Origin of the sequence: Sphingomonas sp. CCH21-G11, from assembly GCF_001555965.1 — a bacterium.
Lineage (GTDB): Bacteria > Pseudomonadota > Alphaproteobacteria > Sphingomonadales > Sphingomonadaceae > Sphingomonas.
Map to the genome: position 1 here is coordinate 56542 of NZ_LSHX01000054.1, position 55088 is coordinate 111629.

Below are 55088 nucleotides of genomic sequence, written 5' to 3' on the forward strand. Positions count from 1 at the left end.
GACGAAGTGGTGTTCGTGCGCTACGGCTTTTCGGTCTATGAGATCGCCGCGCGGCGGGTGGGCGCGACACCGGTGATCGCCCCCGATCGCGACTATGCGACCGATGTCGATGCGATCCTGGCGGCGGTGACGCCCCGCACCCGCATCGTCTATGTCGCCAATCCCAACAATCCGACGGGCACATTCACCCCGCGCGCGGAAATCGCGCGGCTTCATGCGGCCCTGCCCGCCGACGTCATGCTGGTGATCGATCAGGCCTATGCCGAATATATCGACGCGGACGAGGACGATCATGCGCTCGAACTCGCCCGCACCCGGCCCAATGTGATCGTCACGCGCACCTTCTCGAAAATCTACGGTCTGGCCGCCGAACGGATCGGCTGGGGCTATGGGTCGGCCGACGCGGTCGCGGCGATGCATCGCATCCGCGCGCCGTTCAACATCACCACGGCGGGTCAGAAGGCCGCGATCGCCGCGCTGGCCGATCAGCAATTTGTCGCGGACACCCGCGCGCATAACGCCAAGTGGCGTGCCTGGCTCGAGGACGAGGTAAAGGCGCTCGGCAATGCCGGGCTGCGCAGCGTGCCGTCGCGCGCCAATTTCCTGCTGGTGCTGTTCGAAGGCGCGGTGAGCGCGGAGGCCGCCTACAACGCGCTGATGGCGCGCGGCTATATCGTCCGCTGGCTGCCCGGTCAGGGCCTGCCCCACGGCCTGCGCATCACCATCGGCACCGAGGAGGAGACGCGCGGGCTCGCGCAGGCGCTGCGCGAGATTGTCGGCAGCTGATGGACGGCATCACCCGTGTCGCCATCATCGGCCTGGGGCTGATCGGATCGTCGATCGCGCGCGCGGTCGCCACCGACCTGCCCGATTGCCCGGTCAGCGGCTATGATGCCGACCCGAAGGTGCGCGACACCGCCCGTCGGCTGGACCTGTGTGCGCGGATCGACGAGGATTCCGCCGCCGCCGTCGCCGATGCCGATCTGGTCATCCTGTGCGTGCCGGTGGGCGCGATGGCGGCCGCTGCCCGCGCCATCGCGCCGGGGGTGCGCACGGGCACGATCATCAGCGATGTCGGATCATGCAAAAGTAGCGTCGTCGAGGCGCTGCAGAACGCGCTGCCGGGTCATGTTGTCATCCCCGCCCATCCGGTCGCCGGCACCGAGCGCAGCGGCCCGGAGGCGGGCTTTGCCACGCTGTTCCGCAACCGCTGGTGCATCCTGACCCCGCCCGACGGCACCGACCCGGCGAATGTCGCCCGCCTGTCGGCCTTCTGGCAGGCGCTGGGCGCGCAGATCGAAGTGATGGCGCCCGACCATCATGACCGCGTGCTGGCCGTCACCAGCCATCTGCCTCACCTGATCGCCTATACCATCGTCGGCACCGCGTCGGACCTGGAGGAAGTCACCCAGTCCGAAGTCATCAAATATTCGGCCGGCGGCTTTCGCGATTTCACCCGCATCGCCGCGTCCGACCCGACGATGTGGCGCGACGTGTTCCTGGGCAATCGCGAGGCGGTGCTCGACATGCTCCAGCGTTTTTCAGAGGATCTGAGCGCGCTGCAACGCGCGATCCGCTGGGGCAAGGGCGACGAACTGTTCGATCTGTTCAGCCGCACCCGCGACGTGCGCCGGTCGATCGTCGAGCAGGGTCAGGACGACCCGCGCGAGGATTTTGGGCGCACCCATGACTGAGCGCGTTCAGGCGCGTCGCTGCGCTGCCTCCAGCCACATCAGCCGCGCCACCATCGGCAGCAAGGCGATGCACGCGGTCGCGAACACCGCAATGCCCCAGGGCAACAGTTTCATGCCCACCGCACGCGCGCGCGGCGCGATCAGGTAGAAGGAAATCGTGACGGCTGACAGCAGGTCGAACCACACCTGGTTCCCGGCCAGATTGGTGGTGTGGTTGACCCAGAACTGGATCAGCCCTTCGCCAACAAATGTGACCGCCGAAAAGGCGATGAACGCCGCAGCGATCAGCGCGGGGAACAGCCAGGACGACGCGGCCGCTTCGCGTCGCGTCGCGACCAGCAGGATCACGACGACCGCCAGAACATAGGCCAGGATCGGCAATATCTCGAGCGTTGACATGGACGGGCTTCTCCGGGCCTGCGTGTAGCGGGTGCTACACTTCCGCCCGTTGTAACGCAAGCTACACGCCCGGGTTCCCGTCGGTGGCCGGCATTTCCAGCAGATTGATCGCGGCATGGACCCGCGCCTCGATTTCCTCGCGTGGCAGTCCGGCGGGGATCATCTCGCCCAGGCGCATCGTCACGATGCCGGGGTGCATCGGCCCGCTGCGCGGCCACACCCGCCCGCTGTCGAGTGCGATCGGCACCACCGGCAGCCCCAGCATCTTGTAGAGCCCGGCAAAGCCCGACTGGAGCGGCGGCTGTTCGCCCGGGCGCACGCGCGTCCCTTCGGGAAAGATCAGGATCGAACGGCCCTCCGCCACGATCGCCTTGCCTTCGCGCAGCATGCGCCGCAGCGCCGCCGCCGAAGCCTGGCGGTTGACGATGATCGAGCCATAGCGCCGCGCGGTCCAGCCCCAGACCGGGATGCGGCTCAGCTCTTCCTTCATCACCGGCGCGGGCATGCCGAGCCGCGAGGTCAGCTCGAAGGTTTCCAGAAACGCCTGATGCTTCGCGGCGAACAGCACGGGGCGATCGGGCGGCGTGCCCTCCATCCGGATCTCGATCCCCATGACGATGCGCGCGATCCAGTGATACATGCGCATCCAGGCCCGCGCATGTGCCCGTACCGCGGGGCGACCGAACAGCGCGCTGACCGGGGCGGCGAGCACCACCGGCACCGAAAGCCCGTAGAAGAGCGCCCGGAACGCCCAGGTGCGCGCGATATCGCCCGCCCGCGCGCTCATGGTCCCACCCCCAGCCACAGCGCGACACGGCGGATCAGGAACTTGTGATACTCGCTGAACAGCATCGACAGACGCGGCTGGGTCGGAACGGGATCGCCCAGGATCTCGACCCCCGGGCCGAGCGCGGCGTGCAGCTCCATGCGCGCACGGGCCATGTGCCAGTCGGCGGTGACCAGGCGTACGCTGCGCACGCGGTTGGCAGCGACCCATGCGGCGGTTTCGTCGGCATTGGAGCGCGTATCGACTGCCTCCTGGCCCAGATCGATACAGCAATCGAACAGCGCGATCGGGGCGTCATAGGCCTTGGCCAGCTCGTGCGGGCGGACATCGGGATCGACGCCGGTGACCAGCATGCGCCGCGCCATCCCACGCCGCATCAGCGCGATGCCCCGGTCGATCCGGCCCGGCCCGCCCGTTGGCACCACGATCGCATCGGTGCGCATGCCAGCGACGGGCCGGCCCAGCGACAGCATGAACGCCGCGAAGCCGAGCGCCCAGACCAGCACCAGCAGAGCGAGCGCGCGCAGCATCACAGTTGCTGGCGCAAGGTGGCGACGACGGACAGGCGCGCCGCGATCATCGCCATGACCGAGAACGCCACCGGCAGCAGCGCGAGCAGCCCCCATTCGCCCGGGCCGAGCGCGGCGCTGCCGAGCAGTTCGGACCCCAGCGTCATCAGCCGCCATTGCAGCCCCGCGATGACCGCCAGCGCCGCCACCGCGCCGATCAGCCCGCCGACCAGCGTCTGGCCGGCGATGCGGCGCTGGAACAGGCGCGCCACCTGGCGATCGGTCGCCCCCAGCATGTGCAGCACGTCGATCGTCGCGCGGTGCGTGTCCAGCCCCGCGCGCGCCGCCAGCAGCACGACGATCGCGGTCGCCAGCGCCATCAGCACGATCATGCCCAGCGCCAGCCAGCCCAGCGTCGCGATGAATCCGCGTACCGGGGCCAGCCAGCGGGCATGGCGGTCGACGCGCGCATCGGGAGCGCGGGCACGGATCGCCGCCTCAACCCGGTCGACAATCGCGCGGTCGCCGCTGGCCAGGTCGACATCGACCATCGCGGGGATTGGCAGCTCGCCGTCCAACCCCGCCTCGCCCAGCCAGGGGCGCAGCAGCTCGCCCAGTCGCCGGCGATCGACCTCGGCCGCGCGCACGACCTCGGGCATGCGCCCGAGCTCGCGCACGAGCAGCGCGGTGGCGCGGTCGCGCGCCTCGGCGCGGGGCTCGACGATCTGGATGGTCAGCCGCCCGGCAAGCTGGCGGTCGAGCCCGCGCGCCGCACCGGCCATGCCCAGCCCCAGCGCCCCGGCGAGCACGGTCAGGAACACCATGATCGCCATGATCCACGTCATCGCGCGCGTCTGCTTGCCCGCGTCGAGCAGGCGGCGGTCATGCGGTGGCGCGGTGAGCGGCAATTTCATGCGTCGGCCTGTTGCGGCGGAAAGCGCAGCGATCCGGTGGGATCGGCCAGCCGCCCGCGGTCGATCCGCATCATGTGCGCATTGGGAATACGGCTCAACAGGTGCAGGTCGTGGGTCGCGACGACCACTGTCGTTCCCAGCCGGTTGAGGCTGTCGAACAGGTGCAGCAGGCGTTCGGCCATGTCGGGATCGACGTTGCCGGTGGGCTCGTCGGCGACCAGGATCTCGGGGCGGACGATCACCGCGCGCGCGATGGCGATGCGCTGCTGCTCGCCGCCCGACAGCATCGGCGGACGATCGTCGGCACGGTCGAGCAGCCCGACCCAGGCCAGCATCTCGCGCACGGGCGCTTCGATCTCCTGTTCGGCCATCCCCGCGACGCGCAGCGGCAGCGCGATGTTGTCATAGACCGACAGATGCGGGATCAGCCGGAAATCCTGGAATACCACGCCGATGCGGCGGCGAAAGCCCGGCAGCCGGCTGCGCGGCAGCTGGCCCATTTCCTCGCCGAACAGCCGGACGACGCCGCGGGTCGGCCGCTGCGCGAGATAGAGCAGCTTGAGCAGCGACGTCTTGCCCGCACCGGACGCGCCGGTCACGAAATAAAAGGCGCCGGTGGCGAGCGTGAAGCTGACGTCGGACAGCGTTTCCGCGCCGGTGCCATAGCGCAGGCCGACATTTTCGAACTGGACGATATTGGCCATTCGCGCGCGGGGTCCACTCCAGCATCAGGCGTTGGAGTCCGCGCCATCGCACGTCGCCGCGCCACGCTCAAGCGCGCCAAACCACCCCCTTGCCAGCAACCCTCTTGACATGCGAAGATTCATCAATCGGTGCGATTGCCCAGTGCCAGCGAAAAGCCTGTCCCATGATTCTCGAATGCACGGAGTGCAAGACCCGCTACCTGGTGCCAGACTCCGCGATCGGGCTGGAGGGGCGGACCGTTCGTTGCGCCAATTGCCGGCACAGTTGGTTCCAGACCCCGGCCGGCTTCGTGGCCCCGGACGTCGCACCGCCGGTCGCGCCCGCACCGCCCAAGCCCACCGCGCCCAAGGCGGAGCCGCCCAGCGTTGCGCCCGTCGCCCCAGTGGCGGTGGAGGAACCCGTTGCGGCTGCGCCCGCCTGGCACAATGCCGTCCCTGATCCGGCGATCGGCGATAGCGAAGCACCCGTCCGGCGACCGCGTCGCAACCCCGCGACGCGATGGACGATCGCCGCAGCGGTCGCGGGCGTGTCGATGCTGCTCGGCACCGCGGCGATCCTCTATTCGGGGGCGCCCGGCATCGCCGCGCAACTCGGCCTTGCGATCGGCAGCGACGAAACCCCGCTCAAATTCACCGACCGCTCGGTGGAGCGGCGCAACCTGGCCAGCGGCAGCGAATTGTTCGCGGTGTCTGGCCGGCTGAGCAATCCGACCGCGACCCGCCAGCGTGTGCCCGACATCCGCGCCGACCTGCGCGATGCGCAGGGCCGGCTGGTCTATAGCTGGACGATCACGCCGCCGCAGCGCGTAATCGGGCCCAGCGGAGTCGTCGAATTCAACAGCGCCAAGCTCGACGTGCCCGCCAATTCCAAAATCCTCGAGCTGAGCTTCGTTTCGGGAATCTAGGTTCTGTTTAGGCTCCGCTGAAACAGCGCGGCACCGGCCCGCTCCCCCACCCGGTCACTCACGAGCCTATCCTGACGGGTGCCGGTCGAGGGAGCGGGCCGGTGCCGATTCAGCAAGGCAGAAAACGAGTCCAGCGCCGGGACAGGGTTCAGTCGTTCGCCAGCCGCCAGTTCAACCGCGTGCCCGCGTGAAACGGGACGAGCGCGCTGCCGGCCGCGGCGATGCGATCGGGTACGTCGCAGCCGTCGCGCACCAGCGTGATCACGTCGTCATTGACCGACAGACGGTAAAAGGCCGGACCCGCGAGCGATGCGAAGGTTTCGAGCCGGTCGAGCGCGCCTTCCTCCTCGAACACCTGTGCATAGCTTTCGATCGCATGGGGCGCATTGAAGATGCCGGCGCAGCCACAGGCGCTTTCCTTGCGTTCGACGACATGGGGTGCGCTGTCGGTGCCCAGGAAGAACTTCATCGATCCCGATGTCGCCGCCGCGCGCAGCGCCAGCCGGTGGCGCTCGCGCTTGGCGACGGGCAGGCAATAGGCATGCGGGCGGATACCGCCGTCGAACATCGCGTTGCGGCTGAGGTGAAGGTGCTGCGGCGTGATCGTCGCGGCGATCCGCGCGTCGCCATCGGTCACGAACGCGACCGCATCGGCCGTGGTGATATGTTCGAACACGATGCGGAGCGCCGGGAAATCCGCCATCAATCCGGTCAGCACGCGGTCGATGAACACCGCCTCGCGGTCAAAGATATCGATGTCGCCATCGGTAACTTCGCCATGGATCAGCAATGGCATGCCCACGCGTTGCATCGCCTCGAACACGCGCGCCAGCCGGGTGATGTCGGTCACCCCGTGCGCGGAATTGGTCGTCGCATGCGCGGGATAGAGCTTGCACGCGGTGAACACCCCCTGCTCGAACCCGCCGACGATCTCGTCCGCATCGGCATCGTCGGTCAGGTAGCACGTCATCAGCGGGGTGAAGCCGGGCCCGGCGGCGGCGCGGATGCGGTCGCGATAGGCCCGTGCGTCGGCGATGCGCACGACCGGTGGTGACAAATTGGGCATGACGATCGCGCGCGCGAACTGGCGCGCGCTAAAGGGCGCGACCGCGGCGAGCATGTCGCCATCGCGCAGGTGCACATGCCAGTCGTCGGGGCGGCGGATGGTCAGGCGTTCGGTCATCCCGCCGCTTTAGCTCGCCACCCTCCCGCCCGCCAGTCCGCGCAAGGCGGCTTGGGTTCGGCTGCGCCGCTGCCTATGTAGATGCAATGGACAATTTCGACGCAGCAGCGGCGACCCGGCTCGACGATCGCGCCGTCGTGCGCATCGCCGGCGATGATGTTCGCGGGTTCCTGCAGGGGCTGGTGACCAATGACGTCATGGCGGTCGCCCCGGACCGGCCGGTCTGGGCCGGTCTGCTGAGTCCGCAGGGCAAGGCGCTGTTCGACTTCATCCTGTGGGACGGTGGCGATGGCGCGATCCTGATCGACTGCGAGGCAGCCGAGGCGCCCGCGCTGACCCAGCGGCTCACCCTTTATCGCCTGCGCCGCGCGATCACGCTGACACCGGCAACGGCAGGCGTGCACTGGTCGCGCGAGCCCATACCGGGCGCGGCGGCCGATCCGCGGCTCGCTGCGCTCGGCTACCGCTGGCTCGGGCCTGCCGCCGGCGATTCGGCGTCGGACGAATGGCGCCGCCACCGGCTGGCGCTTGGTGTCGCCGAGGGCGCGGGCGAGCTAGGCCGGGGCGAGACGCTGTGGCTCGAGGCGAACGCGCGTGAGCTGAACGGCGTCAGCTTTGCCAAGGGTTGCTATGTCGGTCAGGAAAATACCGCGCGCATGCACCATCGCGCCAAGGTCAATCGGCGGCTGGTCATCGCGCCGATCGCCGCGGAAGGGCCGCGCACGCGATGCCGCTATCCCGATCTCGGCCTGATGATCGAGCTGCGCCGCGTCGACGACCTCGGCGATGCGCACATCCCCGCCTGGCTGGCGGCGGCGCTGGCCACCGACCGGGCGGAAGAACAGGCTATGGGCAATCCGGCCCCGGCCGCCTAATCTTGCGACCTGAACCGTCTTTTGCTGGAACCCTGCCGATGTCCGACCATGCCTCCCGCCTCGCCGCGCTTCGCCAGCAGCTTGCCGCCGACCGGCTCGACGGGTTTGTCGTGCCGCTGACCGACGAACATATGAGCGAATATGTCGGCGACTATGCCCAGCGTCTTGCGTGGCTCACCGGCTTTCAGGGGTCGGCGGGCGCGGCGGTGGTGCTGCCCGCCGAAGCCGCGATCTTCACCGACGGCCGCTACACGCTCCAGGTCCGCGAGCAGGTCGATCCCGCCAGCTGGAGCTATGTGTCGGTGCCGGCGACCAGCATCGCCCAATGGCTGGGCGAGCATGCACCGCAGGGTGGGCGGATCGGTTATGATCCGTGGCTGCACACCCGCGCCTGGGTTGACGAGGCGCGACGCGCGCTCGCGGACAAGGGGGCGGAGCTGGTCGCCGTCGATCGCAACCCTGTCGACGCGATCTGGGATGGCCGCCCCGCGCCGTCGGACGCGGTCCTGACCCCTTATGACGAGGCGCTGGCCGGGCGCAGTTCTGCGGACAAACGCACCGAGGTCGCCGACTGGCTCGCCGATCGCGGTGCCGATGCGGTGGTCTTGTCCGCGCTCGATTCGATCGCGTGGATGTTCAACGTGCGTGGGCAGGACGTCAGCCACACCCCGGTCGCGCTGGCCTATGCGCTGGTCAATGCCGACGCCACCGCCGACCTGTTCGTCGCCCCCGAAAAGATCACCGATACGGTGCGCCAGCATCTCGGCAACGGGGTGCGGCTGCATGACCGCAGCCAGTTCGCCCAGGCGCTGCGCGGCCTGGCGGGCAGGCGCATCGCCGCCGATCCGGAGCGTGCGGTCGCCGCGATCTTCGACGCGCTCGATTCGGGCGGGGCGCGCATCCTTTCGGTGCGCGATCCGGCCGTGCTGGCAAAGGCAGTGAAGAACCCGGCGGAGATCGGCGGTCATCGCGCCGCGCAGGCGCGCGACGGCGCGGCGCTGTCACGCTTCCTGCGCTGGTTCGAGGGCGAAGCGCCCAAGGGCGCGTTGACCGAGCTCGACGCGGCGGCGCGGCTTCAGCAGTTCCGCGCCGAAACCGGCCTGCTGCGCGACCTGTCGTTCGACACGATTTCGGCGACCGGCCCGCACGGGGCCATCCCGCATTACAAGGTAACGGCGGAATCGAACCTCCGCATCACGCCCGGCACGCTCTATCTGGTCGATTCGGGCGGGCAATATGCCGACGGCACCACCGACGTGACTCGGGTGATGCCGGTCGGCACCCCAACCGCCGAGATGCGCGACCGCTTCACCCGCGTGCTCAAGGGGCATATCGCGATCGCGACGGCGATCTTTCCCGCTGGCACGACCGGTGGCCAGCTCGACAGCTTCGCGCGTCGGCCCCTGTGGGAAGTGGGGCTCGATTATCCGCACGGCACCGGGCACGGCGTGGGCGCCTATCTTTCGGTGCATGAAGGGCCGCAGCGGATCGCCGCGCCCAACTATCCCGGCGGCGGGCCCGCGGAGCCGCTGCGCGCGGGCATGATCCTGTCCAACGAGCCCGGCTATTACAAGGCGGGCGACTATGGCATCCGCATCGAGAATCTGGTGCTGACCGTCGAACGTGAGGTCCCGGGCGCGGAAGCCCCGATGCTGGGGTTCGAGACGCTGACCTTCGCCCCGATCGAGCGCACGCTGATCGACCCTGCGCTGCTGACGTCTGCCGAGCGCGACTGGCTCGACGCCTATCATCGCGACGTGATCGCGCGGATCGCGCCGCAGCTCGACGGTGCCGATCGTGCTTGGCTGGAGGCGAAGTGCGCGCCGATCTGATCCGCGGCCTTGGCTGAAATGACCGCGTCGCCTCGCTGCGGCCGCAGCGCGGGTGCGGCCGCAGCCTGCGCCTGACGCTGCGCCGTGCTGCCCGTCGTATCGCTCCTGCTGCTCCTCGCCATCTATGGCGCGCTGATCCGACGGTCGCCGCGGCCGCGACTATTCGGGGCGGGGCCGCACGCGGTCTATCGTCGATGGCTCGCGCGCACGCCGGTGCTGCTTGGCGGCGGGACCGTGCTTGCGCTGATCCTGCTCGGCCGTACCGACGCGCTTGACGCCATGCCGCCGGAGTTCCTGCCCGCCGCCGATCTGGTCGTCTCCACGATCGGCGGCTACCTCGACGCACCGTCCTTCGCGCCGATGATCGTCGTCGCGCTCGTCGCCGGCGGCGGGCTCGGCGCGATCCTCGACGCGTGGCGACGCCGGCGCGGCAAGGGCCCGGTGATGCTGGGCGACATCAGTGCGATCCAGCCCCGGGCCTGGCACGACTATGCCCCCGCGGCGCTGGTCGGCAGCATTGCCGGTGTGGTCGAGGAAGCCTTCTTCCGCCTCGCCCTGCCGCTCGCGATCGTGCTGGCCAGCGGATCGGTGCTGGTCGCGCACGCCGTCGCGCTCGGCCTGTTTGCCGCCGCGCACCGTTATCAGGGCTGGGGCGGCATCGCCGGCTCGCTGGTGATGGGGCTGGTCATGGCCGTGCTCTATCTGGCGAGCGGCGCGCTGTGGCTTGCCATGCTCGTCCATGCGCTGGTCAACCTCAACGCGCTCATCCTGCGCCCGGCCCTGGCGCGGGTTCAGCTTTTCAGGCGATAGCCGGTCCGGAAGATCCAGGTGATCACGCCCAGGCACAGGGCGAGGAAGCCCAGCGTGAAGGCGAGGCTCCAGCCGATCTCGACATCGCCCTGGTCGAAAAAGCTCCAGCGAAAGCCGCTGACCAGATAGACGACGGGGTTGAACAGGCTGACCGTCCGCCACGGCTGGGGCAGCATGTCGATCGAGTAAAAGGCCCCGCCCAGAAAGGTCAGCGGGGTGATCAGCAGCGCCGGCACGAAATTCAGCTGCTCGAAGCCTTTCGCCCAGATGCCGATGATGAAGCCCGCCAGGCTGAACGCGACCGCGGTCAGCACGAGGAACAGGATCATCGCGACCGGGTGGCTGATGGGCAGTTCGGTGAACAGGCTGGCGGTCGCCAGGATGATCAGCCCGATGATCACCGACTTGGTCGCCGCCGCACCGACATAGCCGATGACCAGTTCGACGGGCGAGATCGGCGCGGACAGGAGCTCGTAGATCGTGCCGGTGAATTTGGGGAAATAGATGCCGAACGACGCGTTGGTCAGCGACTGGGTCAGCAGCGTCAGCATGATCAGCCCGGGGACGATGAACGCGCCATAGCTGACCCCGTCGACCGACTGCATCCGCGATCCGATCGCACCGCCGAACACGATGAAATAGAGCGACGTGGTGATGACCGGGGTGACGAGCGACTGCCACAAGGTGCGCTGCGCCCGCGCCATTTCGAAGCGATAGATCGCAATTACGCCGCGCGGATTCATGGGCGCGCCTCCCGCTGTTCGGCGACAAGGCCGACAAAAATGTCCTCGAGCGAGCTCTTCGACGTTTCGAGATCGGTGAAGGCGATGTCCAGATCGCTCATCCGCCGCAGCAGCGACGGGATGCCGGTGCGTTCGGCGCGCGCATCGAAGCGATAGCGCAGGCGATGGCCGTCATCGGCGAGCGCGAGCTGCCATTCGCCGAGCTCGGGCGGCACCGTCTGCATCGGCTCGCTCAGCGCGATGTTCAGCTCGCGCGTGCCGAGCTTCGCCATCAGCTCGGCCTTGTCCTCGACCAGCAGCAACTCGCCGTGATTGATCACGCCGATACGGTCGGCCATTTCCTCTGCCTCCTCGATATAATGGGTGGTGAGGATGATCGTGGTACCCTTCTCGCGCAGCCGGTGGACCAGCCGCCACATGTCGCGGCGCAGCGCCACGTCGACGCCCGCGGTGGGTTCGTCGAGGAACAGCAGCTCGGGTTCGTGCGCGAGCGCCTTGGCGATCAGCACGCGGCGCTTCATGCCGCCCGACAGCTCCATGATCTTCGACTTGCGCTTGTCCCACAGCGACAGGTCCCTGAGCACCTGTTCGAGATAGGTGTCGTCGGGTGACTTGCCGAACAGTCCGCGGCTGAAGCGGATCGTCGACCAGACCGTTTCGAACATGTCGACGGACAGTTCCTGGGGCACGAGGCCGATCATCGCGCGCGCCCGGCGATAGTCGCTGAGCGCATCGACGCCGCCGACCCGGATCGTCCCCGACGTCGGCGTGACGATGCCGCAGATGATGCTGATCAGCGTCGTCTTGCCCGCACCATTGGGGCCGAGCAGCGCGAAGATCTCGCCGCGCCGGATGTCGAGATCGACGGCGGCCAGCGCGCGATGGCCCGAGGCATAGGTCTTGCCGACCCCGGCGAGCGACAAAATGGGTGGCATAAGCGGGGTCCCTGGGGAAAATGGGTGGGGACGAGATGGCTGGGCCAAGCCCGCTCATCCTGAGTAGCCATTGAGCTTGTCGAAATGGCGAATCGAAGGACGCGCGCGCCGTCCGTCCTTCGATACGGGCCTTCGCCAGTCTCAGTCCCTACTCAGGAAGAGCGGTTCGGGTTTGAACTCAAGCGATATAGCTAGGGTAACCTAACCACGATCGCAATGACACTCAGCGCGGCGCGCGCGCCGCCGCGACGGCGTCGCGAAGTCCCTCGAAGGTCTGGACGCCGGAAAGCACGCGGTCGCCGACGACCCAGGCCGGGGTGCCCGAGACGCCGAGCTGGCGCGCGATCGCGAGGTTGTTGGTGAGCTCGTTCTCGACCGCGGGGGACAGGCGCACGCGCTCTGCGCGCGCTAGGTCGAGGCCGGCGGTGCGCGCGGCCGCGGCAACCGATCCCTCGCTGACCTGGCCGGCGGCGAACACCGCATCGTGAAAGCCGCGATATCTGCCCTGCTCGGCTGCGGCCAGCGCCCATTCGGCGGCGACGCGGCTCTGCGCGCTCAGCACCGGCAGTTCGCGATAGACGATGCGAACCTTGGGATCGGTCGCGATCAGCTGCGCGATCGCGGGCAGGCTGGCGCGGCAGAAGCCGCAGGCATAATCCATGAATACCGCGACGGTGACGTCGCCCTGCTTCGCGCCCGCTGCGGCACCGGCGAAGGCGGTAGTGATCGCCCCGCGGTTCGCCGCGACCTGACGCGCGGTCTCGCGCGCCTGCAGCCGCTCCAGCGCCTCGGGTATGACTTCGGGATTGGCGAGGAGATAGCTGCGCACCGCCGCGCCGTCGGTCGCCCCGGAAGCAGCGGTTGCGCCGCCGATCCAGGGGCGCGCGGCGGCAAACAGCCCGGCGCCGACCGCGCCGGACAGGATCATCAGGGCAATGAGCACCAGCGGGTTGCGCATCAGGCGTTCCATTCGATCGGCGCTTTCATCGATTACCGGCGCAGCAGTTCGGGGCGATCCGCGAGCACGGACCGCGTGGTGATCAGGATGTCCTGGGCACGCAGCCAGTCGTTCGACCCCTGGGGCAGGCCGGCGACCGCGGCACTGGCACTGCGCATCGCGGTCGCGAAGTCGCCGGTGATGCTCGCCCGCTCGGCGGTGGCGAGCGCGGTCCGCGCGGTATCGCCCTTGCGCGCATAGACGGTGCCGAGCTGAAACCAGGCAAAGGGGTTTTCATTGTCGCGGTTGACCGCCAGGCGCAGGACCGCCTCGGCCTCGTCAAGGTTTGCCGGGTTCTCCGTCGCGATCAGCGCATGTCCGAAGGTCGTCGCGATCAGCGGGTTGCTGCGCGTTCCGTCGGTCGCGGCGCGCAGCGGGACGAGCGCCTGCACGGGCTTGCCCGATTCGAGCAGGATCTGGCCCTCGAGCTCGAGGAAATAGGGATCGTTGGGGGCGAGCGCGATCAGGGCGTCGGTCTCCGCCTCCGCCTGCTTGGGATAGCCCGACTTGTGCCAGGCATAAGCGCGGGCGTAGCGCGCCGGCACGCTCGTGTCGCTGGCGGGATACATGCGCAGCGTGTCCTGGGGATCGTTGACATAGCCGCGCAGCTTCGCCTGGACGCGGCGAAAGCGCAGCTCGAGCGCGGGATCGCTCGGCTTGTTGAAATTGGGCGAGGCGGTCAGCTCGTCGGTCAGGAAAGCGAGGCGCTGGCCGGTGAGCGGGTGGGTGCGCTCATAGGCGTTGTTCTGCGGAATCGCGAGGCGATATTCGAGGTTCTGGAGCCGCTTGAAGAATTCCAGCATTCCCCGGCCGCTGATCCCCGCGCCGTTCAGGAAGCGCACGCCGGCGGCGTCGGTCTGCGCCTCCTGCTGACGCGAATAGGCCAGGTAGCTGCCGATCGCGGCGCGCTGGCCCGCCGCCAGGATACCCGCGCCCGCCTCGCCCGCGCCGGCTGCGATCGCGGCCACGCCCAGCGCCAGGCTGAGCAGTGAAATGCCGGTCGCACCCTTGGCGATCTGGCCCTGCAACGGCACGTGACCGCCGACGACATGGCCCAGTTCGTGGGCGATGACGCCCTGGATCTCGTTGCTGCTTCCCGCCGCGTCGATCAGTCCGCTGTGGATGTAGACCGCCTGTCCGCCCGCGACGAACGCGTTGATCTCCTTTGAATTGATCAGGATGATCCGGACATTCTGGGGCGACAGTCCCGCCGCCTCGATCAGCGGGCGGGAAATGTCGTTCAGATAGGCTTCGGTTTCCGCATCGCGCAGGATCGACTGCGCCCGCGCCGGCAGCGCCGCCACCAGGCACGCCATCATCAGCATCAGGGCGAAACGCTTGAACCAGGCCATCGACCGCTACCTTATCGTGCGGGGCTGCGCACGTCACGCCCGCGTTCGGCGCGGCGGCATGAACGGGCGCTGAAGCCCGTCAATGCCGCCCGATCGCACGCGTTCGAGCGCCCGCGGCAATCACGCACCAAAGGTGCGCTGCCACCAGCCGCGCCGGGGCGGGCCGCTCGCCATGGCCGCTTCGACCGTTTCACCCGCACCGTCGGCGGCTTCCGCATCGACCGGCGCGGGATCCGTCGCCGGTTCGGTCGTCGCCGGCTCCGGTTCCGCCGGGGCGTCGGCAACGGGCGCGGCATCCGCCTTGCGGCGCGTGCGCCGCGCCTTGGGCTTCGCGGCGGCTTCCGCCTCGGCCACCGGCGTTTCGGCTGCCGGCACCGCCGGCTCGACCGATTCGGCGGGTTCCGCTGCCTTGCGCCGGGTACGACGCGCCTTGACCGGTTCGGCCGGCGGGTCGAGCGTCGTCGGTTCGGCCGTTGCCGGCGCTTCCGATACAGGTGCCGCGGCGACCGTCTCGACCGACACCGTCTCATCGGCGATGTCGGCCTTGGTGGTCCGGCGGCGGCTGCGCTTGGGTTTGGCCGGCGCGTCCATCGGCGCGATCGGCGCTTCCGCGTCCACCTCGGCTTCGTCGGCTTCGTCGGTCTCCGCGGCGGTCATCGGTGCGGGCGCATTGTCGGTGTCGGCGACGATCGCGTCGCCGCCCTCCGGTCGCCGTCCGCCGCGACGGCCGCGACGACGGCGCTTGCGACGCTCGCTGGCTTCGGCGCTTTCGGCCTGGCCCGTCGCCTCGCGCTCGTCGCGGGGCATCTCCTCGCCGCCATCCGCGTCTTCGGCATCGTCACGATCGCCGGACCCGCGATCGTCGGACGTGCCGTCCGCTTCGAGCTCGCCATCCTCCCGATTGCGGCCGCGCCGTCCCCGGCGGCGGCGGCGGCGGCGGCGCGCGCCGTCGGCCTCGCTCTCCCCGGCGTCGCGGCGCGGCTGCGCCTCGCGGGCGGCGGGTTCGTCCTCCTCCTCGAAATCCTCCTCGACCTCGGGATAGTCGTCGTCCTCGACATCGTCCGCGATCGGCTCGAACTTCGGCGTAAAGGCGGGCGGCGGGCCCGACGCCTCGACCGACATCCGCGCGCCTTCCAGCTCGCCGTCGGTCGCGACCTCGATCGACACGCCATAGCGCAGCTCGATCTCCGCCAGCTCGCCGCGCTTCTTGTTGAGCACGTAGAGCGCGGCTTCCTGGCTGGCGCGCAGCGTCAGCTGGCTGCCGCGGCCGCGCGCCGCCTCGTCCTCGATCAGCCTCAGCGCCGACAGCCCGGCCGACGACGCGGTGCGGACCAGGCCGGTGCCCTCGCAATGCGGACACTGGCGGGTCGATGCTTCGAGCACGCCGGTGCGCAGCCGCTGGCGGCTCATCTCCATCAGCCCGAACGAACTGATCCGGCCGACCTGGATGCGGGCGCGATCGTTCTTCAGCGCCTCCTTCATCGCCTTTTCGACCTTCCGGACGTTCGATCCGTGGTCCATGTCGATGAAGTCGATGACGACCAGGCCCGCCATGTCGCGCAGGCGCAACTGGCGCGCGATTTCCTGCGCGGCTTCCAGATTGGTCTGGGTCGCGGTCTGCTCGATATTGTGCTCGCGCGTCGAACGGCCCGAGTTGATGTCGATCGACACCAGCGCCTCGGTCGGGTTGATCACCAGGTAGCCGCCCGATTTCAGCTGGACGACCGGATGGTACATCGCCGCCAGCTGGTCCTCGACATGGTGACGCTGGAACAGCGGCACCGCGTCGGCATATTGCTTCACCCGCCGCGCGTGGCTCGGCATCAGGAGCTTCATGAACTCCTTGGCCTGGCGATAGCCCTCCTCGCCCTCGACGATCACCTCGTCGATGTCGCGGTTGTAGATGTCGCGGATGGCCCGCTTGATCAGGTCGCTGTCGCCATAGACCAGCGCGGGCGCGGAGGATTGCAGCGTGGTTTCGCGGATGCCGTCCCACAGCCGCGCCAGATAATCGAAATCGCGCTTGATCTCGACCTTGGTGCGCTGAAGCCCGGCGGTGCGGACGATGCAGCCCATCGTCGGCGGCAGCTGCAGGTCGGCCATGATCGACTTCAGCCGCTTGCGGTCGCCGGCGTTGCTGATCTTGCGGCTGATGCCGCCGCCATGCGCGGTGTTGGGCATCAGCACGCAATAACGCCCGGCAAGGCTCAGATAGGTGGTCAGCGCCGCGCCCTTGTTGCCGCGCTCCTCCTTGACGACCTGGACCAGCAGCACCTGGCGGCGGCGGATCACGTCCTGGATCTTGTAGCGACGGCGCAGGTTCATGCGCCGCTGGCGCAGCGCCTCCACCGCGTCATCGCCGCCGTTGCGGCCGCGCCGGCGGGGTCCGCCCTCGTCGCCCGCTTCGCCATGTTCGTCGTCGTGGTCGGCATCGTCATGGTCGTGATCGGCATCGGCGCGCTCGTCGTCGTCGCCGTCGTGATCGTCGTCGTCGCCTTCCTCGGCCGCGCGCAGCGCCGCTTCCTCGGCGGCATGCTCGGCTTCCTCGCGCAGCAACGCTTCGCGGTCTTCCTTGGGGATCTGGTAATAATCGGGATGGATTTCACTGAACGCCAGGAAACCGTGGCGATTGCCGCCATAATCGACGAACGCCGCCTGCAGCGAGGGTTCGACGCGGGTTACCTTGGCGAGATAGATATTGCCCTTGAGCTGCTTGCGCTCGGCGGATTCGAAGTCAAACTCCTCGATCCGGTTTCCCTTGACGACCGCGACCCGGGTTTCCTCCCGGTGGCGAGCGTCGATCAGCATACGCGTGGTCATTATGATGTCTCCGGCCGCGCCGGCCCGCGATACGCGCGGACGCGCGGCGATAAAGGCGGGTCGAGCGGGCCGGATTGGCACCGCCGCCGCGGATTTCGCTAATTGCTTCTGCGCGCCCGGCACGGCCGGACCAGTGGTCCGGCGCCTCCACCATCGCCTGCTCCCGGCCGGATAGGGCCGTTTCGAGCAGATCGAGGGAAAATTGCCACATGCGCGCGTCAACCTGATGAACCGGGAACTAAGGTGCGCGATCGCGCGGCCCCGGCGAAACGACCGGGATCATCCCCAGTCGGTCACCTAGGTAGCATCGCGTCGCGCACGCGGCAACACCGCTGGCACGGCAAGTTTTCCGCGCCATTCGCATGCCCCACGGGCATCGTTACGCAATAAAGCTGGACCGGTGCGGGATCGCCCGGCCATATCGCCCGGGTGAGCGCGCTGATGGCACTGATCGCCGCCTGGTGCTGGGGCATTCCGGGCTGGGCGGGGTTGATCGACGGGATGGAAATCGCGCCCGGCCGGCTGATCGTGCGTGCCGATGCGCGACTGGGCGCGGGTCCGGCGATCGCGATCGACATCGATGCTGGGGCCGGGGCGATCCGCGCCCGGCCGCCCGGCCTCGCGCCGCGCACCGAGCTGCGCGTCACCGTCGTCCCGACCGCGGATGCGCGCTTTGCCCGTGCGCTGGCGGAACGGCGCGCCGGCTTGCTGCCGCCGTTCAGCTATGTCGCCGCCGCCGCGGTGCCGCCGGAGCGGGTGCGCATCGCGCTGCCGCCCGCGCGGCCCGCGCCGCCGCTGCCCACGGTCGCGGGTGGCGATCCGACCCGGCCGCTCGTCGTGATCGATCCCGGCCATGGCGGCCACGATCCCGGCGCGGTTTCCGATGGCCTGCGCGAAAAGGACCTGACGCTGGCGATCGCGCGCGCGATCCGCGACCGGCTGGTCGCGGACGGGCGGGTGCGCGTGGCGTTGACGCGCGACGACGACCGCTTCCTCGTGCTTCAGGAACGTTATGGCATCGCACGGCGCCTGCGCGCCGACCTGTTCGTCTCGATCCATTGCGACAGCGCGCAGTCGACCGCCGCCAGCGGCGCGAGCGCCTACACGCTGTCCGAAGTCGCCTCCGACAAGGAGGCTGCACGGCTGGCCGCGCGCGAAAACCGCGCCGACCTGCTCGCCGGCGTCGATCTCGACGGGGCGCAGGCGGATGTGTCCTCGATCCTGATCGACCTCGCCCAGCGCGAGACGATGACCGCGTCGGCCGGTTTCGTCGACCTGCTCGCGCGCGCGCTGGCCGACCGGGTGCCGATGCGCGCCCGTTTTCACCGCATGGCTTCGCTGGTCGTGCTCAAGGCGCCCGACCTGCCCTCCGTCCTGTTCGAGGCGGGCTATGTCTCCAATCCCGCCGATGCCGAACGGCTGGCGTCGCGGGCCGGACAGGACGGAATTGCCGCCGGCATGGCCCGGGCGGTCGAGGTGCATTTCGCGCGGCGGCTGGCGTCGCAACCCCGCTGAGCTGCGATCCGGCCGGTCGGGCCGGCTTGACGCTGGCACCGGAAATGATTCCTGCTAGAACGCGCGGCGATGACCGTTCGTGATGCGTCCGCCGAAGAATTGCTGCTGAGGCCCGATGCCGGTTCCGCCGGCGGGTGGCGCGCGACGTTGGGCCGGTGGCGCGGGCGCTGGTGGTTTCGCCTGATCGCCTGGGTGGCGCTGGTCGCGGGGCTGGGCGTGCTGGCGCTGTGGCTGCTGATCGGCCGCGACCTGCCGTCGGTCGATGCGCTGCGCACCTATGAACCGCCGCTGCCCACCAATGTGCGCGACATCGCCGGCGAGCCGATCCACTCCTATGCGCGCGAACGGCGCGTCGAGCTGGCGTTCGACGAATATCCCGACCTGCTGGTCAAGGCCTATCTGGCGGCGGAGGACCGCACCTTTTTCGAGCATGGCGGGGTCGACTATCCGGGCATCGTCGCCGCGCTGATCACCAATCTGCGCAGCGACGGCCGTCCCGTCGGCGCGTCGACGATCACGCAACAGGTGGCCAAGAACCTGCTGCTCACCAACGAGGTAAGCTATGTCCGCAAGGCGCGCGAGGCGCTGCTCGCCTATCGGATCGAAGACACGCTGACCAAGCAACAGATCCTCGAGCTTTATCTCAACCAGATCTTCCTCGGCCGCAACGCCTATGGCGTCGAAGCCGCGGCCGATGCCTATTTCGGCAAGCCGCTGTCCGAGCTCACCCTCCCGCAGTTCGCCTATCTGGCGATCCTGCCAAAGGGGCCGTCCAACTACGATCCGGTGCGCAACCATGATCGGGCGCTCGCCCGGCGCAACTGGGTGCTGGGCGAAATGCGGCGCAACGACTTCATCACCGAGGCGCAGTATCGCGAGGCGGTGGCGACGCCGCTCGTCACCTTTCAGCGCGGCGCGCGCCCGCCGCTGCCATCGGGCGGCTATTTCATCGAGGAAGTGCGTCGCGAGCTGCTCGAACGCTTCGGACAGGACAGCAAGGACGGTCCGCACAGCGTCTATGCGGGCGGGCTGTGGGTGCGCACGTCGCTCGATCCGGCGCTGCAGGAATATGCCGCCCAGGCGATGCGCGACGGGCTGATCCGGTTCGAACGCGGGCGCGGCTGGTCCGGGCCGATCGCGACGGTCGATTTTGCGGGCGACGACTGGCGGGGGCCTTTCGCGGCGACCAACATTGCGCTGACCTATCAGGACTGGCGCGCCGCCGTGGTGGTGGCAAGGGACGCAGGGGCAGCGACGATCGGCTTCACCGACGGGCGGACGGCCACACTGGCGCGCAGCGACGCGGCGATGCCGGTGCGCGGCCGCGGCGGGGCGGCCTTTGATGCGCTGAAGCCAGGCGACGTCATCGCGGTGGCGCCCGCCGCCGGCGGCTTTGCCCTGCGGTCGATTCCGCGCGTGTCGGGCGGGATGGTCGTCGAACAGCCCGCGACCGGCCGCGTGCTGGCGATGCAGGGCGGGTTCGATTCGCGCATCCAGGCGTTCAACCGCGCGACCCAGGCGATGCGTCAGCCGGGATCGACGATCAAGCCGGTGGTCTATACCGCCGCGCTTGAAGCGGGGCTGACCCCGGCGTCGATCATCGTCGACGGGCCGTTCTGCGTCGACCAGGGCGCAGGGCTGGGGGTCAAATGCTTCCGCAACTTCGGCAATGCGCGCTCGGCGGGGCCGCGCACGCTGCGCTGGGGCATCGAACAGTCGCGCAACCAGATGACGGTGCGCCTGGCCGCGCAGACCGGCATGGACCGCGTGACCCAGGTGATGAAAACGCTGGGGGTCGGGGAATATCCCCGCTATCTCTCCTTTGCCCTGGGCGCGGGCGAGACGACCGTCATGCGCATGGTCAACGCCTATGCGATCCTGGCCAATCAGGGCCGGGCGCTGCGACCGACGCTGATCGATTATGTCCAGGACCGGCGTGGCCGGGTGATCTGGCCCGAAAATTGGCGCCCCTGCGCGCGCTGCAACGCGGACGACTGGGACGGTGGCCCGATGCCGCGTCCGCGCACCCGCGCGCGCCAGCTGGTCGATCCGGTCAGCGCATACCAGATGGTGCATGTGATGGAGGGTGTGATCGAACGCGGCACCGCGACGACGCTGCGCGACCTGAAACGCCCGATCATGGGCAAGACCGGCACGTCGAACGGCCCGCGCGACGTGTGGTTCATCGGCGGCACGCCCCAGATGATCGCGGGGCTGTATCTCGGTTACGATTCGCCCGCCAATCTCGGCGGCTACGCCCAGGGTGGGACGATCGCTGCGCCGATTTTCAAGGCGTTCGCGCAAAAGGCCTATGCCGGGTTGCCGGTGCTTCCCTTCCGCGCGCCGGCGGGCACGCGCATCTCGCGCGTCGACCGGGCGAGCGGGCGGCCGGTGACGGGCTCCTGGCCGGCCACCGGCGATCCCAAGCCGGCGGTGATCTGGGAAGCGTTCAAGCCGGAAAGCGAGCCGCTGCGCACCGCGCGTCGCACCGAACGCGCCGCGCGCCCGGTCGAGAAGGCCGCCGAAACGCCCGCCGCGCGGGCCCGCGACAGCGACTTCTTGCAAAGAGAGGGCGGAATCTACTAGCCCGCGCCGGTTCCGGGCATGCGTCCGCCATGGCCACCATCCGGACCGTGGCGGTTTTTTGGAGACAGTGAATGCGCGCCGAAGCGCAGGGACATATCGAGACGATCCGGGACGCCTTGGCCTTGTTGCGCCGCTTCCTCGACTGGGACCGTGCGTTGCGCCGGCTGGACGAGCTCAACGCGCGGGTCGAGGACCAGAGCCTGTGGGACAATCCCAAGCTTGCCCAGGACGTGATGCGCGAACGCCGCCGCCTGGACGAGGCGATCGGCGCGACGCGGGCGATCGAGCAGGAACTGTCCGACACGGTCGAACTGATCGAAATGGCCGAGGCCGAGGGTGACGACGCGATGGTCGACGAGGGCGTCGCCGCGCTCGGCCAGCTGGCGGTGCGCGCCGATGCCGACAAGGTGAAGGCGCTGCTGAACGGCGAGGCCGACGCCAACGACACCTATATCGAGATCAATTCGGGCGCGGGCGGCACCGAAAGCCAGGACTGGGCCGAAATGCTCCAGCGCATGTACACGCGCTGGGCCGAGCGGCGCGGGATGAAGGTCGAGCTGATCGACTATCATGCCGGCGAGCAGGCCGGGATCAAGTCGGCGACGCTGCTGGTCAAGGGCGAGAACGCCTATGGCTATGCCAAGACCGAAAGCGGCGTTCACCGCCTGGTGCGGATCAGCCCCTATGACAGCTCGGCGCGGCGCCACACCAGTTTCTCGTCGGTGTGGGTCTATCCGGTGATCGACGACAATATCGAGGTCGAGATCAACGAAAGCGAGCTGCGCATCGACACCTATCGCGCGTCGGGTGCGGGCGGGCAGCACATCAACACGACCGACTCGGCGGTGCGCATCACCCACCTGCCGACCGGCATCGTCGTCCAGTGCCAGAACCAGCGCAGCCAGCACAAGAACAAGGCGGAGGCTTATAACCAGCTGCGCGCGCGCCTTTATGAGCGCGAGCTGGCGGAGCGCGAGGCGGTGGCCAATGCCCAGAACGCGACCAAGACCGACATCGGCTGGGGCCACCAGATCCGTTCCTATGTCCTCCAGCCCTATCAGCTGGTGAAGGACCTGCGCACGGGCATGACCTCGACCAGCCCGGGCGACGTGCTCGATGGCGATCTCGACCCGTTCATGGCCGCCGCGCTGTCGCAGCGCGTGACCGGCGAGAAGGTCGAAGTCGAGGATGTCGACTAGCGTGCGCCGCGGTCCGCCCGGCCCGGCCGCCGTCGCCCGCCTTGTCGGGCTCGCGGCGCTGTGCCTGGTGGCGGGGTGCGAGGCGCGGACCAACGCCGCCGATGAGCTCAAGGCGGACGATGCCGGTCCCTTTCCTGCCGCCGACCGTCCGGTCGCGTCGATCGTCTCGACCCGCTGGTCGACCGAAGAAGCGCGCGACCGGGTCAACGAAGCCGACCGGGTGATGGACCGCGCGGGCATCCGCCCCGGCATGACGGTGGCGGATATCGGGGCGGGCGAAGGCTATTATACCATCCGCCTGGCGCAGCGCGTCGGCGCGGACGGGCGCGTGCTGGCGGAGGACATCATTCCCGCCACCCGCGACGCGCTGGCCGAACGTGTGACGCGCGAGCGGCTCGACAATGTCAGCGTGCGCCTGGGCCTGCCCGCGGATCCGCGCCTGCCCGAAAACAGTTTCGACCGCATCCTGATGGTCCACATGTACCATGAGATCGAGGAACCCTATGCGTTCCTGTGGCGGATGCGCCCGTCGCTGCGCCCCGACGGCCGCGTGATCGTGGTCGATGCCGACCGCCCGACCCAGAATCACGGCACCCCGCCCGCGCTGCTGCGCTGCGAATTCGCGGCGGTCGGCTATGCGCTGGTCGACCTTCAGCCGATGGCGTCGGCGGGCGGATACATGGCGACGTTCCGCGTTGCCGGCCCGCGTCCCGACCCCGCCGCGATCAAGGCATGCCGGATGCCGGGGCAGGGCAGGGTACCGCAGGGGAGCTAGGGCGGGCAGTGGCCCCGGCCTTCGGGGTTCCCCGCAAAGTACTACTTTGCGGGGGCCCCCTGCGCCGGGGCGACGGGATGGAGCAGCGTCGTCCCGGCGGAGGCCGGGACCTCTCACCAACTGAGAGCCCCCCTTGGCGCGCCAGTCCCACCCCGCTACCGTCCTGACCCATGCGGCAATATCATGAGCTGATGCAGCGCGCGCTCGATCATGGCGCGGAGACGATGGACCGGACGGGCGTCGGCACGCGGTCGGTGTTCGGGCACCAGATGCGCTTCGACCTGGCGGAGGGCTTTCCGCTGGTCACGACCAAGAAGCTGCATCTGCGATCGATCATCATCGAATTGCTGTGGTTCCTGCGCGGCGACACCAATGTCCGCTGGCTGCAGGAACGCAGGGTCAGCATCTGGAACGAATGGGCGGACGAGGCGGGCGAGCTCGGCCCGGTCTATGGCAAGCAGTGGCGGCACTGGGAAACCGCCGACCACCGCGAGGTCGATCAGATCGCCCAGCTGATCGACATGATCCGCACCAACCCCGCGTCGCGCCGCCAGATCGTCAGCGCATGGAACCCGGGCGAGCTCGACCGCATGGCGCTCGCGCCCTGCCACTGCCTGTTCCAGACCCATGTCGCCAACGGCCGGCTGTCGCTCCAGCTCTATCAGCGTTCGGCCGACATCTTCCTGGGCGTGCCGTTCAACATCGCCTCCTATGCGCTGCTGACCCACATGCTCGCCCAGCAATGCGATCTTGAGCCGGGCGAGTTCATCTGGACCGGCGGCGATTGCCACCTTTACGCCAATCATCTGGATCAGGCGCGGCTGCAATTGTCGCGCACGCCGGGGCCGCTGCCGCGGCTGGAGATCACGCGCCGCCCCGACGCGATCGACGGCTATGCGTTCGAGGATTTCGTGATCCACGATTACGTCGCCGACCCGCATATCGCCGCCCCGGTGGCGGTTTGATCACGCTCATCCTGGCGCGCGCGCGCAATGGGGTGATCGGGCGCGACAACCGGCTGCCCTGGCACCTGCCGGCCGACCTCAAGCGGTTCAAGGCGCTGACCATGGGCAAGCCGATGGTGATGGGGCGCAAGACGTTCGAGGGCTTTCCAGCGCCACTGCCCGGCCGCCGCCATATCGTGCTGACCCGCGATGCAGCCTGGCGGGCCGAAGGCGCGGAGGTGGTGGCGGATGCCGACGCCGCGCTGGCGCTGGCCGGGGACGTGCCCGAAATCGCGGTGATCGGCGGGGCGCAGGTCTTTGCCCTGTTCCTGGGCCGCGCCGACCGGGTCGAGTTGACCGAAGTGCATCTGGACGCGGTCGGCGACGCGGTCGTCCCGCCCCTTGGCCCTGACTGGCGCGAGGTCGCGCGTGTGTCCAACGCCGCAGCCGACGGCCGACCGGCGTTCGATTACGTCACGCTCGCGCGCGATCCGCCGCCGCCCGCGGCATGATCTGCGGACCACGCCCTTTCCCAGCACCGCCCGACCCCCTATAGCCGCGCGCATGGAGCGGCTGGACGGCGGCTCGGCGGTGCCGGCGGCGTTTCGCGGCGGCATCGTCGCGCTCGGCAATTTCGATGGCTTTCATCTGGGGCACCAGGCAGTGGTGGGCCGCGCGGTCGCGATGGCACGCGCGGCCGGCCGCCCGGCGATCGTCGCGACCTTCGATCCGCATCCGGTGCGCTATTTCCGGCCCGACGCGCCACCCTTCCGCCTGACCACGCTCGACCAGCGCCAGCGACTGTTCGGCGCGGCGGGGGCGGACGCGATGCTGGTCTTCGCCTTCAACGCCGACCTCGCCAGCCTGTCGGCGGCCGAGTTCGCACAGGCGCGGCTGGTCGAACGGGTCGGTGCGGCGGGGGTGGTGACGGGCGCGGACTTCACCTTCGGCAAGGGGCGCGATGGCGATGTCGATGTGCTGGCGCGGCTGGGCGATGTGATGGCCTTTGCGACCGCCACCGTCGCCCCGGTCGCCGATGGTGGCGACATCGTGTCGTCGAGCCGGATCCGCGAGGCGCTGAAGGCCGGCCGCCCGCGCGAGGCCGCCGCGCTGCTCACCCGGCCGTTCGCGATCGAGGGGATGGTGGAGCCGGGGGCGAAACTGGGGCGCGAGCTGGGCTATCCGACCGCCAATCTGCGGCTGGGCAGTTACCTGCGGCCCGCGTACGGCATCTATGCGGTGCGCGGGCGGATCGCCGGCGGGCGCGTGCTCGACGGGGTCGCGAACCTGGGCATCCGGCCGTCCTTCGACCCGCCGATCGAGCTGCTCGAACCCTATTTCTTCGACTTTTCCGGCGATCTCTATGACCAGCGGATCGAAGTGGAGCTGATCGAGTATCTGCGGCCTGAGGCGAAGTTCGACGATCTGGAGGCGCTAAAGGCCCAGATGGCGCGCGATTGTGACGCGGCGCGTGCGGCTTTGGCGGTGGAGTGAATCGCGCGAAGGCGCGAAGGCGCGAAGAGGGTGGTTTTCACGCAGAGGCGCGGAGGACGCGGAGGTGTTTCACAGGCTGCCAGGGTCCGATGCGATAGCGGCCTTCATTCCTTCTGAGCGGTGCGATTAAGGTCTCGCTGGCGCGAGTCGGTTCCACTCGCACACCGCCTCCGCGCCCTCTGCCCTCTGCGTGAACCCCCTTTCCCCCTCCCTTTGCGCCGTCGCGCCTTCGCGCGAACCAAAATCCTTCCCCTCCCGACCCGAACGAATCGGATTTGTTCCGCCGCGCCCTATTCGCTAAGGCGCGCTTTCCTATGACCGACACGACCGATCCGAAGCGCGATTATCGCGACACCGTATTCCTGCCGACCACCGACTTTCCGATGAAGGCGGGGCTTGCGCAGAAGGAGCCCGCGATCCTGGAACGCTGGGCGCGGATCGGCGTCTATGACCGCCTGCGCGAACAACGCGCGGGGCGCGAGCGCTTCATCCTGCATGATGGCCCCCCCTATGCGAATGGCGACATTCACATGGGCCATGCGATGAACAAGGTGCTGAAGGACATCGTGGTGCGCAGCCAGTCCCTGCTCGGCAAGGACGCGCCCTATGTGCCCGGCTGGGATTGCCACGGCCTGCCGATCGAATGGAAGATCGAGGAAGCCTATCGCAAGAAGAAGCAGAACAAGGACGAGGTGCCGCCGGCCGAATTCCGCGCCGAATGCCGCGCCTATGCCCAGCATTGGGTGGGGGTGCAGGCCGCGCAGTTCCAGCGGCTGGGGGTGATGGGCGACTGGGCCGACCCGTACCTCACCATGAAGTTCGACGCCGAAGCGACGATCGCGGGCGAATTGCTGAAGTTCGCGGAAAGCGGCCAGCTCTATCGCGGAGCCAAGCCGGTGATGTGGTCGCCGGTCGAAAAGACCGCGCTGGCCGAAGCCGAGGTCGAATATGAGGATGTGACGTCGACGCAGATCGACGTGGCGTTCGAGATCGTCGAGGCGCCCAACGCGCCCGAGCTGGTCGGGGCCTATGCGGTGATCTGGACGACGACGCCGTGGACGATCCCGGTGAACCAGGCTTTGGCTTATGGGCCGGAGGTTGAGTACTCCGAGCTAGTCGTATGGCCCGCTGACCTCCCGCTTGAGTCGATGTCTCGCGAGGAGAGACTGGCCAATGCAGCCATCTTTCTCGTTGCCTCGGACCTGATCCCCAGCTTCATCGAGCGGGCATATCTTATCGCCGCGGTCCAGCGGACTTGGCGTGGCTCGCAGCTCGCCGGTGCCGTCGCCCGTCACCCCATGCACCACCTCGGCGGGTTCTTCGCAAAGCCGCGTCCGCTCCTGCCCGGCGACTTCGTCACGACCGACGCGGGCACGGGGCTGGTCCATATGGCCCCCGATCATGGCGAGGACGACTTTGCCCTGTGCAAGGCGCATGGCATCGACCCCGTCTTCGCGGTGATGGACGATGGCCGCTATCGCGACGACTGGGCGTGGCTGGGCGGCAGCGACGAGCGGCGGTTGAGCGTCATCAACCCGAAGTTCAACGCGCCCGACGGGCCGATCTGTTCGGACCTGCGTGACGTCGGCGCATTGCTGTCGGCGGGGCCGTTCCAGCACAGCTACCCGCACAGCTGGCGGTCGAAGGCGCGGGTCATTTTCCGCTGCACGCCGCAATGGTTCATCCCGATGGACGGGAAACGTGTCTCGACTTCGCTCGACACGAACGGGGTTGAGGGCTCAAGCAATTCCCCGCTCGCTTCGAGCGAAGTCGAGACACGTGTCGCGGGCGCGGCCGCCGACGAACTGCCCGGCTTCGCCCAGGCGGCGGGGTTCGGGCCGGTCGTCGATCCCGCCGGCAATGCGGCCACCCTCCGCGAACTCGCGCTCGACGCGATCGACCGCACGCGCTTCGTGCCGGAAAAGGGCCGCAACCGCATCCGCGCGATGGTGGAGGGGCGGCCCGACTGGGTGATCAGCCGCCAGCGCGCCTGGGGCGTGCCGATCGCGCTCTATGTCAATCGTCACACCGGCGATTATCTGCGCGACCCGGCGGTCAACGCCCGCATCCTGGAGGCGTTTCGCACCGGCGGGGCGGACGCATGGTATGTCGCCGATCACCAGGCGCTGCTTGGGCCCGACCACGACCTCGCCGATTATGAGGCCGTCACCGACATTCTCGACGTGTGGTTCGATTCCGGTTCGACCCACAGCTTCGTGATCGAGGCGCGTTATGGCGCGGGCGTGCGCGCCAACCTGTATCTCGAAGGTTCCGATCAGCATCGCGGCTGGTTCCAGTCGTCGTTGCTGGAAAGCGCGGGCACGCGCGGGCGCGCGCCCTATGACGCGGTGCTGACCCACGGTTTCGCGCTCGACGGCAATGGCCGCAAGATGTCGAAGTCGCTCGGCAATGTCGTCGACCCGCTGAAGGTGATCGACGAAAGCGGCGCGGACATCCTGCGGCTGTGGGTCGCACAGACCGATTATTTCGAGGATGTGCGGATCGGCAAGGAAGTGCTGGCCGGCACCGGCGACGCCTATCGCAAGCTGCGCAATACCTTCCGCTACCTGCTCGGCGCGCTCGCCGGCTTCGACGACTCCGAGCGCGTGGCGGTCGAGCGGATGCCCGAGCTGGAGCGCTATATCCTCAACCGGCTGGGCGTGCTCGATGCCGAGCTGCGCGCGGCGGCGGAGGCGTACGAGTTCAACCGCTATGCCCGCGCGCTCATTGATTTCGCCAATGAGGACCTGTCGGCGTTCTTCTTCGATATCCGCAAGGACAGCCTGTATTGCGATGCGCCGGACAGCATCAAGCGCCGCGCGTGCCGCACCGTGCTCGACATCCTGTTCCACGCATTGGTCCGCTATGCCGCGCCGATCCTGTGCTTCACCGCCGAGGAAGTGTGGCAGGCGCGCTTCCCGAGCGACGACGGCTCGGTCCATTTCCTCGAATGGCCCGAACTGCCCGCGTTGCCCGGCGACGATGCGATCGGGACCAACTGGGCCGATGTCCGTCGCCTGCGCGAACAGGTGACCGAGGCGATCGAACCCTATCGCCGTGACAAGCTGATCCGCTCCAGCCTGGAAGCCGACGTGACCGTCCCGGACCTGCCGCTGCCCGCGGACGAACTGGCCGAGCTTTTCATCGTCGCCGCGGTCCGTAAAGCCGACGGGCCGATCACCGTCGCCCGCACGGCGCATCACAAATGCGGCCGCTGCTGGCGGCTGTTGCCCGAAGTGACGCAGGATGGCGCGTTGTGCGATCGCTGCGCCGGGGTGCTGGCGTGATGTTGCCGGTGCGTCGCCTCGCGCTCATGGTGGCCGCTGCGGTCGTCATCGTCGATCAGCTGGTCAAATATTGGGTGACAGGGCCGCTGGGCCTCGATCATCTCGGCGCGGCGATTCCGGTCGTGCCGATCTTCACTTTGCGCTTCGTCGCCAATGACGGCGTGTCGCTCGGCCTGTTCCAGGCGCAAAGCGACATGGCGCGCTGGTTGCTGGTGCTGATGACCGGGGCGATCGCTTCGGGCGTCGCGTTCTGGATCTTCCGCGAGCGCAACCGCTGGGACCTGATCGCGCTCGGTCTGGTGCTGGGCGGCGCGGTCGGCAACATCATCGACCGGGTGCGGCTGGGCTATGTCATCGACTATGCCGACCTGCATTTCGGCGAGTGGAGCCCGTTTTTGGTCTTCAATGTCGCCGATGCCGCGATTAGCATCGGCGTCGCGATCCTGTTGCTGCGCGCGTTGCTGGTGCGCGAGCCGAAAGCGGCGCCCGGTGGCGCCGATGATGAATAGTCCGTGGAGAAACCGAATGCGTAAGCGTGCCGTCCCCGCCTTTCTGCCGGCGCTTTTGTCTGGCGGCCTGATTCTGTCGCTCGGTGCCTGCGGGTCTTCCGGGCTGAACCGCGAGCGTCCCGATGAATTCGCGGTCGCGCGTCAGGCGCCGCTGGTCATCCCGCCCGATTATTCGCTGGTCCCGCCCCAGCCCGGTGTCGCCCGGCCGCAGGACAACAGCCCGGCCAGCCAGGCGCTCGACGCGCTGTTCGGTGGCGAGGCACCGCGCAGCGAGACCGAGCGCGCGGCCCTGCGCGAAGCGGGCGCGGACACCGCCGATGCCGGGGTGCGGTCGGCGGTCGGCGACCCGTCGACGCTGGTCCTCAACAAGGGGCCGACGACGCGCGACATCATCGCCGCACCCGAAGGCGACGGCCAGACCGCGCGCGTCGCGATCGGCGGCTGAGCAGGTCAAGAATTGGCGGGGAGGGGCCGCGCGAGATCATCGCAGCCCCGTCCCGTACCGTTGTGATCAGAAGGACTTGCTGATCGAGAATACGACGGTCGCATCGGCGATCGATCCGACGCCGTCATTGCCCTCCGAAAAATTCGGCTGGAGGTACAGCGACTCGCCGTTGGAAATGTCGGTATCGACATAGGCGATGCCGAGCGTCAGGCCCGCAACGACCACGTCCGCACCCAGCGACCAGTCGACATAGCTGCCGGTCGGCGCCACGCTGGTGCCGTTGGGGCCGAGGCCGGGATTGCCGTCCGAGGCGCCGATATGCGCCTTCAGCGTGACCGGCGTGTTGGGGATGCCGACCGCGGCATCGCCGGAGACATAGAAATTGTCTTCCTTGTCGCCCGGATCGTCGGGCAGGCCCGCCGCCGACGCCGCGCCGGTGAAGAACACATTGCCCAGGGCGCGCTGGCTGGGCGCATAGGCGACGCCCGCGGTGAGCGAAACCGGACCGACCGTGCCCGACAGCTTTGCATAAAGTTCAGCGAAGTCGGTGGTGTCGGCACCGCCGGGATACATGTACCACACAAGGCCGGCGTCCAGCGTGCCACCGCCGCCGACCGGCAGCTTGTAGCCCGCAAACAGGTCGAGTTCGGTGTTCGACCCGCCAAAGGTGCCCCATCCGGCCAGGTTCGACCCCCAGAAGCCGCCATAGAGGCCGCTTTCATGGTTGAGCGTCACGCCGCCCTGCACCGCGATTTCCTTGTCGGTCTGCGAAACACCGCGAAAGCGATAATCGGTGAACAGGCCGACGCTGCCCGAGACGGTGACGGGGGGTGCGGGTTCGGTTTCGTCCTGAGCTAACGCGGGAGTTGCCGCGGTGAGCGCGAGCGCACCGGCCAGAAGTGTCGAGAAACGCATCGTGTTTTTCCTTTATGAAGACGATGGTTCCGCCTGCGCCGCGCCCCGCCAGGTCTGTTTGAATGGAGTCAATGCTCCGCATGGTCCGGCCGCAACGCAACAAGATTGCACGCTACCGCAGCTGCGAGCAATAACGCGCAAGGTCAAAATAATGCGATTGCGAAATGCTGTTGCAGTGCAGCAACACATTCCCGCGGATGCGACGGGTCAGTCGATCGCGACGACCGCGTCGATTTCGACGACGACGCCCAGCGGCAATGCCGGCACGCCGACGGCACTGCGGGCATGGCGCCCGGCGTCGCCGAACAGGGACACCATCAGTTCGGAGGCGCCGTTGGCGACCTTGGGCTGATCGGTGAAGTCGGCGGCGCTGTTGACGAACACCCCGAGCTTGACGACGCGGCGGACGCGGCCGAGGTCGCCGAGCGCCGCCTTCAACTGCGCGAGGATCATCAGCGCGCAACGCTGGGCGGCCGCCTGGGCATAATCGAGGTCGCGATTCTCGCCGGCGCGGCCCTTCATCAGCTCGCCGCCGGCGTCGAACGGGACCTGGCCCGACACATGGGCGAGGCCGCCCGCGACGACCACCGGGACATAGGCCGCGACGGGCGCGGCAGCGGCGGGCAGATCAAGGCCGAGTTCGGCCAGCTTCGCTTCGATCGGATCGCTCATGGCCCGAGCCAAATCATCCCCGGCTGCCAGCGTCAAGCCGAAGCCGGCTGTCCGTGCGCAAAACGATCGGCGATCCATGCCCGTGCCTCCTGCCAGTCGTCGATGCGCGCGTGCGCCGCCGGCGCCGCCGGGATCGCGCGCGCCAGCACCGGCTCCGCGACCATGTGCAGCCGGTGGACCTCCGGCGCGTGGCGGGCGACCGAATCATGGTGGACGCCAAGGTCGTCGACGAAAACCGTGACCGGCGCGCGATATTCCGCGACCAGCGCGGCGACCGGCCCGCCCTTGCCGCCCTGGTTGCATTCGACGCGATGGGCGATGCCGTGGGCGGCGAGCTGTTCGATTCGATGGGGGCGGCAGTTATCGGCAAGGTTGGTGAGGATGACGATGTCGGCATCCCTTGCCAGAGCAGTCAGCGCGTCGAGCGCGCCGGGCACCAGCGTCTGCCTGGCCATCTGGGCGGGAAAGAAGCCGTCGAGATAGGTCCATATTTCGCCCGGCGCGACCGGTTCGCCGTCGCGGCGACGCAGCGATTGGGCGAAGTTGCCGTTCGCAAGGTCGAGATCGATCGCGTGATCCTCGGCAAGCCAGCTGCCGAAATGGCGGACCATGTGCAAAAGCACCTCGTCGCAGTCGCAGATCAGCAGGGGCCGCATGACGACTCCAGCAGGTCGCGCGCACGCACCAGGGCGGGCGGGTCGATCGCCAATGCGGTCGCGCACGCGACCAGGTCGGGTTCATGCGCGGCGATATGGTCGATGACGGCGCGCAGGATGACCGGATCGCCGGCACGCGCACGCAACGTCGCGACATCCAGCCCGGTCAGCGCCAGGAAGCGTTCGGCGCGCGCGGGTTCGCCGATCAGCCAGCCCAGCGCCCGAAGCGCGAGCAGCTCGGCGTCATCGGCAGCATTTGTCACATCGTGCATCATCGCTTAAGGATTCGCTCCAACCGGACGGGATACGCGCGTGACAAAACGGGTGCTCGTTGTCGAGGACAACGAACTCAACCTCAAGCTGTTTTGCGATTTGTTGCGTGCCCACGGGTTCGTCGCGGAGCCGATCCGCGACGGGCGGGAGGCGATGGTCCGCGCGCAGCAGTTCGACCCGCATCTGGTGATCATGGACATCCAGATGCCGCATGTGACCGGGCTGGAACTGATCACGCTGATGCGCGCCGACCCCGAGCTCGCGCAGGTGCCGATCATGGCGGTCACCGCCTATTCGGGGCGCGAGGACGAGGAGCGTATCCGCGCGGCCGGCGCCAGCGCCTATGTGTCCAAGCCGATTTCGCTCGCCCGCTTCATCGAGGAGGTCCGTCAGCTGCTGTGATGGTCGGCCATCGTTCGTATGGCTTGCCCGTTCACGCATGCCGGGATATGTATCCACTGGACACATGAGCGGGAGGAGGCGGCGATGGACGTGCTCGAGATGATCCGCGCCGGGATGACGCGCTCGGTCCCGTTCGCACAGCTGACCGGCATCGAACTGATGTCGGTCGAACCCGGACGTGCCATCGCGCAGCTCGTCCAGCGCGCCGACGTCAGCAACCATATCGGCACCCTGCATGCCGGGGCCCTGTTCACACTGGGCGAAACCGTTTCCGGCGCGGCGATGAGCGGTCTGTTCGCGGAACAGCTCGCGCGGCTCCGGCCGGTCGCCACCGGGGCGACGATCGGTTATCTTCGCTCGGCGCGCGGCACGGTGCGCGCCGTGGCGACGGTCGATGGCGATGCCGACGGCCTGCGCGACACGCTGGCGCGGGAGGGCAAGGTGGCGTTCGACGCCATGGTCGCGATCACCGATGAACAGGCGGTTGAGGTGGCGTCGATGACCGTCGGCTGGCAGGTCCGCCGGACATGAACGCCGGGACGCACACCCGGCCGGAGGGCGCCTATCACCACGGCGAGCTCGAACGCGCGGCGCGCGACCTCGCGATCGATATGGTTCGCGAACAGGGCGCGGCTGGGGTGTCGATGCGGGCGCTCGCCGCGCGCGTCGGGGTGACGCACGGCGCGCTGTACCGACATTTCCCGGATCGCGCGGCGCTGATGGCGTCGGTAGCGGCGCATGGCTATCGCCTGCTGGCGGCGTGTCTCGTCGGGGTGACCGAAACAGCCGCGGGTGTCGGCGACCCGTCGCGCGCCTTCGTGCGCGCCTATGCCGGATTCGCGCTGGTCGAACCGCGATTGCATGATGTGATGATGGCGCATGATGCCGCCGCGATTCGTGCGCATGACGAGCTGTCCGGCGCGGTCGACGCCGTCACCAATCTGTGTCTGTCGGCATTCAGCGGGATCGACCCGGTCGATGCCCGCGACCGCGTGATCGCGGCCTGGTCGCTGGCGACGGGCGCGATCAGCCTGTGGCGCGCCGGGCTGATCCACGCGGCGGACGAGGCGGGATTCCTCGCCTATCTCGATCGGCTGGCCGACGGCGCCTAGGCCGCGGCCAGACGGGACTTACTTGATCTTCGCTTCCTTGAACTCGACGTGCTTGCGCACGACGGGGTCATATTTGCGGAACGACATCTTTTCGGTCTGGTTGCGCGGGTTCTTCTTGGTGACATAGAAGAATCCGGTGTCAGCGGTGCTGACCAGCTTGATCTTGACGGTGGTCGGCTTTGCCATGACCCAAATCCCTTGGCGCTACAACGCGTTCGCGTGAAAAGAAGAACAGCGGCGCGCACAGGCGGCCGCTGACAGACCGCAGCCCATGCGGCGACGGCCGCGAAAAGTCAAGCGCGCCCGCGCGCGTGCCCGGCGCGATCAAACGCACGACCGCAATTCCGCCCGCTTGAAGTGTGGCGATCGCCCGCCACATTGGAGTGGACGGGCGGCGCGACGATCTCCGAACGGACCCTTTCACGGAATCATTCGTTGCCAGATCGAACCGACATCAACGGACGCAAACAATCGGAGAAGCTTTCCCATGGCCGACACCAACGCCGCGCTGCGCACCCCGACCGACCTCACGTCCAATGCCGCGAAGACCGTGGCTCAGGCGCTGAACGGCATCCTTGCCGACAGCTATGCGCTCTACCTCAAGACCAAGAATTTTCACTGGCACGTCTCGGGCCCGCATTTCCGCGACTATCACCTGATGCTCGATGATCAGGCCGCCCAGATCCTGGCGACGACCGATGCGATCGCGGAGCGCGTGCGCAAGACCGGCAACACGACCCTGCGATCGATCGGCGACATTGCGCGCCATCAAACGATCAAGGACAATGACGACGACTATGTCGCCCCGGACAAGATGCTCGCCGAACTGCGCGAGGACAATCTGAAGCTCGTCGAATTGCTCCGGGAAGCCAAGGATATCGTCGACGAGGCCAAGGACAACGCGACGAGCGGCATCCTCGATGAGTGGACCGACCAGGCCGAGGAGCGCGCCTGGTTCCTGTTTGAAGCCAGCCGCAAGGGCTGACCACGAACGGCCGGAGCAGGGGGTCGCAACCATTCACGCCTTTGCGACCCTGCTCGACCGGCTGACCTATACGCGTTCGCGCAACGCCAAGCTGCGCCTGATTGCCGATTATCTGCGCGCCACGCCCGACCCCGACCGGGGTTGGGCGATGGCGGCGCTGACGGGCGATCTCGACCTGCCGGGGGTCAAGCCTGCGGCGATTCGCGCGCTGATCGGCGAGCGGACCGATCCGATCCTGTTTGCGATGAGCCGCGATTTCGTCGGCGATACGGCTGAAACGGTCGCGCTGCTGTGGCCCGAACCGCCCCCGGGCAACGGCGCTGGCATGTCGCCGCCTTCATTGGCTCAGGCCGTCGACGAGCTGCGCGAATCGCCCCGCGCCGAGGCGCCGGCGCGACTGGCGGCAATGCTCGACCGCCTCGATGCCGATGCGCGATTCGCGCTGCTGAAGCTCGCGACCGGCGGTCTGCGCGTCGGCGTGTCGGCGCGCCTGGCCAAGACCGCGCTCGCCCAGGCGTTCGGCCTCGACGTCGATGCGGTCGAAGAAGTCTGGCACGCGCTTGCTCCGCCCTATCTCGCGCTTTTCGACTGGGGCGAGGGGCGCGCGCCGCAGCCACATGCGGCGGCCATGCCGGTGTTCCGGCCCTTCATGCTCGCACATCCCCTGGAGGACGGCGAAGTCGACCTGACCGACTATGCGGCCGAATGGAAATGGGACGGCATCCGCGTCCAGATCGTCCATGTCGGCGGCGAAACCCGGCTGTATAGCCGCGCGGGCGACGACATCACCGCATCCTTTCCCGACATTGCGCGCGCGGTCACCTTTCCCGGCGTGCTTGATGGGGAGCTGCTGGTGCGTGGACAGGCGCAGGGCGGTGAGGCGGCAAGTTTCAATGCGTTGCAGCAGCGGCTGGGGCGCAAGCAGGTCTCGGCGCGGATGCTGGCGGACTATCCCGCATTCGTCCGAGTCTATGACCTGTTGTTCGACGGGGCGGAGGATCTGCGCGAACAGCCCTGGGTGGCGCGTCGTGCGCGGCTGGAGGCAGTGGCCTCGCAACTCGACCCTGCGCGCTTCGACCTCAGTACGCTGATCGACACAGCCGATTTCGCCGCGCTCGCCGATATCCGCGCCGGCGCGCGCGACGCGGCGATCGAGGGCGTGATGCTCAAGCATCGCCAGTCGCCCTATGTCGCCGGCCGCCGCGCGGGGCTGTGGTACAAATGGAAGCGCGATCCGCTGACCGCCGACTGCGTGATGATGTATGCCCAGCGCGGCAACGGCCGGCGGTCCTCTTTCTATTCCGACTATACCTTTGGCTGCTGGACGGGCGATCCGGCGGCTGGCGGCGAGCTGTTGCCGGTGGGCAAGGCCTATTCGGGCTTCACCGACGAGGAACTGAAGATGCTCGACCGGTTCGTGCGCAATCACACGGTCCAGCGGTTCGGGCCAGTGCGCGAAGTCGAAAAGACGCTGGTGCTCGAGGTCGCGTTCGATTCGATCCACGAATCGCGTCGCCACAAATCGGGGATTGCGATGCGTTTCCCGCGAATCGCGCGCATCCGCACCGACAAGCCCGCGGTGGAGGCCGACATGATCGCGACGTTGCGGCGAATGATCGGCTGAAGAGGCGCTCCGCCCGATCAGGGCGCGGCATCGTCCAGCCGGATTTCGAACAGGGTCGGCCAGTATTTGCCGGTGACGAACAGCCGCCGTCGCTCGCCATCCCAGGCGATGCCGTTCAGTACCGCGTCGCGATCCGCCGGCGCGACTTCGCGGACGACCGGGCTCAGGTCGATCGCACGCGTGACCTGGCCGGTCGCCGGGTCGATCGCGATGATCAGGTTGCTGAACCAGATATTGGCGAAGATCAGCCCGTCGATGACCTCAAGCTCATTGAGCCGGTCGACGGGGGTGTCGCCCAGCCGCACGGGGATGCGGCGACGCTCGGCAAAGTTTGTCGGGTCGAGCACGCGCAGATCGGAAGTGCCGTCGGACAGGATGAGCGAGTCGCCGAGCGTCGTCAGGCCCCAGCCTTCGCCGGGATAGCGGAACTGTCCGCGCGACTTCAGCGTGCGCGCGTCCCACCGGTGCGCGATGCCGCTGGTCCAGGTCAGGCTGATCAGCTCGCCCTGCCAGCGCGCCAGCCCCTCGCCGAATTGCGGGGCGGGGATACGCGCGCGCCTGCGCACCCTGCCCGTCGTCAGGTCGACGCGGCGCACTTCCGATACACCGGGTTGGCCGACGCTTTCGTAGAGCGCGCCGTCGTACCAGATCAGCCCCTGGGTGAACGCACCCGCATCATGCGGGTAGCGCGCGACGATCGTCGCCGATTCGGCGCGAAGCCGCGGCCGGGGCGTGCCGGTCGCAGGTGCGGGCTCGGCAGCTTCCTGGGCGGCAATCGGGGCGGGACCCACGGCAGCGGGCCGTGCAAACAGGATCGGCGCGGTGACCATCGCCACCGCGCCGATTCCAATCATGCTCAGATACCGGGTCGCCATCACGTCGGAACGCAAAGCGTCGACCCCGGGTCCCTCGCCGTCACACGCTGGCGCTTATTGCGGCGCCTGCAGGTTGACGGCCGCCATTTTGCCGCGCCGATCGACTTCCAGCTCGAATTCGAGCCGGTCGCCCTCGTTGAGCGTCACCATGCCGGCGCGCTCGACCGCGGAGATGTGGACAAAGGCATCGGGCTGTCCGTCGTCGCGCTGGATAAAGCCGAAACCCTTCATCGCGTTGAAGAACTTGACCGTGCCCGACGCGCGCTCGCCGGTCAGCTGGCGCTGCGGGCCACCACGCGGCGCGCCACCGGCCGCGTCGCGCGGGGGCGCGCGATCGGTCACCGGCATCGGTTCGCCGTCGATCTTGAGGTCGGTCGCCGAAATGCGGCCACCGCGATCGACCAGGGTAAAGCCGAGCGGCTGACCCTCGGCCAGCCCGGCCAGCCCGGCCTGCTCGACCGCCGAAATGTGCACGAAGACATCCTCGCCGCCATCGTCGCGGACGATGAAGCCGAAGCCCTTCTGGCCATTGAAGAACTTCACGACGCCCGTAGCTTCGCCGACCACCTGGGGCGGCATGCCGCGACCGCCGCCGGCACCGCCGCCGCGGAACCCGCCGCCGCCGCCGCCAAAGCCGCCGCCACCGCCGCCGAACCGATCACCGCCGCCGCCGAAGCCGCCGCCGCCAAATCGGTCGCCGCCGCCGCCGCCGAACCGGTCGCCACCACCGCCGAAACGGTCGCCGCCACCAAATCCGCCTTCGTCGCCAAAGAAATCGCGCTTGTCCCTGCCGCGCCCGCCGCGATCACCGCGGCGCCCTCTATCGAAACTCATTGCCCTGTTCGTCTTCCCGGTTCGCCCTTTACAGTCATAATCCCTGGCGCCGGACGATACACGCAGGTCTTCCGGCGCTTTTACACAAGCGCCTCGTGCAAGGTTATACACAGATTTTTTCAGGGCGGCGAACGAAAACTTGAGCCGACCGCGGCGCGCGGCCGCCTCTTGCCGAATCGCGGGCGGACCGGCATTTGGGCGAAATGTCCGATATCATCAGTCTGATCGGCGACCCTGCCGCGTGGGCCGCGCTGCTGACGCTTGTCGTGCTCGAGGTCGTGCTCGGCATCGACAATCTGATCTTCATCTCGATCCTGACCAACAAGCTGCCCCCCGAACGGCAACAGGCCGCGCGGCGAATCGGCATCGGCCTCGCGCTGGTGATGCGCCTCGTCCTGCTGTCGATGATTGCGGTGATCATTTCGCTCAAGGCGCCGGTCTTCGATCTCGGGATCACCGGCGCGCCCGGCGAACATGGCGAGCCGACGTTCGAGACGCAGTTTTCGTGGCGCGACCTGATCCTCATCGCCGGCGGTCTGTTCCTGGTGTGGAAGGCGACCAAGGAAATCCATCACACGATGGACGCCGACGAATCGGGTGAGACGCTCGACAAGAAGGGCAAGGGCACGATCGGTTTCGGCCCCGCGATCATCCAGATCATCGCGCTCGACATGGTCTTCTCGATCGATTCGATCCTGACCGCGGTGGGCCTGACCGACATCGTGCCGATCATGATGGCGGCGGTGATCATCACCGTCGGGATCATGCTCGTCGCGGCGGACCCGTTGGCGCGCTTCATCCACCACAACCCGACCGTGGTGATGCTGGCGCTCGGCTTCCTGCTGATGATCGGCGCGGTGCTGATCGCCGACGGCTTCGGCGTGCACGTGCCCAAAGGGTACATCTATGCCGCCATGGCCTTCTCGGCGGGGGTCGAGACGCTCAACATCGTCGCGCGACGGTCGCGGGCGCGCAGGGCGAAGGCGCGCCTCGACCCCGCCAACTGAACCGGGCCGGCACGCGCAGTTTCGATTGAGCGCGCGGGCGGACGCGCCTATGCGGACGCCATGACCGTCCATTTTCACGAAGAAGACCTTCCCCTCGACGTCTTTGCGCCCGGTGCCGACATTGCCGTCGATACCGAGACGATGGGCCTGATCACCCCGCGTGACCGACTGTGCGTGGTCCAGCTGTCCGACGGATCGGCCGACGCGCACCTCGTACGCTTCAATCCCGGCAGCGATTATGCCGCGCCCAATCTGCGCGCGGTACTCGCCGACCGGGCGCGCGTGAAGCTGTATCACTTCGCGCGCTTCGACCTGGCCGCGATCCAGCACTATCTGGGCGTGGTCGCCGCGCCGGTCTATTGCACCAAGATCGCGTCGCGGCTGGTGCGCACCTATACCGACCGGCACGGCCTGAAGGACCTGGTGCGCGAGCTGCTGGGGGTCGAGCTGTCGAAGGCGCAGCAATCGTCCGACTGGGGCGGCCCGGACCTGTCCGATGCGCAGCGCGAATATGCCGCCTCCGACGTGCGCCATCTCCACGCGCTGCGTGCCGAGCTGGACCGGCGGCTGGACCGCGAGGGGCGGACCGCGCTGGCGCGTGCGTGCTTTGAATTCCTGCCGCACCGCGCCGCGCTCGATCTGGCCGGCTGGCCGGAAACCGACCTGTTCGCGCATGTCTGAATGGGCGCGCCAGGATGTCTCGCGCCGGCAGGCGTGGGCGGCACCCGGCGGGTCACATGACCGGATCATCGGCCTTTTGCGCGTGGCGCTCCCCATGGCGATCGGGGTGCTCGCGGCGTTCCTCGTCATGGCGCCGCTGTTCGATGTGGGGGAGATGAGCTTCGTGCTCGACAAGCGCAAGGTCGACGTCGCGGTCGAACGCCTGCGGATCGAGCGCGCGCAATATCGCGGCACCGACACGCGCGGGCGTCCGTTTCAGCTCACCGCGGGCTCCGCCGTGCAGAAGAGCTCGGCCGAACGGATCGTCCAGCTCCGGATGCTCGCCGCCCAGCTTCAGATGGAGGACGGTCCGGCGCGGCTGCGCGCCAATCGCGGCCGCTACGATCTCGATGCCGAGCAGGTCGCGATCGACGGGCCGATCGCGTTCCGCGCCGCCAGCGGCTACACGCTCGACACCCGCGACGCGACGGTCGACCTTCGCAACCGCCGGCTGCGCGGCACCGGCGCGGTGACCGGGACAACGCCGATGGGCCGGTTCAGCGGCGACCGGATGGAGGCCGATCTCGAATCGCGGACCGTCAAGCTCAGCGGCAACGCCCACTTGCGTATCGTGCCGAAGCGATCAAATAGGCCGTGATGAAACCAACCCTGCGCCTCGCCGCCGTCCTGCTCGCGCCGACATTGCCGTTCGGCGGCGTCGCCTCGGGTCCCGCCATGGCCCAGGTGCGGCACAATTCGGCGGCGCCGATCGATTTCGACGCGGCCTATATCGAGCTGCAGGACCGGGCGAACCGCGCCATCCTGTCGGGCGGTGTCGCGATCCGCCAGGCGAACATGACGCTCAACGCCGATCGCGTAACCGTCGCCTATACCGGCGCGGTGATCGACGGCAGCCCACAGGTGTCGCGTCTCGACGCGGCCGGGGGCGTGACGGTGGCCCGCCCGGATCAGAATGCGCGGTCGCGCTATGCGGTCTATGACCTCAACCGCCGGGTCATCACGATGATTGGCGACGTGACGCTGATTCAGGGCAGCAACACCGTGCGCGGCGGCCGGCTGTCGATCAATCTCGACACCGGACGCGCGACGATCGACGGGTCGGGCGTGGCCAGCGGCGGCCCTGCCGAAGGCGGGGTGACCAACCAGGGCGGTCGGGTCACGGGTCGCTTTTCGGTGCCCAAGCGCGGCCAATAGCCGTCTCGCCGACGCGACTCGCGCCGGAACGCGATGAAATCGGTGCCAAAGTGCCAGACAGGCCTTTCCCGGCAAGGGATTATGAGGCAGGAATCATGCCAGTCCGGTAAGGGGCACCGCAACGGTGACGGAGCAGGCCGATGAATGAAGTAGCGACCCTCGCCGAACCGGCCGTGTCCCCGCCGCCGAGCGACGGCGGCGTCGGCCTGTCGGTGGTGTCGATCGCCAAGGCGTACGACAAGCGCAGCGTGCTGTCCGACGTGTCGCTGACCGTCGGGCGGGGCGAGGTGATCGGCCTGCTCGGCCCGAACGGCGCGGGCAAGACGACCTGCTTCTATTCGGTGATGGGGCTCGTGAAGCCCGATTCGGGCCGCATCATGCTGGACGGCGAGGATATCACCGCGCTGCCCATGTATCGCCGCGCGATCCTGGGGCTGGGCTATCTGCCCCAGGAAACCTCGATTTTTCGCGGGCTCAGCGTCGAAAAGAACATCCTGGCGGTGCTCGAGCTGTCCGAGCCGGATCCGCATGTCCGCCGCGCGCGCCTCGACACCCTGCTCGACGAATTCGGCCTGACCCGGCTGCGTGATTCGGCCGCCATGGCACTGTCTGGCGGCGAACGGCGGCGTGCCGAAATTGCGCGCGCGCTGGCCGCAAATCCGACGATCATCCTGCTCGACGAGCCCTTCGCGGGCATCGATCCCATCTCGATCTCCGACATTCGCGACCTGGTGTGCCAGCTCAAGCGGCGCGGGATCGGCGTGCTCATCACCGATCACAATGTCCGTGAGACGCTCGACATCGTCGATCGCGCCTACATCATCTATGACGGCCGCGTGCTGTTCACCGGATCGCCGGCAGAACTGGTCGCCGACGCCAATGTCCGCCGCCTTTATCTGGGCGAGGGCTTCTCGCTTTAGGTCATGACCGCGTGCCCCATCTTGCGCGTTTCCGCTGCGCTGACCGGCATCGCGGCCCTGCATCGCGCGACCGGCGATGCCTGGCGCGCGGGCGATGACGTGACATGAGCCTCGCGCCGCGCCTCGACCTGCGCCAGTCGCAGTCGCTGGTGATGACGCCTCAGTTGCAGCAGGCGATTCGCCTGCTCGCGCTTTCCAACCTGGAAGTCGAAGCCTTCATCGCCGAGGAGATCGAGAAAAACCCCCTGCTCGAGGCCAATTCGCCGGGTGCGGGCGAGGAGGATGGCGGGCGCGACAGTGGCGAGGGCGAGGGCGCGTTCGACCCCGACGATCCGCCGCGCGACGGGCCGGCCGACGCGGCCGAACTGCTGCAGTCGGGCGGCGATGCGGGCGAGGCACAGCTCGATGTCGACTTTGCGGCCGACACCTTCCACCACGACAGCCCGTCGGATGCGATCGGCGGGCTGGACGGCGGACTGGGCCTCGCGGGCGGCGCAAGCGGGGGCGCGAGCGAGGACGGGCCGGATTTCGACAGTTTCGCCCAGTCCGACCTGAGCCTCGCCGATCATCTGCTGGCCCAGGCGGGCGCGGCGATCGCCGGCCCCGACCTGTTCATCGCCGCGCACCTGATCGACCAGATCGACGAGACCGGATATCTGACCGAGCCGTTGCTCGACATCGCCAACCGCCTGAGCGTGCCGCTGGCGCGGGTGGAGGCGGTGCTGGCCATCATCCAGACCTTCGACCCCACCGGGGTTGGCGCGCGCGACCTCGCCGAATGCCTCGCCCTGCAGGCGAAGGAGGCCGATCGCTATGATCCGTGCATGGCGCGGCTGATCGACAATCTCGACCTCGTCGCCCGCGGGCAGCTCGCGCAATTGAAGCGCATCTGCGGCGTCGATGACGAGGACATGGCCGACATGATCCGCGAGCTGCGCAATTACGATCCCAAACCCGGGTGCCGTTATGGCGGCGAGCCAAGCCAGGCGGTCGTCCCGGACCTGTTCGTCGCGCGGCGTGGCGATGGCTGGGCGATCGAGATCAATTCGGCGACGCTGCCCCGCGTGCTGGTCAACCGCACCTACTATGCCGAGCTGTCGGGCACCGCGCGGCGCGACAAGGCGTCGCGGGCATGGCTCAGCGACTGCCTCGCCAGCGCCAACTGGCTGGTCAAGGCGCTCGACCAGCGCCAGCGCACGATCATCAAGGTCGCGACCGAGATCGTGAAGCAGCAGGAGGCGTTTTTTCTGCACGGCGTCGCGCATCTGCGCCCGCTGACCCTCGCCCGGGTGGCCGAAGCGATCGAGATGCACGAATCGACGGTCAGCCGCGTGACCAGCAACAAATATCTGAGCTGCGCGCGCGGGCTGTTCGAGCTCAAATATTTCTTCACCAGCGCGATCCAGTCCGCCGATGGCGGCGACGCGGTCTCGGCGGAGGCGGTCAAGAACGCGATCCGCAGCCTGATCGCAGCGGAGGACGCGAAGGCGATCCTGTCCGACGACACGCTCGTCGATCTGCTGCGCGGCAAGGGCTTCGATATTGCCCGGCGCACCGTCGCCAAATATCGTGAGGCGATGGGTATCGGCAGTTCGGTCCAGCGTCGTCGGCAAAAGGCGCTGCAGGGCGCGGGCCATTCCGCCTGACCCGGCCGGACCGGGGGCGCATTTGTGAGAAACGGGAGCTTGACGATGGTGCGACGAATGATCCTGGTGCTGCTGGCGGTCAATTGCCTCGCCCTGTCGGCGTGCAACACGGTTCGTGGTGTGGGGCGCGATCTCGAATCGGCCGCCGACAGCGTCGATCGCGCGACCTGATCCCGCGCTGCGCGGATGCGAGTGCAGCGGGCAACGATCGGATTTTTTTGCCGAATCTTGCGCCCGGGTTACGCTTTGCTAAGCTTTCACCCGCTAATCTACGGGAATGAACGGACATTTCTCAGTGGACGTCGACCCCGCGCGTCGCCTGATCAAGGTCAAAATGGGGGGATTCTTCTCGCTCGACGATGTGGCCGGCTATCATGACGCCGTGCACCGCGCGACCGCTCGCGCGGGCGGCCTGCCCAGCCAGCAGCGGATGATCTGCGACATCAGCGACATGCGGATCCAGACCCAGGATGTCGTCGACGCGTTTCGCCGCGTGATGGGCGATCCCAAATATCGTCAGCGCAAGGTCGGCTTCGTCGTCGCGTCTTCGCTCGCGCGGATGCAGCTGCTGCGCGTGATCGGCAGCCGCAACGCCCAGTGCTTCGCCACCGAAGCCGAGGCGGAGGACTGGGTCTTCCAGGTCGAGGACAGCGTCAGCGCCGCGTGATCGCGGCGTCAGTCGTCCTCGTCCTCGAAACCGTTCAGCTCGAGCGCGCGGGCCCGAATCTGGCGCGTCATGCACCAATGGACCAGCGCCTCCTCGCGGCCATGGGTCACCCATAGCTCGCGTGGACGCACCTCCTCGATCGTGCGGGTCAGCTCGTCCCAATCGGCATGGTCGGACAGGATGATCGGCAGCTCGACATTGCGCTGGCGCGCACGCCCGCGCACACGCATCCACCCCGACGCCATCGCCGTGACCGGATCGGGCAGGCGGCGCGACCAGCGATCGTTGAGCGCGCCGGGCGGGCACATCACGATACGGCCGCGCAGTTCGCGGCCCGGCACCCCCGTCGCCGCGCGCAGCTCGCCCAGGTCGACGCCATGCGCGACGTACAGGTCGCATAATCGCTGCAGCGCGCCGTGAAGATAGATGGGGTCGTCGAACCCCATCTCCCGCAGCTCGCGGATCACGCGCTGGGCCTTGCCGAGCGCATAGGCACCGACCAGCACGCAGCGTTCGGGCTCGGCGCGCAAGGCGACCAGCAGCTTGTCGAGCTCGTCGCGCGTTTCGGGGTGGCGGAACACCGGCAGGCCGAAGGTCGCTTCGGTGATGAAGACGTCGCACGGCACGACGCGGAACGGCGCACAGGTGGGATCGGGTCGCCGCTTGTAGTCGCCCGAGACGACGACGCGCTCGCCGCGATGTTCGAGCACGATCTGCGCGCTGCCCAGCACATGGCCGGCGGGAACGAAGCTGATGCCGACCTCGCCCAGTCGCATGGGCGCGTCGTAATCGACCGGATGCCCCGCCTGGGGCCCATAGCGGACCCCCATGATCGCCAGCGTCTCGGCTGTCGCCCACACCGCGCCATGCCCGCCGCGGGCGTGGTCGGCGTGGCCGTGCGTGACCAGCGCGCGCGGTTTGGGCACCGACGGATCGACCCACGCGTCGGCGGCGGGGATGTAGATGCCTTCGGGCCGCGGAACGATCCAGTCGCCAAGCATCGGCGCGATATGGGGTCGCGATGCGCGCGATGCCACTATGTCCGCGTCGCCGTCCGCCCCATATAGCGCCCGTGGATCAATCGCTTCCCCCCGCACTGGCCGGCTGGTTCGCGGCAAAGGGCTGGACGCCGCGCCGGCATCAGCTCGACATGCTCACCGCCGCGCGCGCGGGCGATCATGCGCTGCTGGTCGCGCCGACCGGTGCGGGCAAGACGCTGGCGGGCTTCCTGCCGACGCTGTGCGAGCTGATCGAGCGGCCGGCCGAGGGTTTGCACACGCTCTATGTCTCGCCGCTGAAGGCGCTGGCGGTCGATGTCCAGCGCAACCTGCTGACCCCGATCGAAGAAATGGGGCTCGACATCCGCGTGGAGACGCGCACCGGCGACACGCCGTCGGATCGCAAGGCGCGGCAGCGCGCGCGGCCGCCCCAGATCCTGCTTACCACGCCCGAATCGCTCAGCCTGCTGATTTCCTATCCCGATGCCGCACCGCTTTTCGCCGGGTTGCGGACGATCGTGATCGACGAGGTCCATGCCTTTGCCACCGGCAAGCGCGGCGACCTGCTCGCGCTGGCGATGAGCCGGCTGCAGGCGCTCGCGCCCGCGCTGCGCCGGGTCGCGCTGTCCGCGACGGTCGCCGATGCCGACGGCTACCGCGCCTGGCTCGCCCCCGATGGCGATATCGACCGCGTGACGAAGGTGCTGGGGGAAGCGGGTGCCGCACCGGTGATCCACATCGCCCTGCCGCAGGACCGGGTCCCGTGGTCGGGCCATTCGGGCCGCTATGCCGCGCCGCAGGTGATGGCGGAGATCGAGACGCACCGGACCACGCTCGTTTTCTGCAACACGCGCGGGCTCGCCGAACTGATCTTCCAGGATTTGTGGAAGGCCAATGAGCTCAAGCTGCCGATCGGCATCCACCACGGCAGCCTGGCGCGCGAGGCGCGGCGCAAGGTCGAGCAGGCGATGGCCGACGGCAAGCTGCGTGCGCTGGTCGCGACCGCCAGCCTCGATCTCGGCGTCGACTGGGGCGATGTCGATTGCGTGATTCAGATGGGCGCGCCCAAGGGCTCGTCGCGCCTCCTGCAGCGTATCGGGCGCGCCAACCACCGGCTGGACGAACCGTCGGAGGCGATCCTGGTGCCGGGCAACCGGTTCGAATATCTCGAGGCACGCGCCGCGCTCGACGCGGTGGAAGCGGGCGAGCTCGACCCCGACATGTTCCGCCCCGGCAGCCTCGACGTGCTCGCCCAGCACCTGATGGCGTGCGCATGCGCGGAACCGTTCGCGGCGGACGCGATGCTGCGCGAGGTCCAGTCGGCACTGCCCTATTCGGCGCTCGATGCGGCAACCTTCGACCGGGTGCTCGGCTTCATCGCGGATGGCGGCTATGCGCTGAAGGCCTATGACCGCTTCAAGCGGCTGACACGCGGCCCCGACGGGCTGTGGCGGGTCAGCCACCCCAAGTTCGTTGCGCAACATCGCCTGAATGCCGGCATTATCGTCGACGCCCCGACGCTCGACGTCAGGTTCAGGAACGGGCGCAAGCTGGGCACGGTCGAGGAATATTTCGCGGCCACGCTGTCACCCGGTGACACCTTTTTCTTCTCGGGCATCAGCCTGGAGGTCGAGCGGATGGACACGACCGACCTGGTGGTGCGTGCCACCCACCGGCCGGCGCGCATCCCGACCTATGTCGGCGCGCGGATGCCGCTGTCGACCAATCTCGCGCGGCGGGTGCGCCACTTCCTGCACGATCCCGCCGAATGGGCGCGCTTTCCCCACGATGTCCGCGAATGGCTGGAGGTACAGCAGCGCCGGTCGCGCCTGCCCGCCCCCGGGCAGCTGCTGGTCGAAACCTTCCCCCGCGAGGGGCGGCACTACATGGTCGCCTACAGCTTTGAAGGGTGGAACGCGCACCAGTCGCTCGGCATGCTGGTGACGCGGCGGATGGAGGCGCTGGGGCTGAAGCCGATCGGCTTCGTGTCCAACGATTACGCCCTGGCGTGCTACGGGCTGGAGCCGGTCACTGATCCCGCCGCCTTGTTCTCCCCGGACATTCTGGAACATGAGTTCGTCGAATGGGTGCAGGGATCGGCGCTGCTCAAGCGCGCGTTCCGCGAAGTCGCGGTGATCGGCGGGCTGGTCGAGCGGCAATTGCCGGGCAAGCGCAAGACCGGCAAGCAGGTGACCTTCTCGACCGACCTGATCTACGACGTGCTGCGCCGTTATGAGCCCGGGCATCTGCTGCTCGAGGCGGCCTGGGCGGATGCGCGGGCGCGAATGACCGATGTCGGGCGCCTTGCGGACCTGCTCGACCGCGCCGCCGACACGATGCTGCACGTCGATCTCGACCGGGTCAGCCCGCTCGCCGTGCCGGTGCTGGTGCTGATCGGGCGGGAAAGCGTGGCGCAGGCCAGCGTCGACGACGCGTTGCTGGTTGAGGCCGAAGCCCTGGCGACCGAGGCCATGCGCCTCGACTGACCGTGACGATCGTCGATTGCCGGGATGCCGGGTCGGGTATATGCTGCGTCCATGTTGCGGGGTCCATCACTGCTCGGTTTCGCGGCGCTGATCGCCGCCGCGCCGCTGCTCGCACGCTCGGACGTCCCGCAACAGCTGCCAACGCTCCCGCCCGCATCGCCGATCGACCCGGCGATCGATCCGGCAACCTCGATGGGATCGGTCGAGTTCGCGCATGTCGACAGCCGGATGACCGTGCCCGTATCGGTGTCGGGCAAGGGTCCGTTTCCCTTCTTCGTCGACACCGGGGCCGAACGCACGGTCATCTCGCGCCAGCTCGCCGAACAGCTTGGTCTGCCCGCCGGGCCGCGGGTCAATCTGACCGCGCTCGGCGGCACATCGAGCGTCGCGACGGTCGTCATTCCCGAGCTTGAGGTGACGCCGCTCGCCGCCAGCCGCAATATCGCGGCTCCGGCGCTGGAGGCGCAGCATCTGGGCGGATCGGGGCTGCTCGGCGTCGACGCGCTCGACGGCCGCGCGGTGACCATCGACTTCGACCGTGGCGAGATGCGGGTCCGCAAGGCCGAGGTCGCCCGTGCGCCGCGGCCCAAGCCGGACGAGATCATCGTCACCGCGCGCAACAAGTTCGGCCAGCTGATCGTCACCAACGCGGCCTATCGCGAGCGGCGCATTCGCGTGATCGTCGATACGGGGGCGGCGGTCAGCGTCGGCAATCTGGCGCTGTATCGCCAGGTCGCGCGCACGCGCGTCGCGATCGGTCCGATGTCGTTCACCAGCGTCACGGGCGAGCATCTGGAGATTCCGGCCGCCACCGTCGACGAAGTGCGCATCGGCACGATGACGATGTCGGGCCTGCCGATCGCCTTTGCCGATCTCGCCCCGTTCGAGAAGCTCGGGCTGAAGGAAGAGCCGACGCTGCTGCTCGGCATGAACGCGCTGCGCTATTTCCGGCGCGTCGATATCGACTTCTCCAATCGCCGGATCCAGTTCCTGCTGCCGCGCTATCGCGCGCGACCTTCGTCGCTGCCGATCACCTATGACGCGCAGCCGTCGCGGATCTGACGCGCGCGCGGCGTTGCGTTTTCGCGATTGTCGGAACGCCGCCGGCGGGGCATAGCGGAGCCATGGTTCCCTTTTCGTTCGCTGGACACGCCCTGGTCGCGGGTGCCGATGGTGCGCTGTTCTGGCCGCAGCGCCGCGCGCTGCTCGTCGCCGATCTGCATTTTGAAAAGGCAAGCTGGTTTGCCGGGCATGGCCAGATGCTGCCCCCCTATGACAGCCTGGCAACGCTCGCCGCGCTCGAGGCGGCAGTGGCGCGGACGGGGGCGGTCGTGCTTTATTGCCTGGGCGACAGCTTTCATGACGCGGCCGGCAGCACGCGGCTGTGCGATGAAGCGCGCGCGCGGCTACGGGCGCTGACCGCCCGGGTCGACTGGCATTGGGTGACCGGCAACCATGATGCCGGGCTTGGCGATGCACTGGGCGGGCGGATCGTCGCCGAGGCGCGGGTCGACGGGCTGGTGCTGCGCCACGAAGCCGAGCCGGGGGAGGCCCAGCCCGAACTGTCGGGGCATTTCCATCCCAAGTTCCGGGTGACGGTGCGCGGACGCAGCGTCGCGCGGCGCTGCTTCGTCGCGACCCCGACCAAGCTGATCCTGCCGGCGTTCGGCGCACTGACCGGTGGGCTCGATGCGCGCCATCCCGAAATCTGTCGCGCAGTCGGCGGTCAGGCCGAGGCGCTGGTCGCGCTCGAGGACCGTCTGCTGCGCTTCCCGCTCGCCGCCTGACGGCGACCGCGATCAGCTGCCGCAGCGCGCCTCGCCCGACCCGATCTTGCTGACCGAACAGCGCGCCGCCGGGCCCAGATCGACATCGCCCGATCCGAGCAGCGCGACCTTCGCATCGCCGACGACCGCCGCGGCGACGTTGCCCGATCCGGCGATCGACACGTCGGCGCTGCTCGCCTTCAGCGCTCTGGCCTGGACATCGCCCGACCCGGCAAGCTCGACGGTCAGCGAGCGGACCTCCCCCGACGCGGCGATGCTGCCCGATCCGGCAATCGACAGGCGCGCCTTGTCCCCGCGGATCATGCCGATCGTCATGTCGCCGCTCCCCGCGATCGCGCCGGCGAAGTCGTTGGCGACGCGGTCGACGGTCATATCGCCCGATCCGGCGATGGAGCCGGCACGCAGCACCGGCATCGAAATCGCGATGCGCGCCGCGCCGTCTTCGCTGTTCCAGCGAAAGCTGCCGTCGCGCTTGCGCGTGACGACGAGCTGTCCGTCCTCGAGCATGATCTTGAGCTGGTCGAGGATCTTCGGATCGCCGCTCGCGCGGACGCTGAACTCGCCGCCGGTCGTGATCTCGACATCGTCGACGCCGGCCAGCTCGACGCGGTCGAAGCCGGTGGCGGCAAAGCTGCGCTCGGCGCCGCTGCCGCTCGCCGCGATGGCGGGACGATTGTCGACGGCGGCGCGACGCTCGCCATCATCGCCGTTGCACGCCGCCAGCGGCAGTAGGATGATGAGACCAGACCAGTGCATATCGCCCTCCTGTGTATTGCAATACTAATACACTATTTGCGTGGGCGATCAACGCAAAAAGGGCGGGGGCGACCGATACCGCCGCCCCCGCCCGGGATTTTGCCGACTTGTGCCGCGGTCAGGCCGCGACCTTGTCCTTGTTATGGATCGCCGCGGCCTTGCGCAGGATGTCGAGAATCTTCTCGAGCGCGCCCGGCTCGTCGAGCTCCTCCATCGCGGCCAGCTCGCGCGCCAGCCGGCTGGCGGCGGCTTCGAAGATCTGGCGCTCGGAATAGCTCTGCTCGGGCTGGTCGTCCGCGCGGAACAGGTCGCGGACCACTTCGGCGATCGACACCAGGTCGCCGGAATTGATCTTCGCCTCATATTCCTGCGCGCGGCGCGACCACATCGTCCGCTTGACCCGCGGCTTGCCCTTCAACGTGTCAAGCGCTTCCTTCAGCGTCTTGTCCGACGACAATTTGCGCATCCCGACGCTTTCCGCCTTGTTGGTCGGCACGCGGAGCGTCATCCGCTCCTTCTCGAAGCGCAGCACGTAGAGTTCGAGCTGCATGCCCGCGATTTCCTGTTTCTGCAGCTCAATGACACGGCCCACTCCGTGCTTGGGGTAAACGACATAATCGCCGACATCGAAGGACAGCGCCTTGACAGCCATGTGTGTGAAGCCTTTCCGTGAACAGACACCCGTGCGGCCAGACGAAACATCACGCCAGCGGGTGGCGGAGCCATTCGGGCCGGGGCAATTTCCAATCGTCTCCGGGCGACGCGGTCAATGACGACCGCATCGCGAGCCTTTTAACATAGTCGTAATAAAATTGCCAGCGTCTGTTGCGCGGCACCATGCGCAACGGCGCCGTGCCGGCGAGGCAGGACGCCGGGCATCCCGGCGCGCCGCGTCGCGATCGCGCGACGCCGTTCCGCCCTGATCAGTCGCCCGCGCCGGGTTCCGGGCTGAAATACTTCTCGAACTTGCCTTCCTGGCCCTTGTACTCGTCGGCGTCAGGGGGCGTCTGCCCGCGGTTGCTCGTCACGTTGGGCCATTGCGCCGAAAAGGTGGTGTTGACCTCAAGCCACTTTTCAAGCCCGCTTTCGGTGTCCGGCAGGATGGCTTCGGCCGGGCATTCGGGCTCGCACACGCCACAATCGATGCATTCGCTGGGATTGATGACCAGCATGTTCTCGCCCTCGTAGAAACAGTCTACCGGGCAAACCTCGACGCAGTCCATGTATTTGCAGCGGATGCAGGCGTCGGTGACGACGTAGGTCATGGGGCATTGGGCTCCAGCGAAGGGGTCGCCCTCCTGCTATGCGCGGGACTCGGCGGCGTCAATTGCCTTCGCCGACCCCGTCGACAGCTCCTCGTACAGTGCCGCCGCTTCTCCCGGTGGACCCCTGCGGGTCGGCAGCGCGGCGACGCGCAGCACGCGTACCCGGCCATGCTGTGGAAAGGCGATGATGCACCCCGCGCGCACCGGTGCGTGCGAGCGGTCGATACGCCGGCCGTCGATGCGCAGCGTTCCCGCCTCGGCAATGGTCTGGGCGGTGCTGCGCGACCGGGTCAGCCGCGCGAACCACAAAAAGCGGTCCAGCCGCATCGTCGGCTCAGTCATGTTGCCGCTTCCGTCGGTGCGCAGGCACCCGCGCGGGGACGGGTGCAAGGTCGGCCAGCGCGGCAAAGGCATTGCCGGGCCGCGGCGCAACCGACGTCGCGCGCGGACGCTGGCGACCCTGCCAGCGCCATTGTTGGGCCGGGGGTGCCTCCCCCGCGCCGGTCGCAACGGGCACCGGGCGAAAACCGAGCGTGGTCAGCAGTCGCGCGATCGTCGGCGGAGTCAACCCGATCGAGGTCGCCAGCGCCAGGTCGGCAGCAAAGGGCTGGCGTCCGTCGCGCGCACCGTGCAGCGCGAGGGCAAGACGCTCGACCATGTCGATCCGCACCGCCTGGTCGCCGAAGCGGCGAAAGCCATGGCCGGGACGCGCGGCGGGATGGTCGCCCGGCAGCACGGTGGCCCCCGCCGGCGCGATCGCGTCGCCCGGGTCGTCGCGGCCGGACTCGCGTGCCGCCAGCAGCGCCAGGCGCCAGCGCGCAGCCGCGGGCTTGAGCAGGCGCGCGTCGAACAGGTCGATCGCGCCGAACGTCACGCCCGCGCGCCGCAGCCGTCGCCGCCCGGCCGCATCGAGTTGTGCGACGGCATCCGCCACCATGTCGCGCGCGACAAAGCCCGCCCCGTCGTCGAGCGCGGCGGCGATGCTGCGCTCGGCGGGCGTGGCTTCGGGATCGCCCAGGATGGCGGCGAGCGCTTCAAACAACGGCGTATGGCGCTTGAGCATGGCTGCGAGCCACGTCCGCAGCCGCACCGTGATCGCGGAGCGGGCGGGCGCGGCCAGCGTGTCGAGCGCGCGGTCGAGCCGCAATTGCGGCGCGCCGATCCGCTTGCCGGGACCAAGCATCGCGACCGGCGCGCCGTGCCAGCCGATCGCAGGCGCACCGCCGGGCACGGCCTGGAGCGCGAAGGCGTCATCGGTCGCGGCGGCCAGCGCCTCGGCACGACGCTGAAGCTCGCGCCCCAACCGCTTTTCGGCCGCCGATAGCAGCATGCGCTTGTCGGCGGCGCGCGCGTCCGGTGCGACGACGAAGCGGAACCCGTCCAGCCGTCCGATCGGCTGGTCCTCGACGCTGACCGCACCGTCGGGACCGACCGTGACAGGCAACGCGCCCGCGTCCGCGCCGATCTGGCGCAGCAGCACGGTGGTGCGGCGATCGACGAACCGCTGGGTCAGCCGGTCGTGCAGCGTGTCGGACAGCCGCGTTTCGACCGCGCGGGTACGCTCGGCCCAATACGCCGGATCGGCCAGCCAGTCGGCGCGGTGCGCGATATAGGCCCAGCTGCGTGCCGCCGCGATGCGGCCGGCGATCGTCTCGACATCGCCGTTCAGATGGTCGAGCCGCGCGATTTCCTCGGCGAACCATTCGTGCGGGACGTGCCCGCGCCCCTCGCTCAGGTGGCGGAACACCCGGCCGACGAAACGCGCATGCGGATCCGCTCCCAGCTTGCGGAAATCGGGCAGGCTGCACGCCGCCCAGAGTCGCGCGACCATCGCGGGCGACCGCACCCGCACGCGCACCCAATCCTCCTCCGCCAGTCGTTTCAGCACGGCCAGGTCGATCGCCTGCGGCGCGGCGCGCAGCACGCCGGCTGGCGGCCGCGCTTCGAGGCTCTCGATCAGCGCATCGATGCTGGCAAGGTCGGGGGCGCCGTCGCGCCAATAGAGATGCTCGAGCCGGGGGATTTCATGCGCCTCGATCGCCAGCACCTCCTCCGGCCGGAACGCGGCCGGACCTTCCTCGTGCAATGCGCCAAAGGTGCCGTCGCGCTGGTGCCGGCCGGCGCGCCCCGCAATCTGGGCCATTTCGGCGACGGTCAGACGGCGCTGCCGGTGCCCGTCGAACTTGGTCATGCTGGCAAAGGCGACATGGGCGACGTCCATGTTGAGCCCCATGCCGATCGCGTCGGTGGCGACGAGGTAATCGACCTCGCCTGCCTGAAACATCGCGACCTGCGCATTGCGGGTCCGCGGCGACAGCGCCCCCATCACCACCGCCGCGCCGCCGCGCAGCCGGCGGATCGCCTCCGCAACCGCATAGACTTCCTCGGCGGAGAAGGCGACGATCGCGCTGCGCCGTGGCAGCCGCGACAATTTGCGCGCGCCGGCATAGCTGAGCGTCGAAAAGCGCGGGCGGCCGATGATTTCGGCCTCGGGCACCAGCGCCTTCAGCATCGGGCGCAGCGCGTCCGATCCCAGGATCATCGTCTCGTCGCGCCCGCGTGCGCGAAGCAGCCGGTCGGTGAACACGTGCCCGCGCTCCGGGTCGGCACCCAGCTGCGCCTCGTCGATCGCGACGAAGCCCAGCTCGCGCTCCAGCGGCATGCTCTCGGCGGTGCACAGGAACCATCGCGCATCGGGCGGGACGATCTTTTCCTCGCCGGTAATCAGCGCCACCCGGCCGGCACCCTTGATCGCGACGACGCGCTCATAGACCTCGCGCGCGAGCAGGCGCAGCGGAAAGCCGATCATCCCGCTCGAATGGCCGCACAGCCGCTCGATCGCGAGGTGCGTCTTGCCGGTATTGGTCGGGCCCAGCACCGCGGTGACCGGGCGTTGCGCAAACTCGCTCATCGCCCGACCAACATCGTCGCGCCGGGGCGGGGGCGCAAGCGGGAAGGCGCGTTCTTTGTCGCGTCTGGAGCCGCATCGACACCGTTCATCGGCGGACCGCCACGATTCGGCGCAACGCGACCGGGTGGCGAAGCGGGTTAATTTGACTTCAACCTGTTTGTTCCACAGGAAAACGGGAAGTCGATCCAAATCAAACCGGATCGGCAGGG

At 68.5% G+C, this 55088-nt stretch carries 56 protein-coding genes (1 of these 56 running past the window's edge); 32 read left to right on the forward strand and 24 right to left on the reverse strand.

Annotation, left to right across the window (positions count from 1 at the left end; all coding sequences use genetic code 11):
- Both hisC and AX676_RS14895 read left to right on the forward strand, forming a co-directional pair.
- Positions 1-786, forward strand: the 3' portion of a protein-coding gene (hisC, locus tag AX676_RS14890) for a histidinol-phosphate transaminase (RefSeq protein ID WP_066483499.1). 309 nt of this gene lie to the left of the window's left edge; only the last 786 of its 1095 coding nucleotides appear in the window; its start codon lies beyond the left edge, outside the window; the stop codon is at positions 784-786.
- Positions 786-1694 carry a prephenate/arogenate dehydrogenase family protein gene (locus AX676_RS14895; RefSeq protein ID WP_066483500.1) on the forward strand — a complete coding sequence of 303 codons (909 nt, stop codon included), beginning with the start codon at positions 786-788 and terminating at the stop codon, positions 1692-1694. The genes hisC and AX676_RS14895 overlap by 1 nt, the downstream gene beginning before the upstream one ends.
- A 6-nt stretch (positions 1695-1700) precedes the next feature.
- On the opposite strand, the gene AX676_RS14900 is transcribed toward AX676_RS14895, so the two are convergent.
- From AX676_RS14900 to ftsE, 5 genes are all read right to left on the reverse strand, one after another.
- Positions 1701-2093: a hypothetical protein gene (locus AX676_RS14900; protein ID WP_066483504.1), complete on the reverse strand. Its 393-nt coding sequence runs from the start codon at positions 2091-2093 to the stop codon at positions 1701-1703.
- 61 nt (positions 2094-2154) lie between these two features.
- On the reverse strand, positions 2155-2880 hold the full coding sequence (locus AX676_RS14905) for a lysophospholipid acyltransferase family protein (RefSeq protein ID WP_066483506.1): 726 nt from the start codon (positions 2878-2880) through the stop codon (positions 2155-2157).
- Positions 2877-3410, reverse strand: a complete 534-nt coding sequence (locus AX676_RS14910; protein WP_197417070.1) for a YdcF family protein — start codon at positions 3408-3410, stop codon at positions 2877-2879. The genes AX676_RS14905 and AX676_RS14910 overlap by 4 nt, the downstream gene beginning before the upstream one ends.
- Positions 3410-4303, reverse strand: coding sequence for a cell division protein FtsX (locus AX676_RS14915; protein WP_066483511.1), 894 nt, complete (start codon positions 4301-4303; stop codon positions 3410-3412). Before AX676_RS14915 ends, AX676_RS14910 begins: the two co-directional genes overlap by 1 nt.
- Positions 4300-5007: a cell division ATP-binding protein FtsE gene (gene ftsE / locus AX676_RS14920; RefSeq protein WP_066483513.1), complete on the reverse strand. Its 708-nt coding sequence runs from the start codon at positions 5005-5007 to the stop codon at positions 4300-4302. The genes AX676_RS14915 and ftsE overlap by 4 nt, the downstream gene beginning before the upstream one ends.
- Positions 5008-5171: 164 nt before the next feature.
- On the opposite strand from ftsE, the gene AX676_RS14925 reads away from it, so the two are divergent.
- Positions 5172-5912 carry a zinc-ribbon domain-containing protein gene (locus tag AX676_RS14925; RefSeq protein WP_066483515.1) on the forward strand — a complete coding sequence of 247 codons (741 nt, stop codon included), beginning with the start codon at positions 5172-5174 and terminating at the stop codon, positions 5910-5912.
- 148 nt (positions 5913-6060) lie between these two features.
- On the opposite strand, the gene pyrC is transcribed toward AX676_RS14925, so the two are convergent.
- Complete coding sequence (pyrC, locus tag AX676_RS14930) at positions 6061-7095, reverse strand: dihydroorotase (protein ID WP_066483516.1); 1035 nt, start codon at positions 7093-7095, stop codon at positions 6061-6063.
- 86 nt (positions 7096-7181) lie between these two features.
- Between pyrC and ygfZ the strand changes: the two genes are divergently transcribed.
- From ygfZ to AX676_RS14945, 3 genes are all read left to right on the forward strand, one after another.
- Positions 7182-7970 (forward strand): CAF17-like 4Fe-4S cluster assembly/insertion protein YgfZ, encoded by a 789-nt coding sequence (gene ygfZ / locus AX676_RS14935; RefSeq protein WP_066483518.1) that lies wholly within the window; start codon positions 7182-7184, stop codon positions 7968-7970.
- 38 nt (positions 7971-8008) lie between these two features.
- A complete protein-coding gene (locus AX676_RS14940) occupies positions 8009-9802 on the forward strand; it encodes an aminopeptidase P family protein (protein WP_066483521.1) in 1794 nt (597 codons plus the stop codon).
- Between the two features lie 84 nt (positions 9803-9886).
- Complete coding sequence (locus tag AX676_RS14945; protein WP_066483523.1) at positions 9887-10612, forward strand: CPBP family intramembrane glutamic endopeptidase; 726 nt, start codon at positions 9887-9889, stop codon at positions 10610-10612.
- Here the strand turns inward: AX676_RS14945 and AX676_RS14950 are convergent.
- From AX676_RS14950 to AX676_RS14970, 5 genes are all read right to left on the reverse strand, one after another.
- Positions 10594-11355 carry an ABC transporter permease gene (locus AX676_RS14950; protein WP_066483525.1) on the reverse strand — a complete coding sequence of 254 codons (762 nt, stop codon included), beginning with the start codon at positions 11353-11355 and terminating at the stop codon, positions 10594-10596. The genes AX676_RS14945 and AX676_RS14950 overlap by 19 nt on opposite strands.
- Complete coding sequence (locus tag AX676_RS14955) at positions 11352-12290, reverse strand: ABC transporter ATP-binding protein (RefSeq protein ID WP_066483527.1); 939 nt, start codon at positions 12288-12290, stop codon at positions 11352-11354. Before AX676_RS14955 ends, AX676_RS14950 begins: the two co-directional genes overlap by 4 nt.
- A gap of 223 nt (positions 12291-12513) precedes the next feature.
- The gene (locus AX676_RS14960; protein ID WP_066483528.1) at positions 12514-13260 is read right to left on the reverse strand and encodes a DsbA family protein; all 747 of its coding nucleotides are present in this window, start codon (positions 13258-13260) and stop codon (positions 12514-12516) included.
- Positions 13261-13280: 20 nt separating this feature from the next.
- Positions 13281-14639: a M48 family metalloprotease gene (locus AX676_RS14965; RefSeq protein WP_082731156.1), complete on the reverse strand. Its 1359-nt coding sequence runs from the start codon at positions 14637-14639 to the stop codon at positions 13281-13283.
- Between the two features lie 120 nt (positions 14640-14759).
- Positions 14760-17459 carry a ribonuclease E/G gene (locus AX676_RS14970; RefSeq protein WP_231726033.1) on the reverse strand — a complete coding sequence of 900 codons (2700 nt, stop codon included), beginning with the start codon at positions 17457-17459 and terminating at the stop codon, positions 14760-14762.
- A 441-nt stretch (positions 17460-17900) separates the two neighbouring features.
- On the opposite strand from AX676_RS14970, the gene AX676_RS14975 reads away from it, so the two are divergent.
- From AX676_RS14975 to AX676_RS15020, 10 genes are all read left to right on the forward strand, one after another.
- A complete protein-coding gene (locus tag AX676_RS14975) occupies positions 17901-18974 on the forward strand; it encodes an N-acetylmuramoyl-L-alanine amidase family protein (RefSeq protein ID WP_082731165.1) in 1074 nt (357 codons plus the stop codon).
- 69 nt (positions 18975-19043) lie between these two features.
- The gene (locus tag AX676_RS14980) at positions 19044-21560 is read left to right on the forward strand and encodes a penicillin-binding protein 1A (protein WP_066483531.1); all 2517 of its coding nucleotides are present in this window, start codon (positions 19044-19046) and stop codon (positions 21558-21560) included.
- A gap of 71 nt (positions 21561-21631) precedes the next feature.
- On the forward strand, positions 21632-22759 hold the full coding sequence (gene prfB / locus AX676_RS14985; RefSeq protein ID WP_066483534.1) for a peptide chain release factor 2: 1128 nt from the start codon (positions 21632-21634) through the stop codon (positions 22757-22759).
- Positions 22749-23534 carry a class I SAM-dependent methyltransferase gene (locus AX676_RS14990; protein ID WP_082731155.1) on the forward strand — a complete coding sequence of 262 codons (786 nt, stop codon included), beginning with the start codon at positions 22749-22751 and terminating at the stop codon, positions 23532-23534. The genes prfB and AX676_RS14990 overlap by 11 nt, the downstream gene beginning before the upstream one ends.
- Before the next feature lie 170 nt (positions 23535-23704).
- Positions 23705-24499: a thymidylate synthase gene (locus AX676_RS14995; protein ID WP_066483538.1), complete on the forward strand. Its 795-nt coding sequence runs from the start codon at positions 23705-23707 to the stop codon at positions 24497-24499.
- Entirely contained in the window at positions 24496-24990 is a 495-nt protein-coding gene (locus tag AX676_RS15000) for a dihydrofolate reductase (protein ID WP_066483540.1), read from the forward strand. The genes AX676_RS14995 and AX676_RS15000 overlap by 4 nt, the downstream gene beginning before the upstream one ends.
- A gap of 52 nt (positions 24991-25042) precedes the next feature.
- Complete coding sequence (locus tag AX676_RS15005) at positions 25043-25972, forward strand: bifunctional riboflavin kinase/FAD synthetase (protein ID WP_066483542.1); 930 nt, start codon at positions 25043-25045, stop codon at positions 25970-25972.
- Between the two features lie 314 nt (positions 25973-26286).
- Entirely contained in the window at positions 26287-29259 is a 2973-nt protein-coding gene (gene ileS / locus AX676_RS15010; protein WP_066483546.1) for an isoleucine--tRNA ligase, read from the forward strand.
- Positions 29259-29768 carry a signal peptidase II gene (gene lspA, locus AX676_RS15015; RefSeq protein ID WP_066483547.1) on the forward strand — a complete coding sequence of 170 codons (510 nt, stop codon included), beginning with the start codon at positions 29259-29261 and terminating at the stop codon, positions 29766-29768. The genes ileS and lspA overlap by 1 nt, the downstream gene beginning before the upstream one ends.
- 16 nt (positions 29769-29784) lie before the next feature.
- A complete protein-coding gene (locus tag AX676_RS15020) occupies positions 29785-30213 on the forward strand; it encodes a DUF3035 domain-containing protein (protein WP_066483548.1) in 429 nt (142 codons plus the stop codon).
- A 66-nt stretch (positions 30214-30279) separates the two neighbouring features.
- Here AX676_RS15020 and AX676_RS15025 read toward each other — a convergent pair whose 3' ends face one another.
- From AX676_RS15025 to AX676_RS15040, 4 genes are all read right to left on the reverse strand, one after another.
- Positions 30280-31128 (reverse strand): TorF family putative porin, encoded by an 849-nt coding sequence (locus AX676_RS15025; protein ID WP_066483550.1) that lies wholly within the window; start codon positions 31126-31128, stop codon positions 30280-30282.
- Between the two features lie 207 nt (positions 31129-31335).
- Positions 31336-31800 (reverse strand): RidA family protein, encoded by a 465-nt coding sequence (locus AX676_RS15030; RefSeq protein WP_066483551.1) that lies wholly within the window; start codon positions 31798-31800, stop codon positions 31336-31338.
- Positions 31801-31832: 32 nt separating this feature from the next.
- Entirely contained in the window at positions 31833-32456 is a 624-nt protein-coding gene (locus tag AX676_RS15035) for a hypothetical protein (protein WP_066483552.1), read from the reverse strand.
- On the reverse strand, positions 32441-32719 hold the full coding sequence (locus AX676_RS15040; RefSeq protein ID WP_231726034.1) for a DUF3572 domain-containing protein: 279 nt from the start codon (positions 32717-32719) through the stop codon (positions 32441-32443). Before AX676_RS15040 ends, AX676_RS15035 begins: the two co-directional genes overlap by 16 nt.
- Positions 32720-32768: 49 nt before the next feature.
- Here AX676_RS15040 and AX676_RS15045 point away from each other — a divergent pair, with 49 nt between their 5' ends.
- The 3 genes from AX676_RS15045 (at position 32769) to AX676_RS15055 (ending at position 34243) form a co-directional block, all read left to right on the forward strand.
- Complete coding sequence (locus AX676_RS15045; protein ID WP_066483554.1) at positions 32769-33131, forward strand: response regulator; 363 nt, start codon at positions 32769-32771, stop codon at positions 33129-33131.
- Positions 33132-33215: 84 nt separating this feature from the next.
- On the forward strand, positions 33216-33662 hold the full coding sequence (locus AX676_RS15050) for a DUF4442 domain-containing protein (RefSeq protein WP_197417071.1): 447 nt from the start codon (positions 33216-33218) through the stop codon (positions 33660-33662).
- Complete coding sequence (locus AX676_RS15055; RefSeq protein ID WP_066483556.1) at positions 33659-34243, forward strand: TetR/AcrR family transcriptional regulator; 585 nt, start codon at positions 33659-33661, stop codon at positions 34241-34243. Before AX676_RS15050 ends, AX676_RS15055 begins: the two co-directional genes overlap by 4 nt.
- 18 nt (positions 34244-34261) lie before the next feature.
- Here the strand turns inward: AX676_RS15055 and rpmG are convergent, their stop codons facing one another.
- Positions 34262-34429: a 50S ribosomal protein L33 gene (rpmG, locus tag AX676_RS15060; protein WP_066483558.1), complete on the reverse strand. Its 168-nt coding sequence runs from the start codon at positions 34427-34429 to the stop codon at positions 34262-34264.
- Positions 34430-34730: 301 nt separating this feature from the next.
- Here rpmG and AX676_RS15065 point away from each other — a divergent pair, with 301 nt between their 5' ends.
- Together AX676_RS15065 and AX676_RS15070 are read left to right on the forward strand one after the other, a co-directional pair.
- Positions 34731-35228 carry a Dps family protein gene (locus AX676_RS15065; protein ID WP_066483561.1) on the forward strand — a complete coding sequence of 166 codons (498 nt, stop codon included), beginning with the start codon at positions 34731-34733 and terminating at the stop codon, positions 35226-35228.
- Positions 35229-35259: 31 nt separating this feature from the next.
- Complete coding sequence (locus tag AX676_RS15070) at positions 35260-36852, forward strand: cisplatin damage response ATP-dependent DNA ligase (RefSeq protein WP_066483717.1); 1593 nt, start codon at positions 35260-35262, stop codon at positions 36850-36852.
- A 17-nt stretch (positions 36853-36869) separates the two neighbouring features.
- Here AX676_RS15070 and AX676_RS15075 read toward each other — a convergent pair whose 3' ends face one another.
- Entirely contained in the window at positions 36870-37727 is an 858-nt protein-coding gene (locus AX676_RS15075) for a glutaminyl-peptide cyclotransferase (protein ID WP_231726043.1), read from the reverse strand.
- A 54-nt stretch (positions 37728-37781) separates the two neighbouring features.
- Complete coding sequence (locus AX676_RS18485; RefSeq protein WP_066483563.1) at positions 37782-38561, reverse strand: cold-shock protein; 780 nt, start codon at positions 38559-38561, stop codon at positions 37782-37784.
- A 203-nt stretch (positions 38562-38764) separates the two neighbouring features.
- Here AX676_RS18485 and AX676_RS15085 point away from each other — a divergent pair, with 203 nt between their 5' ends.
- The 8 genes from AX676_RS15085 (at position 38765) to AX676_RS15120 (ending at position 44676) form a co-directional block, all read left to right on the forward strand.
- Positions 38765-39568, forward strand: coding sequence for a TerC family protein (locus tag AX676_RS15085; RefSeq protein WP_066483720.1), 804 nt, complete (start codon positions 38765-38767; stop codon positions 39566-39568).
- A 60-nt stretch (positions 39569-39628) separates the two neighbouring features.
- Entirely contained in the window at positions 39629-40249 is a 621-nt protein-coding gene (locus tag AX676_RS15090) for a ribonuclease D (RefSeq protein WP_066483564.1), read from the forward strand.
- Positions 40242-40886: an LPS export ABC transporter periplasmic protein LptC gene (gene lptC, locus AX676_RS15095; protein ID WP_066483567.1), complete on the forward strand. Its 645-nt coding sequence runs from the start codon at positions 40242-40244 to the stop codon at positions 40884-40886. Before AX676_RS15090 ends, lptC begins: the two co-directional genes overlap by 8 nt.
- Positions 40886-41443 carry an LptA/OstA family protein gene (locus AX676_RS15100; RefSeq protein ID WP_066483568.1) on the forward strand — a complete coding sequence of 186 codons (558 nt, stop codon included), beginning with the start codon at positions 40886-40888 and terminating at the stop codon, positions 41441-41443. The genes lptC and AX676_RS15100 overlap by 1 nt, the downstream gene beginning before the upstream one ends.
- 140 nt (positions 41444-41583) lie before the next feature.
- Positions 41584-42363: an LPS export ABC transporter ATP-binding protein gene (gene lptB / locus AX676_RS15105; protein ID WP_066483570.1), complete on the forward strand. Its 780-nt coding sequence runs from the start codon at positions 41584-41586 to the stop codon at positions 42361-42363.
- A 104-nt stretch (positions 42364-42467) separates the two neighbouring features.
- Positions 42468-44009 carry an RNA polymerase factor sigma-54 gene (rpoN, locus tag AX676_RS15110; protein WP_066483572.1) on the forward strand — a complete coding sequence of 514 codons (1542 nt, stop codon included), beginning with the start codon at positions 42468-42470 and terminating at the stop codon, positions 44007-44009.
- Positions 44010-44054: 45 nt separating this feature from the next.
- The gene (locus tag AX676_RS15115; RefSeq protein WP_082731153.1) at positions 44055-44180 is read left to right on the forward strand and encodes an entericidin A/B family lipoprotein; all 126 of its coding nucleotides are present in this window, start codon (positions 44055-44057) and stop codon (positions 44178-44180) included.
- Between the two features lie 124 nt (positions 44181-44304).
- A complete protein-coding gene (locus AX676_RS15120) occupies positions 44305-44676 on the forward strand; it encodes a hypothetical protein (RefSeq protein WP_156437863.1) in 372 nt (123 codons plus the stop codon).
- A gap of 8 nt (positions 44677-44684) precedes the next feature.
- Here AX676_RS15120 and AX676_RS15125 read toward each other — a convergent pair whose 3' ends face one another.
- A complete protein-coding gene (locus tag AX676_RS15125) occupies positions 44685-45677 on the reverse strand; it encodes a ligase-associated DNA damage response exonuclease (RefSeq protein WP_066483579.1) in 993 nt (330 codons plus the stop codon).
- A 29-nt stretch (positions 45678-45706) separates the two neighbouring features.
- Here AX676_RS15125 and AX676_RS15130 point away from each other — a divergent pair, with 29 nt between their 5' ends.
- The 3 genes from AX676_RS15130 to pdeM all read left to right on the forward strand — a co-directional run bounded on the left by AX676_RS15130 (position 45707) and on the right by pdeM (position 49947).
- Positions 45707-48160 (forward strand): ligase-associated DNA damage response DEXH box helicase, encoded by a 2454-nt coding sequence (locus tag AX676_RS15130; protein ID WP_082731163.1) that lies wholly within the window; start codon positions 45707-45709, stop codon positions 48158-48160.
- Positions 48161-48211: 51 nt separating this feature from the next.
- A complete protein-coding gene (locus AX676_RS15135; protein ID WP_066483581.1) occupies positions 48212-49222 on the forward strand; it encodes an aspartyl protease family protein in 1011 nt (336 codons plus the stop codon).
- A 62-nt stretch (positions 49223-49284) separates the two neighbouring features.
- On the forward strand, positions 49285-49947 hold the full coding sequence (gene pdeM, locus AX676_RS15140; protein WP_066483584.1) for a ligase-associated DNA damage response endonuclease PdeM: 663 nt from the start codon (positions 49285-49287) through the stop codon (positions 49945-49947).
- Positions 49948-49959: 12 nt separating this feature from the next.
- Here pdeM and AX676_RS15145 read toward each other — a convergent pair whose 3' ends face one another.
- The 5 genes from AX676_RS15145 to AX676_RS15165 form a co-directional block, all read right to left on the reverse strand.
- Positions 49960-50703: a head GIN domain-containing protein gene (locus AX676_RS15145; RefSeq protein ID WP_066483586.1), complete on the reverse strand. Its 744-nt coding sequence runs from the start codon at positions 50701-50703 to the stop codon at positions 49960-49962.
- 118 nt (positions 50704-50821) lie between these two features.
- The gene (locus AX676_RS15150) at positions 50822-51355 is read right to left on the reverse strand and encodes a CarD family transcriptional regulator (RefSeq protein ID WP_066483588.1); all 534 of its coding nucleotides are present in this window, start codon (positions 51353-51355) and stop codon (positions 50822-50824) included.
- Between the two features lie 271 nt (positions 51356-51626).
- Positions 51627-51968: a ferredoxin FdxA gene (fdxA, locus tag AX676_RS15155; RefSeq protein ID WP_066483589.1), complete on the reverse strand. Its 342-nt coding sequence runs from the start codon at positions 51966-51968 to the stop codon at positions 51627-51629.
- A gap of 36 nt (positions 51969-52004) precedes the next feature.
- Positions 52005-52310 (reverse strand): RNA-binding S4 domain-containing protein, encoded by a 306-nt coding sequence (locus tag AX676_RS15160; protein WP_231726035.1) that lies wholly within the window; start codon positions 52308-52310, stop codon positions 52005-52007.
- Entirely contained in the window at positions 52303-54879 is a 2577-nt protein-coding gene (locus AX676_RS15165) for a helicase-related protein (protein WP_066483592.1), read from the reverse strand. Before AX676_RS15165 ends, AX676_RS15160 begins: the two co-directional genes overlap by 8 nt.
- Between the last annotated feature and the right edge of the window lie 209 nt (positions 54880-55088).

What these genes read in the sequence shown, in the direction of transcription:
- AX676_RS14895 (WP_066483500.1), top strand. Translation starts at nt 786, where the DNA reads ATGGACGGCATCACCCGTGTCGCCATCATCGGCCTGGGGCTGATCGGA.
- AX676_RS14900 (WP_066483504.1), bottom strand. Translation starts at nt 2,093, where the DNA reads ATGTCAACGCTCGAGATATTGCCGATCCTGGCCTATGTTCTGGCGGTC.
- AX676_RS14905 (WP_066483506.1), bottom strand. Translation starts at nt 2,880, where the DNA reads ATGAGCGCGCGGGCGGGCGATATCGCGCGCACCTGGGCGTTCCGGGCG.
- AX676_RS14910 (WP_197417070.1), bottom strand. Translation starts at nt 3,410, where the DNA reads ATGCTGCGCGCGCTCGCTCTGCTGGTGCTGGTCTGGGCGCTCGGCTTC.
- AX676_RS14915 (WP_066483511.1), bottom strand. Translation starts at nt 4,303, where the DNA reads ATGAAATTGCCGCTCACCGCGCCACCGCATGACCGCCGCCTGCTCGAC.
- ftsE (WP_066483513.1), bottom strand. Translation starts at nt 5,007, where the DNA reads ATGGCCAATATCGTCCAGTTCGAAAATGTCGGCCTGCGCTATGGCACC.
- AX676_RS14925 (WP_066483515.1), top strand. Translation starts at nt 5,172, where the DNA reads ATGATTCTCGAATGCACGGAGTGCAAGACCCGCTACCTGGTGCCAGAC.
- pyrC (WP_066483516.1), bottom strand. Translation starts at nt 7,095, where the DNA reads ATGACCGAACGCCTGACCATCCGCCGCCCCGACGACTGGCATGTGCAC.
- ygfZ (WP_066483518.1), top strand. Translation starts at nt 7,182, where the DNA reads ATGGACAATTTCGACGCAGCAGCGGCGACCCGGCTCGACGATCGCGCC.
- AX676_RS14940 (WP_066483521.1), top strand. Translation starts at nt 8,009, where the DNA reads ATGTCCGACCATGCCTCCCGCCTCGCCGCGCTTCGCCAGCAGCTTGCC.
- AX676_RS14950 (WP_066483525.1), bottom strand. Translation starts at nt 11,355, where the DNA reads ATGAATCCGCGCGGCGTAATTGCGATCTATCGCTTCGAAATGGCGCGG.
- AX676_RS14955 (WP_066483527.1), bottom strand. Translation starts at nt 12,290, where the DNA reads ATGCCACCCATTTTGTCGCTCGCCGGGGTCGGCAAGACCTATGCCTCG.
- AX676_RS14960 (WP_066483528.1), bottom strand. Translation starts at nt 13,260, where the DNA reads ATGGAACGCCTGATGCGCAACCCGCTGGTGCTCATTGCCCTGATGATC.
- AX676_RS14965 (WP_082731156.1), bottom strand. Translation starts at nt 14,639, where the DNA reads ATGGCCTGGTTCAAGCGTTTCGCCCTGATGCTGATGATGGCGTGCCTG.
- AX676_RS14970 (WP_231726033.1), bottom strand. Translation starts at nt 17,459, where the DNA reads ATGACCACGCGTATGCTGATCGACGCTCGCCACCGGGAGGAAACCCGG.
- AX676_RS14975 (WP_082731165.1), top strand. Translation starts at nt 17,901, where the DNA reads ATGGCACTGATCGCCGCCTGGTGCTGGGGCATTCCGGGCTGGGCGGGG.
- AX676_RS14980 (WP_066483531.1), top strand. Translation starts at nt 19,044, where the DNA reads ATGACCGTTCGTGATGCGTCCGCCGAAGAATTGCTGCTGAGGCCCGAT.
- prfB (WP_066483534.1), top strand. Translation starts at nt 21,632, where the DNA reads ATGCGCGCCGAAGCGCAGGGACATATCGAGACGATCCGGGACGCCTTG.
- AX676_RS14990 (WP_082731155.1), top strand. Translation starts at nt 22,749, where the DNA reads ATGTCGACTAGCGTGCGCCGCGGTCCGCCCGGCCCGGCCGCCGTCGCC.
- AX676_RS14995 (WP_066483538.1), top strand. Translation starts at nt 23,705, where the DNA reads ATGCGGCAATATCATGAGCTGATGCAGCGCGCGCTCGATCATGGCGCG.
- AX676_RS15005 (WP_066483542.1), top strand. Translation starts at nt 25,043, where the DNA reads ATGGAGCGGCTGGACGGCGGCTCGGCGGTGCCGGCGGCGTTTCGCGGC.
- ileS (WP_066483546.1), top strand. Translation starts at nt 26,287, where the DNA reads ATGACCGACACGACCGATCCGAAGCGCGATTATCGCGACACCGTATTC.
- lspA (WP_066483547.1), top strand. Translation starts at nt 29,259, where the DNA reads ATGTTGCCGGTGCGTCGCCTCGCGCTCATGGTGGCCGCTGCGGTCGTC.
- AX676_RS15020 (WP_066483548.1), top strand. Translation starts at nt 29,785, where the DNA reads ATGCGTAAGCGTGCCGTCCCCGCCTTTCTGCCGGCGCTTTTGTCTGGC.
- AX676_RS15025 (WP_066483550.1), bottom strand. Translation starts at nt 31,128, where the DNA reads ATGCGTTTCTCGACACTTCTGGCCGGTGCGCTCGCGCTCACCGCGGCA.
- AX676_RS15030 (WP_066483551.1), bottom strand. Translation starts at nt 31,800, where the DNA reads ATGAGCGATCCGATCGAAGCGAAGCTGGCCGAACTCGGCCTTGATCTG.
- AX676_RS15035 (WP_066483552.1), bottom strand. Translation starts at nt 32,456, where the DNA reads ATGCGGCCCCTGCTGATCTGCGACTGCGACGAGGTGCTTTTGCACATG.
- AX676_RS15050 (WP_197417071.1), top strand. Translation starts at nt 33,216, where the DNA reads ATGGACGTGCTCGAGATGATCCGCGCCGGGATGACGCGCTCGGTCCCG.
- AX676_RS15055 (WP_066483556.1), top strand. Translation starts at nt 33,659, where the DNA reads ATGAACGCCGGGACGCACACCCGGCCGGAGGGCGCCTATCACCACGGC.
- rpmG (WP_066483558.1), bottom strand. Translation starts at nt 34,429, where the DNA reads ATGGCAAAGCCGACCACCGTCAAGATCAAGCTGGTCAGCACCGCTGAC.
- AX676_RS15065 (WP_066483561.1), top strand. Translation starts at nt 34,731, where the DNA reads ATGGCCGACACCAACGCCGCGCTGCGCACCCCGACCGACCTCACGTCC.
- AX676_RS15075 (WP_231726043.1), bottom strand. Translation starts at nt 37,727, where the DNA reads ATGGCGACCCGGTATCTGAGCATGATTGGAATCGGCGCGGTGGCGATG.
- AX676_RS18485 (WP_066483563.1), bottom strand. Translation starts at nt 38,561, where the DNA reads ATGAGTTTCGATAGAGGGCGCCGCGGTGATCGCGGCGGGCGCGGCAGG.
- AX676_RS15085 (WP_066483720.1), top strand. Translation starts at nt 38,765, where the DNA reads ATGTCCGATATCATCAGTCTGATCGGCGACCCTGCCGCGTGGGCCGCG.
- AX676_RS15090 (WP_066483564.1), top strand. Translation starts at nt 39,629, where the DNA reads ATGACCGTCCATTTTCACGAAGAAGACCTTCCCCTCGACGTCTTTGCG.
- lptC (WP_066483567.1), top strand. Translation starts at nt 40,242, where the DNA reads ATGTCTGAATGGGCGCGCCAGGATGTCTCGCGCCGGCAGGCGTGGGCG.
- AX676_RS15100 (WP_066483568.1), top strand. Translation starts at nt 40,886, where the DNA reads ATGAAACCAACCCTGCGCCTCGCCGCCGTCCTGCTCGCGCCGACATTG.
- lptB (WP_066483570.1), top strand. Translation starts at nt 41,584, where the DNA reads ATGAATGAAGTAGCGACCCTCGCCGAACCGGCCGTGTCCCCGCCGCCG.
- rpoN (WP_066483572.1), top strand. Translation starts at nt 42,468, where the DNA reads ATGAGCCTCGCGCCGCGCCTCGACCTGCGCCAGTCGCAGTCGCTGGTG.
- AX676_RS15115 (WP_082731153.1), top strand. Translation starts at nt 44,055, where the DNA reads ATGGTGCGACGAATGATCCTGGTGCTGCTGGCGGTCAATTGCCTCGCC.
- AX676_RS15125 (WP_066483579.1), bottom strand. Translation starts at nt 45,677, where the DNA reads ATGCTTGGCGACTGGATCGTTCCGCGGCCCGAAGGCATCTACATCCCC.
- AX676_RS15130 (WP_082731163.1), top strand. Translation starts at nt 45,707, where the DNA reads ATGCCACTATGTCCGCGTCGCCGTCCGCCCCATATAGCGCCCGTGGAT.
- AX676_RS15135 (WP_066483581.1), top strand. Translation starts at nt 48,212, where the DNA reads ATGTTGCGGGGTCCATCACTGCTCGGTTTCGCGGCGCTGATCGCCGCC.
- pdeM (WP_066483584.1), top strand. Translation starts at nt 49,285, where the DNA reads ATGGTTCCCTTTTCGTTCGCTGGACACGCCCTGGTCGCGGGTGCCGAT.
- AX676_RS15145 (WP_066483586.1), bottom strand. Translation starts at nt 50,703, where the DNA reads ATGCACTGGTCTGGTCTCATCATCCTACTGCCGCTGGCGGCGTGCAAC.
- AX676_RS15150 (WP_066483588.1), bottom strand. Translation starts at nt 51,355, where the DNA reads ATGGCTGTCAAGGCGCTGTCCTTCGATGTCGGCGATTATGTCGTTTAC.
- fdxA (WP_066483589.1), bottom strand. Translation starts at nt 51,968, where the DNA reads ATGACCTACGTCGTCACCGACGCCTGCATCCGCTGCAAATACATGGAC.
- AX676_RS15160 (WP_231726035.1), bottom strand. Translation starts at nt 52,310, where the DNA reads ATGACTGAGCCGACGATGCGGCTGGACCGCTTTTTGTGGTTCGCGCGG.
- AX676_RS15165 (WP_066483592.1), bottom strand. Translation starts at nt 54,879, where the DNA reads ATGAGCGAGTTTGCGCAACGCCCGGTCACCGCGGTGCTGGGCCCGACC.